Below are 56,976 nucleotides of genomic sequence, written 5' to 3'. Positions count from 1 at the left end.
GGCACTTGCCAGCGTCTGGTCGCGGAAGCGCACGTTGCCGGCGATGTCCGTGTCCGTTTTGGCCAAGTACATGGCGGCGATGCCGGCCATCGAGAGTGCCAGCAGCACAACGATGGCGACCAGCAGCGTGGCGCCGCCTTCCGGATGATGCACGGAGCCTTTTTGGAATGTGTTCACGTCGTCTGATTGCCGAGGATGGGGTTGCGGAGAGGCACTTCCGTCACGAACAGTTGATGGCGGAAGTTGCGATCGGTGTTGGGCACGTCGTAAACCACGGCCGCATTGCCGCCCATGGCTGGCAGCAGGGTGATGCTCGCCGGACTGTTGTAGTCCCGGTCCGGCAGGCTGGCCCGCGCCAGCAGGGCGATGCGCACCGTGCGTATCTGCCCGCCGCTGGCGGCAAACCAGCCGCCGCCGGTGGGGCGGGCATAGGCATCCACGGCGTTGTCGCCGTTGGTGTCCATGCCGTAGAGCACCTGCAGGGACACGATGCCGCGGGCCACCGGCGTGGTGGTGCCCGTGTTGACGTTGGTGACCATCAGTGTCGGAGTGGGGTCAGGCTGGCCAGCGACGGTGGAGTTGGGGGCGATGCTGTACCGGTTGTTGACCATGCTGCCCATGTTGTAGAGCGTGACGCCGTTGGCGGCCACGTAGCCGCTTGCCGGGAAGATGCTGAAGCCGCCCGCGGGATTGTAGGGGGCCGAGACCCCCGGGTTGTGCTGCAGCTTCAGCGCGGCCTGCTGCACCTGGGTGACCTGGACCAGCGTGCAGGTCTTGCCCGGCTCGTTGAGGATGACCAGGTCGCCTTCCTGGAAACCCGCCGTGGAGGCCACGATCAGCTCTGCGGAAGAATTCGGCATGTCGCCGTTCAACTGGGTGGCGGGCAGCCCGCCGTTGGCGGAGGTGCTGTACAGGATGGTGAGCTGATCGCTGCCGCCGGGCCCGCTGATGGGGGTGGCGGGCGCCGGATCGGCCGACACGATGGGCATCAGGGTATAGGCCGGAATGTTCGGTGGGGTGCGGTTGGCATTGTAGGACACCAGTTGGCAGCCCAGATTGCCGCCCAATCCGTAGCCGGCCATGCGCACGTCGCGCTCGAGCATGGCCATGGCGATGCGCGCCTGTTGCCACAGATCCGCCGTTTCATTGCTGCGCCGCTGCTGGCTTTCGGACTGAATGAAGATGCTGTAGATGGCTACGGACGCGAGCAGGGAGACCACCAAGGCGACCATGAGCTCGACCATGGTGAAGCCTTGGTCATGGCGCAGGCTGCCATGAGTGCGCGACGGACGACTGGACAGGGACATGACGTCAATTCCCGATTTGGGTGGTAAGGGCATGACTGCGCTGGCCGGTGCGGCTCTGCCAAGAAACCGTGACCGTGACCTGCGTGCCGTTGACCGCGATTTGCCCCTGCCCTTGGGGCAGTTGCCTTTGCACATCGTCCCGCCAAGTGCTGGCATTGGCGGCAACGATGGCGGGCGAGGACGGCAGGCTCGCCTGGGTGTCGAGGTTGTGGTAGGCGGACAGCGCCGTGGCGGTCGGGGTACCCCACATCATGCCGACCATTTCGTTGGCCAGCAGGTTGGCTTGGGTGATGTACTGGGAATCGGTCGTGGCGCGCACGGCGGCGACCTGCAAGGCCGCCAGTGCCAGCAGGCCGAAAGCGAAAATGGCCATGGCGATCATCACTTCGATGAGACTGAAGCCGGATTGTGGGGAAGGGGGGTTATGGCTCATGTCTGTGTCTACAGGCGGCAAGTCCAGGAACTGGGAGATTGGGCGATGCAGGTGACGATGCGGCCGCCCGTGCCAACCACGAGCAGCCATCGCTGGGTGGTCGGCGTCGTCGTAAAGCCGTAGGTGCCGTTGCCCACGTTGGCGAGATTGCCGAAAGGCGCGAAGACGGGCAGGTTGGGCGTGCCGTTCGCCGCCAAGGCCGTATTGCTGCCGAATCGTGCCCGGAACTCCGCGTTGCCGAACTGGCGCAGGGTCAGGTCACCTGCATCCAGAGTGCTGCTGTTGTTGCGGTCCACGAAGACCGTCCAACCGGACGCGTTGGCGGCAGTGGCGATTTCCACGCCCACCCGCTGGTTGCGCTTGATCGCTTCGGCCCGCGCCCATTGCAGGTCCTGCTGCAGCTGCGCGGCCGCCGCGCGGATCTGGCCGTTGGCACGCGATTCGGCGAACATGGGCAGGGCCAGCGCCAGAAGGATGCTGCCCACGGCCAAGGCGATAGCCAGTTCCACCAAAGTGAAACCGGCGTCGTAGCGGACGCATTTTTCAAAACGCGTGTGGATCATGGCCTGCGGTCTTGTCGTTATAGGTAATCGGCAGTCACCCTCGTTATGCAAAAAGCGCGCCTGACTTAGGGCGTTGGGTCGGCTATGCTCTGCAAGTTTTTGAGTTAGTATAAAAATCAGAAAGCGACAAGCTTGGTCCATCAAGAGGGTGTGTGTGACAAATTCCGTCAGCAGGGGAGGAGGCGGCGCTTGGCGGCGCTGGATGCGCGGCGTGGCGTATCTGGTCATGGTCCTGTGGTCCGGCGTGGCCGGCGCGGTGGAGGTGCGCTTTACCGTGGCGGGAGAGGGCCTGCCGGCGGAGGTGCGCGATGACCTGCAAAAAAACATGGCGCCGGTGCAGATCGGCGATGTGACCCAGGAGCTGGGCAGCGCCCGCCTGGCCGCGGACGAGCGGCTGCGCAATGCCCTGCAAGTGTATGGATACTACGGCTCGCAACTGGAGCTGCGCACCGAGGCCGTGAGCGAGAGCGAGTACGTCCTGCATTACACCGTCATTCCCGGCACGCGCATCCACGTGAGCGACGTGGCGCTGGCGGTTCGCGGGCCGGGGGCTGAGCTGCCCGTCTGGGACAGGCTGCGGCAGGAGTTTCCGCTGCGGCAGGGGGACGTGCTGCGCCAGGACACCTATGAGCGCGCCAAGGCCCAGTGGCTGTCCGCTGCCCAGGATGCCGGCTACATCGATACCGAGTTCAGCCGGCATGTGCTGGCCATCGACCGGGAGCAGGGCACCGCGCGCATCGAGCTCACGCTCGATACCGGCACCCGCTACGTATTCGGCGAGGCCACCTTCGACGGCGCGGCCGACTATCCGCGGCGCTTCCTGTACCGCTATCTCGCCTTCAAGCCCGGCCAGGTCTTCTCTTATCAGAAGTTGTCCGATACCCAGCTCAACCTGCTGAACGCCGACCGCTTCGCCAATGTTTCCGTGACGCCGGATCGCGAGGCCGCCCAAGGCGAGGTGATGCCGGTCCGCATCGCCCTGGAATCCCTGAAACCCAAGCGGTTTCGCAGCGGCGTGGGCTACGGCACCGACACCGGGGCGCGGCTGACGGCCCGTTATGATGATCTCAATTTCCGCCATTCGGCCAACGAGCTGCACCTGGCCAGCGATGTTTCCGAGCGCCGGCTCGGCCTGGCCGGGCGCTTCGTCTGGCCCAGCTATCGCGATTACCGCAGCTTCACCAGCCTGCAGAGCACCTTCCAGCGCGAGGAGTTGGACACGTACACGACCCGTCTGTTCGGGGTGACGCTTGAGCGGGCCCGGGGCTTCTCCAGCACGCTGATCGGATCGGCCTTCCTGACTTACCAGAACGAGATCTTCAGCTTGGGGCTGCAGCGGGGCCACTCCATCCTGATCATGCCCGGCGTACGCGTGCAGCAGACCCGCCTGGACCAATTGCTGCGGCCCCGCAAGGGCTATCGCTACGACGTGACCCTGCGCACCAGCTACACCGGCTGGGGCTCGAACACCGACTTCGTGCAGCTGGCCGGCCGCGGCGAGGCGCGCCTGCCCCTGGGCAGTCGCGACCGCATCGTGCTGCGCTCGGAGTTGGGTGCGACTTGGCAGCATCAGGGCACCATCCTCGATCTGCCGCCGTCGCTGCGCTTCTTCGCCGGCGGCGACCGCAGCGTGCGCGGCTACGACTACCGCTCCCAGGGGCCGCGCGATGCCGGCGGCTTCGTGGTGGGCGGCCGCCACCTGCTGACCGGCAGCGTGGAATTCCAGCACGACATCGGCGGCATGTTCGGCGCGGTGGTGTTCTACGACGCCGGCAATGCCTTTGATACCTTCGCCGACATGAACGTGCTGCAAAGCGCCGGGGTCGGCGCGCGGGCCTACACGCCCATCGGCCCCCTGCGTCTGGATCTGGCGCACCCTCTCGGGGATCCGTCGGCCCGCAACTTCCGCATCCATTTTTCCGCCGGGGTGAGCTTTTGAAGCGCCTGGTCATCTATTGGGTGATCTTCCTGGGCCTGCTGCTCGCGGCCATGGCGGGCTGGCATTGGCTGTGGCAGACCCCCGCGGGTGCGCGCTGGGCGGTGGCGCAGCTGAGCCGGGTGGCACCCTTGCAGGTCGATTCGGTGGAGGGGCGGCTGGCGGATCGGCTGCGGCTGCGCGGCGTGCGCCTGCAGGCCGGCCAGATGGAAGTGGCCGTGCATCAAGTGGACATGCTGTGGCGTCCCAACGCCCTGCTGCTCGGCAGCGTGCATGTCGCCTGGCTGGAGCTGCGCGGGCTGCGTATCGAGGACGATCGGCCGGAGGTCAAGGAGGCGCCCACCTTTCGGGTGCCGGCGCTGCCCGCTTGGCTGACCGGCCGGCGCATCGCCGTCCACCGTCTGCGCATCAGTGATCTGCACTACGCCAAGGGACGGCGGCCCGTCTACCGGCTGGATGAGCTGACGGCCTCGCTGCGGCTGCGGCGCAGCGTCCTGCAAGCCCGGGACGTCCGGCTGCGTGATCAGTTCGGACGCATCATCGGCAGGCTGCGGCTCGGCTTGGACGAACCGCTGCTGCAAAGCCAGGGGATGTGGCAGCCGCTGAAGCCGGGGCTGCTGGATGCGTTTTACTGGACGGTGGACTGGGAGAGCCGGGACCAGAACCTGGCCGGGCCGGCGCATCTGGTCATGCACGGTCCGGGCCGCACCCTGGGCGTCTGGAGCGGGCAGTGGGTCGTCGAGCCGCATGCCGTGCGCCTCGTGCAGACCCGCTTCCGCTGGGCCGGCATGCCGGGTCCCCTGTGGCTGCTGGGGCGCCTGGACTTTCCGCAGGGCGACCCGCAGATGGATGTCCGGGCCGTCGCCGACTGGCATCTGGGCGAAGTCGCGCCGCAGCTGCGGGATACCGGATTGGTCTGGCAGGCCCATCTGCGCGGCTGGCTGGACAATTATGCCGGTCGGGTGGCAATCAGCAGCAAGGGCGCCGACTGGCGCCAGGCCGTCCTGTATGGGTCGGTGGCCGGCAATTTGCAGGGCCTGCGCGCCAGCAAGCTCCAGGGGCGCGTACTGGGCGGCCAGGTGCGGGGTGAGGTGGCCGTGTCCTGGCAGGAGGCCATGCGCGCGGCGCTGAGCATGCGTTTTTCGGATCTCGACCCGGCCCTGGTGGCGCCGGCCTGGCCCGGCGATCTGAATGGTTCCCTCGTGCTCAGCGGCGGCGGCCGGGGCCTCTTTGATCGCGGCGACTTCGTGCTGGAGCTCGCGGAGAGCCGCTTGCACCAGCAAAACTTTCAGGGCCGCATCGCGGCGGACTGGGACGGGCGGGATCTGCGTATCGCCCAAGGGCATGTCTACGGCCCGGGCATGGATATCCGCGGCCAGGGCCGCCTCGCGGAACGCCTGAATGTGGCAGTGGCCCTGACCGAGCTGGGGCGCTTGTCGCCACAGGCCGCGGGCAACCTCCGGGCCGCGGGCTGGGTGCGCTATCGCGCGGGGGCTTTGGCGCTCGACTTCAGCGGGCGGGGCACGGATCTGGGCTACGGCGAGATTCGCGCCGCCAGCGCCCGCGTCGAGGGCAGCATGCAGAACGGGCTGGCCGGGCCCCTGCGGGCCGGCCTGGCGCTGCGGGGACTGCGCTACGGCGGTTATGCCCTGCAACAGGTCGAGGCAGCGATGGACGGGACTCTCGAGCAACAACGCTGGCGCGCGCGCGCCGCTTGGCCGGCGGGTGCGCTGAGCCTGGCCGCCGAGAGCGCCCGGCAGGGCAAGACCTGGATGGATGCCTGGCAGTTGCGCCTGGGGACGCTGACCCTGTCTGACCGCCAGACCGGCCGCTGGCAGCTGCCGGCGCCCGCGACGATTCTGTTCGACCCGGGCGACAGGCTTCGCATCCCAATGCTCCGGCTCAGCAATCAGGCGGCCGGGTGGCTGCGGCTCGATGCCGACCTGCGTCTGCAGCCCCTGATGGGGCAGTTCGATGCCGCCTGGCAGGGCGTGCCCATTCTGCCCGTCTGGTTCCCCGAGGACGCCGCCGCCACGGTGCAGGGTCGCCTCTCGGGCCGGCTGCAGGGCCGGATCCTGCCCGAGCAGCGCCTGGACCTGCGCGGCAATGCGGCCATCGAGGCCGGCACCCTGCGCCTGCAGGGGCCGGGCGGCGCGAGCGTCATGTCGATCCGCACGGCGCAAGCCCGATTTGCCTGGGCCGGCGAGCGCCTGCAGGGCGACGCGCTGCTGGACCTGGCCGATGCCGGACGGGCAGACGGCCGGCTCGATCTGGCCTTGCCGGCGCGCCTGCCGCTGACGAGTTCACTGGCAATGGTGACCGGGCGCTTCGGCCTGTCCGTGCAGGACATGCCCGTCCTGCCCGTCTGGTTTCCCAAGGGCGCCGCGGCCATGGTGCAGGGGCGTATGTCGGGGAACGTGCAGGGACAGGTGCTGGCCGGCCAGCGCCTGGACTTGCGCGGCGAGGCCGCGCTGCGCGGGGGAAGCTTGCAGGTCAGGCGGCCGCAGGGTGAATTGGTCGCCCAGGTCCGCACCGCCCAGGCCCAGTTCGCGTGGGCCGGCGAGCGCCTGCAGGGTGCGGCGCGCCTGGATCTGGCGGATTACGGGCAGGCCAGCACCCAATTCACCCTGCCGCTGCCGGCGCGGTGGCCGCTGGCCCCGGTCCCCGGCGGCCCGCTGCGCGTCACCGGCAACTTTCGGGTGAGCGAGCAGGGCCTGCTGTTGGTAGCCATGCCGGGCATCGTGCAGGAGGGGCGCGGCGACCTGCGCGGCACGCTGGACATCGGCGGCACCTGGGCTCAGCCCCGCCTGGGCGGAGACGTGCGTCTGAGCGGGGCCGCCGCCTTCGTGCCCAGCGCCGGCGTCTATGTCAGCGACATCGGCGCACGCCTGGTCCTGGCCGGCGACAGCCTGCGGCTGAGCGAGCTGCACGCCCGTTCCGGCGACGGCACCCTGGGCGGCGGCGGCACGATGAGGCTGCAGGGCTTCCGCCCGGCCGCCTACAGTTTCACCATCACCGGCGAAAATTTCCGTGCCATCGATCAGCCGGAGATCGAGGCCAGCGTGTCGCCGCGTCTGCAGGTGCAGGGTGCCGATGGGCGGATCCAGGTGCGCGGCGAGGTGCTGGTGCCCCATCTGCTGCTGACCGGCACCAGTCCGGGCGGGCTGCGGCCCAGCAATGACGTGGTCTTCGTCGACGAGCCGGTGCGCCAGGACGGCGCTTGGCTCCAGGGCGTCGATCTGCGCGTGAGCCTGGTGCTGGGGCGCGACGTCTGGGTGCGGGCGCAAGGCGCTTCGGCACGCCTGGACGGCAGCCTCCTGGTCAGCCTGCAGGGTGCCGCCGAACCGCAGGCCAGCGGGCAGATCCGGGTGGCGGAGGGTTCGTACGAGGGTTATGGGCAGAAGCTGAGCATCGAGCGCGGGCTGGTCACTTTCAGCGGCGCCCTGCAGCACCCCAGCCTGAACGTGCGGGCAATACGCAAGGTGGAGAACGTCACGGCGGGCATTTTGATCACCGGGGTGTGGCCCAAGCCCAACACGGTGCTGTTTTCCAACCCACCCATGCGCGATGCCGACATCCTGTCCTACATCGTGCTCGGCCGCCCCATGGCCGCCGGCGGCGGTGAAAGCAACCTGCTGGCCCAGGCCGCGGGCGGGCTGCTGAGCCTGGGCGAGGCGGCCCAGCTGCGCAAATCCCTGCAGAGCGGCCTCGGGCTCGATACTTTCGACATCAGCCCCGGTGCCGGCTTCGACCGGTTTATGGTAACTTTGGGCAAATACATCAATCCCCGCATCTATGTCAGCATCGGCCGTGCCATCTTCACCAACGACATGGTGGTACGCGGGCGCTACCGCATGACCCGCAACTGGGAGGTGCAGGCGGAAAGCGGCACCCAGCAGAGCGGGGTGGACCTCTTCTACACCGTGGAGATGCGTTGAACAAGGAAGTGCATGAAGCACGACACGGCAGTTTCGCCTGACGCAGTGATCGTCGGTGCGGGCGTCATCGGCATGTTGACCGCCCTGCATCTGCATGAAGCCGGCCTGCGCGTGACCCTGCTGGAGCAGGGGAGCGGTCCGGGGCGCGAAGCCTCGTGGGCCGGGGGAGGCATCGTCAGCCCGCTCTTCCCGTGGCGTTATCCCGATTCCGTCAATCAGTTGGCCGCCTACGGACAGCGCCATTATCCCGCCCTGGCGGCCGCTTTGGCGCAGGCGACGGGCATCGATCCCGAATACCAGCCTTGCGGCCTTTTGATGCTGGATACGCCGGAGCAGCCGCTGAACGAGGCGGCCGAGGCCTGGGCTCGACGCTGGCACGTCGTTTCGCAATCCATGGTTGACGCCGATCTGACGCGGATCCAGCCGGGCATCCAGCCCACCGGCCGGGCCCTGTGGTGGCCCGAGATCGGACAGATACGCAACCCGCGCCTGGTCAAATCCCTGGCTGCCCGCCTGCAGCAGCTGAAGATCCCGGTTCACAGCGACACCGCCGTGCGGGATATCCGCGTCCGCGCCGGCCGACTGCAGGCGCTGGCGACCAGCCGCGGCACCCTGTCGGCCGGACAGGTGCTCGTCACTGCCGGCGCCTGGAGCGGCCAGCTCCTCGCCGGGCTTGGGCGGCCGCTCCTGGTAGAGCCGGTGCGCGGGCAGATGATCCTGCTGCGCGGCCAGCCTGGCCGTGTGCGCACCATGGTGCTGGCCGGGGCCCACTACCTGGTGCCGCGCCGCGATGGCCGCATCCTGGTGGGCAGCACGCTGGAGCGGGTGGGCTTCGACAAGACCCCGACGGCGGAGGCCGCCGAACTGCTGCTGGGCAAGGCGGTCGCCCTCATGCCCGAACTCGGCGAACTCGCGATCGAGCATCACTGGGCCGGACTGCGCCCGGGATCGCCGGTGGGCGTGCCCTACATCGGTCCCGTGCCGGAAGTGGAAGGGCTCTTTGTTTGCGCGGGCCACTTCCGCAACGGCATCGTCATGGCGCCGGGCTCGGCGGCGCTGATCGCCGCCCTGCTGCTGCAGCGCACTCCGCCGCTGGATCCCGCGCCTTACGCGTTGAACCGGAGCGCGGTCGAGGAGTCTATAGTTTGATTTCGACAATTTTAAAGCAAGTATGATTTTCGCTGGCTGAAAGTTGTGAAATGAATTTATAATGCTCAACCTTGCTAAGGTGGAAGTGATGATGAATAGCGAGACCTTGACCAAGCAGGACGTCGTCGAATTTCTGCGCAGTGCCAACGTCAATCCCACCAGTCAGCGGGTGGAAGTGGCCTACGCCTTGTTCTCCGCGGCCGCCCACCTGTCCGCCGATGAAATCATGCAGCGGGTGAATGCCGAATACCCGGTGGTTTCCAAGGCCACGGTCTACAACACCCTCGGCCTGCTGGCGCAGCAGGGCCTCATCCGCGAAGTCATCGTCGAGCCCGGCAAAGTCTTCTACGATCCCAACACGTCGGCCCATCACCACTTCTACGATGTGGAAAGCGGCCGGCTCGAGGACATCCCCGCCCATTCCCTGGCTTTGCCCGATCTGCCGCCGCTGCCCGCGGGCGTGGTGGTGGAGCGGGTGGACGTGGTGATCCGCGTCCGCCGCGAATAGCGCTTGCCTGGGCGCCGGAATCACAATAAACTTGCTCCCGCGCCGTTGTAGCTCAGTTGGTAGAGCAACTGATTCGTAATCAGTAGGTCGGTGGTTCGAATCCACTCAACGGCACCACTTGAAAAATCCTCTGGCTGTTCTATTACTTCCCGAGCCGGGCTCTCTTTCTGGGTGCCATGCTGGCACCGTCCTCGGTCAATCATCCTGATTCCAGGCCTCCAGGGGCCGGACCAACCTGCATCGAGCGGGGTACAATTTGATGGAATTCAAGCCTCATGCTTTCCAGGCTTTGCTCTTCCTGCCGCTGCTTGCGCTTTTTCCGCTGTCCGCGCAGGCGCTCAACGCTCCCGATCCGATTCCCACCTCTGTCTACCAGGGCAAGCTGAAAGCCGTCTTCACTGGCGACACCTTTCGCCTGTCGGTGCAGGGCGGGCCGGTGGAACTGCCGCTGGCGGTGGTGGATGCGCCCGACTACGCCAGGGATGCCGGCGCGCCGACCAAGCGCGCATCCGCATTGGATTTTGGCAAGGGAGCTGATGTTGCCAGGCAGCAGTACGATCAGTTCGGCCGGCAGGCCAATGCCGAGCTGGAAGCGGGCACTGAAGCGCTGAAAAACGGCGTACTGAGCGCCGGCGCCTCGCTGGCGGCCTTTTCCGCGCCGCTGCTGGCCGGCTGGAACTCCCACGTCGGCGCTGCCAGCCTGTGGAATGACTGGTCCCCGGCCTCGGTGTGGGAGCGCTATCTGAAGCCGGCCAAGGTCTCGCTGGAACAGAAGGTGCGCGGCAACAGCAACCGGGGACACCTGTACCGGCATCCGTTGCCGGCCAAGCTGGGACTGGGCGGGGGCAGCTAGCGGACGGGCCCTAGCGGACGGACCTTAGAACTTCAGCACCAGCACGGCGCCGAGCAGCAGCGCGGCTCCCAGCCCGCGCCAGACGTTGAAAGGGTGGGCGGCAAAGCCGACCAGCCCGAAGTGATCCAGCAGCAGGGATGCGAGCAGCTGGCCCGCGACGACGAGGGCCACCAAGGTGGCCGCCCCCAGCCGGGGAGCCAGGATCACCGAGGCGGCCACATAGAGTGCTCCCAATACCCCGCCCATCCATGCCCATGCCGGGACGGCGAGCAGCGCGCCCAGCGTGGGCCATGGCAGCCGCAAAGTCGTTGCGTACAGCAGCAGAATGAGTGTGCCCACCCCGAAAGAAGCCAGCGCCGCGAGCACGGCGTGCCCGAGCCAGTCGCGCAGCTGCGTGTTGATCCCGATCTGGAAGGGCAAGGCTGAACCCACCAGCAGCGCAATGCCTGCGTAAAGATATTTCGTGGACATGGATTTTCCGGCTCGACCTGATCGACTCGCCTGGCTACAGCTTAAGGGTGGACGGCCTGGCGCAACAGGAACTTTCGCCGGGAGCGAAGCTTTGCAAGGGGGATATAGGATATCGACCGGGGCGCGCGCGGCTTGGACGGCCGCTGGGAAAAGTGGCGCTCCCAAGGGGGTTCGAACCCCTGTTACCGACGTGAGAGGCCGGTGTCCTGGACCACTAGACGATGGGAGCGGCGAGTCGTTCATTATATGAATATTCGCGCCTTTGGCAAGGGGCCCGGAGTCGCTCCGGCGCCTTCCGAGTGCGCCGATGGTCCGTTTCCGCAAAAAAGGTGGATTTGGTGTAAACTTTTAATCCTTGGAGCGCTCGCCAGCGTTCGCATCGGCACGGGTTTGCACAGACAGGATAAAAGTCTTGGTTTCTTTGAAAGAGTTCATAGGTGAGAGCGGGGAGCAGAAAGCGGCGTCGCCACAAGGCGCTCCGGCGCCCCGGGACGAAGCGGCTCCGCCGATCATCCCGCGGGCCGAGCACGGCATCTCCCGCAAGCAGATCAGCCAGGCGGCCCTGCGCGTGCTGTACGGGCTCAAGGACGCCGGTTATCAGGCTTATCTGGTGGGCGGCGGCATCCGCGATCTGCTCCTGGGCCGCGAGCCGAAGGACTTCGACGTCACCACCGACGCGCGACCGGAGGAGGTGCGGCGGATCTTTCGCAACTCTCGCCTGATCGGGCGCCGCTTCATCCTGGTGCACGTGCACTTCCAGGGCGAGATCATCGAGGTGGCCACTTTCCGGGGCAGTGGCGCTTCTCCGGCACTGGACGACGAAACGCCCGAGGAGGGCGAGGATCAGCGCGAGCTCATGGTCCAGGACGAGAGCGGGCGGTTGCTGGCGGACAACGTCTACGGCAACATGGAGGAAGACGCCTTTCGGCGGGACTTCTCGGTCAACGCCCTGTACTACAACATCGCCGACTTCTCGCTCGTGGACTACGTGGGCGGCCTGGAAGACCTGCGCGCCGGCCGCCTGCGCGTCATCGGCGATCCGGCCAGCCGCTACCGCGAGGACCCGGTGCGCATGCTGCGCGCGGTGCGCTTTGCCGCCAAGCTCGGTTTTCGCATGAGTCCGGAAACCGAGGCGCCGCTCAGAGAGCTTGGCCATCTGCTGCGCGACGTGCCGCCGGCCCGCCTCTTCGATGAAACCTTGAAGCTCTTCCTCAGCGGCCACGCGGTCGAGAGCTACGAACTCCTGCGCCACTACGACCTGTTCCAGCATCTCTTTCCCGCCACCGAGGCGGCCTTGGCGCAGGAGGTGCAGCACTTTCCGCTGGTGCTGCTGATGCAGGCCCTGGCCAACACGGACGAGCGGGTGCAGATGGGCAAGGCGGTCACCCCGGCCTTCCTCTTCGCCGCCCTGCTGTGGGAGCCCGTGCGCCTGCGTGCGGCCGAGCTGCAGGCAGCCGGCCTGCAGGACGGCTTGGCGTTGCAGCAGGCGGCCACCGAGGTGGTGCAGGAGCAGATCGGGCGCGTGGCGATCCCCAAGCGCTTTTCCGTGCCGATGCGCGAGATCTGGGAGCTGCAGCCGCGCTTCAGCCGCCGCGGCGGACGCCGCCCGTTTGCGCTGCTGGCTCATCCGCGCTTTCGCGCCGCGTATGATTTTCTGCTGCTGCGCGCGGCCAGCGGCGAGGCGGACGAGGCCCTGGCCCAGTGGTGGACCGCCTTCCAGGAGGCCGACGACGCCGGTCGCGGCGAACTGGTGCGCACTGCCAAGCACAGCGCGGGCGCCGAGGAGGGGCCGGCCGGTCCGCTCAAGCCCAAGCGCCGTCGCCGGCGGCGCCCGCGTCCGGCGCCGGAGTCGAGTGCTTCGTGACTGTCGAGGGCAGCATGCCGCCCGTGCCCGGCTGCGGCGAGGACGAGCCGCACGGCGGGCCGCGCTGCCTGATCGCCACCCACCAGCAGGCCGACCTGGATGGCTTTGCCTCTCTGCTGGCCGCCAGCCTGCTGCACCCCCACTGCCTGCCGGTACTGCCCGGCGGCGCCGGCGCAGAACTGCGCCGCCTGCTGGCCGAGCGTCCGCACTTGGCCGAGCGCATCCATGCCCTTGACGCCGTCGAGCTGGATCAGGTGACGTGCCTGGTGCTGGTGGACTGCCGCCAGGCCGAGCGCATCGGTCCCCTGCGCGGCCTGGCGGCGGATGAGCGGGTGCGGGTGCTGAGCTATGATCATCATCCCGCCCAGCCGGGCGACGTCGAGCGCGGCGAGCACGTGAGCGGCGCCACCGGCGCCAACTCGACCCTGCTGGTGGAGTGCCTGCGCGCGCAGGAGCTGGAGCCCAGTCCCGAGGAGGCCACCCTGCTGGCTCTGGGCATTTTCGAGGATACCGGCGGGTTGACCTATGCGGGCGTGAGCCCGCGTGATCTGCAAGCGTTGGCCTGGCTGCTGGAGCGGGGAGCGGATCTGGTGTACGTAGGCCGCTTCCTGCGCCAGGAGCTGAGCGCGGAGCAGGTGCAGCTGCTGGACCGGCTGCTGGCGAACCAGCAGGCGCTGGAGGTCGGCGGCAAGCGCATCCTGCTGACGGCCGCCGTGGTGGATCAGTACATCGACGAGGCGGCGGTGGTGGTCAGCCGCATGCTGGACATGGAGCGCCCCGAGGCCATCTTCGCGTTGCTGGCCCAAGGACCGCGCATCTCCGTGATCGCGCGCGCCGCCGGCGACGGCGCGGTACCGGTGCACGAAATCGCCCAGACGCTGGGCGGTGGCGGCCATCCGATGGCGGCGGCGGCGACGCTGCGCAACGTGACCCTGGCGGAGGCTGAGGAGCAGGTGCTGGCGGCCATCCACCAGCGCCTGTCCGCGCCGCCGCGGGCCGAGGACATCATGGCGCGCCCGGTGCACTCGGCGGCCGCCGGCTGCACGGTGGCGGCGGGACTGGCCCTGCTGGGCCGCTACCCCCACCGCGGCATGCCGGTGCTGGACGAGCAGGGTCGCCCCGCCGGCTACGTGCACCGGCGCCTGCTGGAAAACGCGCAGCGGCACGGGCTCGGCGACCGGCCCCTGGCGGACTATGCCGAACCGCTGCCGATCATCGCCCAGGACAGCCGCCTGGCCGCCGTGCGCGAGGTCCTGCGCCACTCCCCGACGCCCATGCTGGGCGTGGTCGACACGGCCGGCCGGCTGAGCGGCGTCATCACACCGGCGGACCTGCGCCATCTGGAGCTCACCCACGCCCTGCCGCCGTCCCACCCCTTAGGCCCGCGCAACCTGGCCCGGCGCCTGCGGGGCCAATGGGGCGAGCGCCGCACCCGGCGCCTGCGCGAGTTGGGGCAGGCGGCGGCGGAGATCGATCTGCGCGCTTATCTGGTGGGAGGCAGCGTGCGGGACCTCCTGCTCAACCAGAGCACCCAGGATCTCGACGTGGTGGTGGAGGGCGCGGCGCCGGCGCTGGCCCGCCGCCTGCAGGAGCGCACGCCCGGCGTGCGGGTGGTCACCCATGCCGCCTTCGGCACCGCGACCCTGATCTTTCCCGACGGCGAGCGCCTGGACCTGGCCAGCAGCCGCGTGGAGCACTATGCCGCCCCGGCGGCCCTGCCGATGATCGAGCTGGGCGGCATTCATGCGGATCTGTGGCGGCGGGATTTCACCATCAATGCCATGGCCATGGACATTCATCCGGCCCGCTTCGGCGATCTGCTGGATCCCTATCATGGTCTGACCGACCTGCGCGAGCGGCGCATCCGCATCCTGCACAGCCTGTCCTTCGTGGAGGATCCCACGCGCATCCTGCGGGCGGTGCGCTTCGAGGCGCGCTTGGGTTTTTGCATGGACGAGCAGAGCCAGCGCCTCGCCCTGAACGCCCTGCATCTGGGTGTCTTCGAGCAGTTGTCCGGCGCGCGCCTGTGGCGGGAGCTGCGTTATCTCTTCGATCTGCCCCAGGCCGCGGCCGCCTGGGAGCGGCTCGGGCGCCTGCACCTGTGGACGGTGCTGCGCGGGGAGCCGGCCAAGGATCCCACCCTGCTGCTGGCGCGCGGCAAACGCGCGCTGGAAATGCTGCAGTGGTACCATTTACTATTCCGACCCGAAGCGGTGCGGCCCTGGGCGGTGCTGCTGCGGGTGTTGCTGGGCGATCTGGCGGAGCCCGCCCTGCGCCGGCGCCTGCACGAGTTCCAGCTGGCGGCGCGCGATGCCTCTGTGCTGCTGGCGGACCTGCGGCAGCTGCGTCCGCTGGCGCAGCGCCTGCGGGAGCGCCTGGAGCCGTGGCCGCGCTACCAGGCGCTCGCTCCCGTGAGTCTGGAGGGACTGCTGGCTCTGATGGCCTGGAGCGACAATGAGCTGTTGCGCGAGCAGGTTTCGGACTACATCCAGCATCAGTATGATTTGGCCTTGCCCCTGGACGGCGCGGACCTCCTCGCCCTGGGCGTGCCGCAGGGACCGCGCATCGGCGAATGGCTGCAGTGGCTGCGCCGGGCCGTGGTGGAAGGGCGGGTGCAGGACAGGGAGACGGCGCAGCGGTGGATCAGACAGGGCTTGCAGCAGGAAACACAAAGTCCGTAGCGGGGCCGGTCACGGCGTGGATCGGCTTGGGCAGCAACCTGGCGGACCCGGTGCAGCAGGTCAGAAGGGCGCGAGAGGCCCTGGCGCGGCTGCCGGATACGCGCCTGCACAAGTGCTCGCACCTGTACCGCACCCGGCCGGTGGGCGGCGTGGCGCAGCCGGATTTCATCAACGCCGTGGCCGGCATCGTCACCGGGCTGTCGCCCGAGGCGCTCTTCGCCGCCTTGCTGGAGATCGAGGCGCGCGCCGGGCGCTGCCGCGCCCGGGAGACCCGCTGGGGGCCGCGCACGCTGGATCTGGATCTGTTGCTCTTCGGCGATCTGGCGCTGCGCTCGGGCGATCTGGAGATCCCGCATCCGCGCCTCGGCGAGCGAGCCTTCGTGCTGGCGCCGCTGGCGGAAGTGGCGGGTGATTGGCTGCTGCCCACCGGGCAGAGCGTGGCCGCGGCCTGGGCGCAGTGTCCGGACCGGGGCGCGGTGGAGCGGCTGGTGGACGCCTGAGGGGCGTCCGCCGGCAGTACGAGGAAGCAGTGTTATGGATTTGACAGACGCCCGTTACATCGTGGTGGAAGGGCCCATCGGCGCCGGCAAGAGCACGCTGGCGCGCCGTCTGGGAGAGGCGCTGGGCGCCTCCCTGTTGCTGGAACAGGCAGAAGAGAATCCCTTCCTGCCCGGCTTCTACGAGGATCCGGCTCGCCACGCCCTCTCGACCCAGCTCTTTTTTCTGCTGCAGCGCGCGCGGCAGCTGGAAGGCCTGCGCCAGGGCGATCTGTTTCAGCCGCGCACGGTGGCGGATTTCATGTGGGAGAAGGACCGCCTGTTCGCCGCCCAGACCCTGTCCGCCGACGAACTGGCGCTTTACGATCAAGTGCATCGCGCACTGAGCACCAGCGCACCGACTCCGGACCTGGTCATCTATCTGCAAGCGCCAGTGGAGTTGCTGCTCAACCGCATCCGCCGCCGCGGCATCGCCTACGAGCAGCATATCGGCAGCGACTATCTGCAGGAGCTGGTCGCCGCCTACAATCATTTTTTCCACCAGTACGACGCCTCGCCGCTGCTGATCGTCAACGCGGAACACATGGATTTTCTCAACAGCGCCGACGACTTGGCCTTGCTGCTCGCCCGCTTCCGGGACGTGCGCGGCCGGCTGTACCTGAATGCGAGGGCGGGAGGCTAGATGGAGGAGGGGGCCGTGGATGCAGCAGCCGCCGGCGCACGCAGGCGCCTGACCCTGCGCGACTGGGACCGTGCCAAGGGCAATCAGCCTTTGGCCGTGCTCACCGCTTACGACTACACCTTCGCGCGCTTGGCCGATGAGGCGGGCGTGGATGCCCTGCTCGTGGGTGATTCGCTGGGCATGGTCTTCGCCGGGCACGAAAATACCCTGTCCGTGACCCTGGAGCAGATGGTGTACCACACGGAAGCGGCGGCGCGCGGACGCCGCCGCGCTCTGCTGATCAGCGACTTGCCCTTCCTGAGCTACCAGGAAAGCCCGGCCCAGGCCTTGCGCAGCGCGGGCGCGCTGCTGCGGGCCGGGGCGGAGGTGGTGAAGCTGGAGGGCGGGGCGGCCATGGTCGAGACCGTTGCCTTCCTGAGTCAGCGGGGCATTCCCGTCTGCGGCCACATCGGCCTGACGCCGCAGGCGGTGCATCAGCTGGGCGGCTATCGCCGGCAGGGACGTGATGCGGTGGCCGCCGCCCGCCTGCGCGAGGAAGCGCGCCTGCTGGCCGATGCCGGCGCCCGGCTGCTGGTGCTGGAGGCCATCCCGGCGGAGCTGGCCGCGCAGATCACCGCTGCGCTCCCCATCCCCACCATCGGCATCGGCGCCGGGCCCCACTGCGATGCCCAGGTGCTGGTGCTGAATGACGCCCTCGGCCTCTTCCTGGGCCGGAGCCCGGCTTTCGCCAAGACTTATGTGGACGGCGCGGGTATAATGGCCGATGCCTTGGCCCGCTACGTGGCCGAGGTGCATGGCCGGCAGTTTCCCTCCCTCTGAAGCGGTAGAGCAATGGTTTTCCTGAAGGATACGAACGACGTCAAGGCGTGGCGTACGGTGGCGGGCAGCTCCGTTGCCCTGGTACCCACCATGGGCAACCTCCATGACGGGCATATGGCCCTGGTGCAGGTCGCCCAGCAGCGCGCGGACATGGTCATCGTCAGCATCTTCGTCAACCCCCTGCAATTCGGCCCGCGCGAGGACTTCGCCAGCTATCCGCGCACCCTGAACGAAGATTTGGCACGCCTGCAGGAAGCCGGCGTGAACGCCGTCTTCGCGCCGGCCGAGGAGGTGCTGTACCCGCATGGGCGCACCGGCCTGAGCCTGGTCATGCCCGCCGCTTCCCTGAGCAAGGATCTGTGCGGCGCCGCCCGGCCGGGGCATTTCGTCGGCGTCACCACGGTGGTGGCCAAGCTCTTCAACATCATCCAGCCGCAGCTCGCCGTGTTCGGGGAGAAGGACTTCCAGCAGCTGCAGGTGGTGCGGCAGATGGCGCGCGATCTCAACTTTCCGGTGCAGGTTGTCGCTGTGCCGACGGTGCGCGAAGCGGATGGACTGGCCATGAGTTCCCGCAACGCCTATCTCGCCCCCGAGGAGCGGCGGCGGGCGCCCCTGCTCTACACCACTCTGCAGGATCTGGCCCGGCGAGTGGCTGCGGGCGAGCGGGATGTGGCCGCGCTGCGCCGGGCCGCCTGGGAGACCCTGGAGCTGGAAGGCCTGGTGCCCGAGTATCTGGAGCTCTTGAATGCCGCGGATCTGCGGCCGGTGGAGCAGTTCGCCGGCGAGTTGCGCTGGTTCGCCGCCGTGCGCCTGGGAGGCACCCGGCTCATTGATAATGTGCCGGTAAATCTAGGATAATGAAAAATTTGCCGGGCAGCGCTGCGGCAAAGGGCGCCGCGCGGGAACGAGGGTCTCGCGGCCGCCACGCCGATTGATCGAGGAGGGAATGGATGTTCATTCAGATGCTGAAGGCCAAGTTGCATCGGGTCACGGTGACGCACGCCGAGCTGCATTACGAGGGTTCGTGCGCCATCGACGCGGATCTCCTGGCGGCGGCCGGCATCCGTGAATACGAGCAGATCCACATCTACAACGTGAACAACGGCGAGCGCTTCACCACCTATGCCATCCGCGCCGAGCCCGGCTCCGGCGTCATCTCCGTGAACGGCGCCGCCGCTCACAAGGCCAATCCGGGCGATCTCGTCATCATCGCCGCCTATTGCGGCCTCAGCAGTGCCGAGGCGGAGGTGTTCAAGCCGCGCCTGGTCTACGTGGACGCTCAGAACCGTGTCATTCGTATCGGGCACGACATTCCCATGCAGGCGGCCTCCTAAGGCCGCCTCCGCCGTCCTGCAGCGCCTCCTCCCTCCGTCGTTGAACCCGCCTCCGGCAAAGCGATCCAAGAAGAACCCGTTCCCGGCATCGACGCATCGCCGCAAGGAGGCTTCATGCAGCTTTGCAAGACCCAGGCGCAGTTCCTTCGTCAAGGCCAGCCGCTGGCGCCCGGCGTTCCCCTCTGGAAAGTCGTTCCCACCCGCGACGAGGAGGGGCGGCCCGTCAGCGATTTCATGATGATCATTCCCGGGCTGGCCAAGCGACCGCCCCTGATCATCGACGCCACCCTGCAACGGGTGCAGCGGGTGCTGGGCCGCTATCAGGAAGTGGTGTTCGCCAATTTCAACCTGCGCTTGAATCTCCTGTGGGTGTCCGTGCGCAACAAGCCCGGCATCACCCTGGAGGTGGCGGCGGCCATCAAGGTGCGGGTGCCGGAGGCGCTGCTGGTGGCGCCGAAGCTGGAAAGATGAAAGCACTGGCGCATCCTGCCGTTCTCCATTGAGAAATCGCGTCCCGGCGCATACACTGGCGCGGTCCCAGAATGACCGGAGTGCGCCTTGTCCCTGTCCGTCGCCCGCTACAAGCTGTTGTTCCAGGCCACGGTCACCGTGGCCCTGCTGGCGTGGCTGATCGGGCGGCTGGAATGGCGCGACCTGCTGCGTGCCATGCTGGCGGCCCAGCCCGGCTGGCTCGCCCTGGCCCTCGCCCTCTACGTTGCCAACCTGATGGTTTCCGCCGTGCGCGGCCGCGCCATCATGCGCAGCTTGGCGCGGCCCATGCCGCTGCCGCTGCTGCTGCGCCTGAACTGGGTGGGGGCCTTCTTCAATCAGGTCCTGCCGGGCGCGGTATCGGGCGATGCCGTGCGTGCCTACTACAGCCGTCCCTATGCCGGCACCCTTACCACGGCCCTGGCCGCGGTCTTCGGTGAGCGCTTGATCGGGCTCGGCGTGCTCGTTCTGCTGGCGCTCGGCGCCTGCCTGCTGAACGGCGCGGCCATGGCGGGCCTGCCGCATGTGCTCTGGGTGCTCGGCCTGGCCGCATCGGGCTATCTGCTCGGCCTCGGTCTGCTGCTGGCATCCGGCGGGGATGGGCTGCTCCGCCGCCTCGGCCGCGTCGGCGAGAAGCTGCGGGAGGCGCGGCTGGCGTTGCGCGCCTTGTTCCGCCATGGGCCGGACCTCTTCCAGGTGCTGTTGCTCTCGCTTGTCGTGCAGGTGCTGTCGCTCTTCATGTTCTGGGCGGTGGGCCGCGCCCTGGGCCTGCAGCTCGGCATGGCGGCGGTCTGGATCATCTGGCCGCTGGTGACGCTGCTGACCATCCTGCCCGTGTCGCTGGCCGGCTGGGGGGTGCGCGAGGGCCTGCTGGTCTTCTATCTCGCTTACGTGGGGGTGGCGGCGGACCAGGCCCTGGCTCTGTCCGTGCTCACTGGCGTGGTTGTCCTGCTGGCGAGCCTGCCGGGCGGGCTGCTGTGGCTTTCCTTGGGCGGCGGGTTGAAGGACGTGCTGGCCGACAAGGCGTGAGCAGGTCGCCGTCGGCCGGTAGCGGGCGGAGCGAACCAAACGGCGCCGGGACGGTCTATGTTTCGGAAGCCGGCGTGTAGCCTAAGGTCGCATTGACCCCGGACGGCAAATTTCTTAAAATCACGCCCGTGATCGGCAGTAAAAATCGCTTAAATTTCAGGATTCTCGGCGGGAGGGGCTACCCCTCCCGTTTTTGCATGTGCGGCTCAGGAGTGGACAAGGCGTGAAAGCATTGCTGGCATTGGAGGATGGCACGCTGTTTTGGGGCGAGGGCATCGGCAGTCAGGGGCAGGCCGTCGGCGAATTGTGCTTCAATACGGCCATGACCGGTTACCAGGAGATCCTGACGGATCCCTCCTACGCCCGGCAGATCGTCACCCTGACCTATCCCCACATTGGCAACGTGGGCACCAACCGGGCCGACGCCGAGAGCGGTGCGGTCTACGCCGCCGGCCTGGTGATTCGCGATCTGCCGCGCCGGGCGAGCAACTGGCGCAGCGAGCAGACGCTGGAGCGCTATCTCAAGGACAACCGCGTGGTCGCCATCGCCGGCATCGACACGCGCCAGCTGACCCGCCTGCTGCGCGAAAAGGGTGCGCAGAATGCCGCTCTCGTCTGCGGCGAGCACATCGATGCCGAGGCCGCCCTGGCCGCCGCCCGGAATTTCCCGGGCCTCGACGGCATGGACCTGGCCAAGGTGGTCAGCGAGCCGGCCCCCTACGAGTGGGCGCAGGGCAGCTGGACCCTGGCCGGCGGCCTGCCGCATGCGCCGCACCCGCTGGACGAGAAGCTGCCGCGCCACGTGGTGGCCTATGATTTCGGAATCAAGCGCAACATCCTGCGCATGCTGGTGGACCGCGGCTGCCGCGTGACCGTGGTGCCGGCCGAGACCCCGGCCCGCGAGGTGCTGGCCCTCGATCCGGACGGCGTCTTTCTCAGCAACGGTCCCGGCGACCCGGCACCCATGGACTATGCCCAGCAGGCCACCCGCGAGATCCTCGAGCAGGGAGTGCCGCTCTACGGCATCTGCCTCGGGCACCAGTTGCTGTGCCTGGCCCTAGGCGCCAAGTCCCTGAAGATGAAGTTCGGCCATCACGGCGCCAATCACCCGGTCAAGGATCTGGACTCCGGCCGCGTCTTCATCAGCAGCCAGAATCACGGCTTCGCCATCGACGCCGAGACGCTGCCGGCCACCCTGCGGGTCAGCCACGTCTCGCTCTTCGACGGCAGCCTGCAGGGCGTGGCGCACACGGAGCTGCCCGCCTTTTCCTTCCAGGGCCACCCCGAGGCCAGCCCCGGGCCCCACGAGATGGGCTATCTTTTCGACCGCTTCGTAGACCAGATCGACGCCTACCGGAAGAGCCGCAGACATCATGCCTAAACGTACCGACATCCGCAGCATCCTCATCATCGGCGCCGGGCCCATCATCATCGGCCAGGCCTGCGAGTTCGACTATTCCGGCGCCCAGGCCTGCAAGGCCCTGCGTCAGGAGGGCTATCGGGTCATCCTGGTCAACTCCAACCCGGCCACCATCATGACCGACCCGGAAATGGCCGACGCCACCTATATCGAGCCCATCGAATGGCGCACGGTGGCGCGCATCATCGAGGCCGAGCGGCCCGACGCCCTGCTGCCCACCATGGGCGGCCAGACCGCGCTCAATTGCGCTCTGGATCTGGCCCGCGAGGGCGTGCTGGAGCGCTACGGCGTGGAGCTCATCGGCGCCAGCGTGGAGGCCATCCGCAAGGCCGAGGACCGCGAGCTCTTCAAGGAAGCCATGCAGAAGATCGGTCTGGACATGCCGCGCTCGGCCTTCGCCCACAGCATGGACGAGGCGCGGGCCGTGATCGAGGAGATCGGTTTTCCGGCCATCATCCGCCCGTCCTTCACCCTGGGCGGCACCGGCGGCGGCATCGCCTACAACCGCGAGGAGTTCGAGGAGATCGCCGCGCGCGGCCTGGATGCCAGCCCCACCTCGGAGATCCTGGTCGAGGAATCGGTGATCGGCTGGAAGGAGTTCGAGATGGAGGTGGTGCGCGATCGCCAGGACAACTGCATCATCGTCTGCTCCATCGAGAACCTGGATCCCATGGGCATCCACACTGGCGACTCCATCACCGTGGCGCCGGCCCAGACCCTGACGGACAAGGAATACCAGATCATGCGCAACGCCTCCATCGCGGTGCTGCGCGAGATCGGCGTGGATACGGGCGGCTCCAACGTCCAGTTCGCCGTCAACCCGGACAACGGGCGCATGATCATCATCGAGATGAATCCGCGGGTGTCGCGCTCCTCGGCGCTGGCCTCCAAGGCCACCGGCTTTCCCATTGCCAAGGTGGCGGCCAAGCTCGCCGTGGGCTACACCCTGGACGAGCTGCAGAACGACATCACCCAGGTCACGCCGGCCAGCTTCGAGCCGACCATCGACTATGTGGTCACCAAGATCCCGCGCTTTACCTTCGAGAAGTTTCCCCAGGCGGACGCGCGCCTGACCACCCAGATGAAATCGGTGGGCGAAGTCATGGCCATGGGCCGGACTTTCCAGGAGTCCTTCCAGAAAGCGCTGCGCGGCCTGGAAGTGGGCGTGGACGGCCTGGACGAGAAGGTGCGCCGCGACGACCCCGAGGCCGCCGCCCGCGTGGATCACGAGCTGCGCGTGCCGGGCGCCGAGCGCATCTGGTACGTGGCCGATGCCTTCCGCCTGGGCTGGAGCCTGGCGCAGGTGCACGATGCCACCCGCATCGATCCCTGGTTCCTGGAGCAGATCGAGGAAATCGTGCACACCGAGGAGGCCCTGCGCGGCACGCCCCTGGCCGCCATCGACAAGGGGCGCATGCTGGCGCTCAAGCGCATGGGCTTCTCCGATCGCCGCCTGGCCAAGCTGCTGGGCACGCGCGAGGACATCGTGCGCGAGTCGCGCCACCGGCACGGCGTGCATCCCGTCTACAAGCGCGTCGACACCTGCGCCGCCGAGTTCGACTCGAAGACGCCCTACATGTACTCCACCTACGAGGACGAATGCGAGGCGCGGCCGAGCGCGCGCGACAAGATCGTCATCCTCGGCGGCGGTCCCAACCGCATCGGCCAGGGCATCGAGTTCGACTACTGCTGCGTGCATGCCGCCCTGGCCCTGCGCGAGGATGGTTATGAAACCATCATGGTCAACTGCAACCCGGAGACGGTGTCCACCGACTACGACACCTCCGACCGCCTCTACTTCGAGCCGGTGACGCTGGAGGACGTGCTGGAGATCGTCCGTCTGGAGCAGCCCAAGGGCGTCATCGTGCAGTTCGGCGGACAAACGCCCCTGAAGCTGGCCAACGACCTGGAGGCCGCAGGCGTGCCCATCATCGGCACCACCCCCGACTCCATCGACCTGGCCGAGGACCGCGAGCGCTTCCAGCAGCTGTTGAGCCGCCTCAACCTGCGCCAGCCGCCCAATCGCATCGCCCGCACCGCCGAGGAGGCGCGCGAGCGTGCCCGCGAGATCGGCTATCCGCTGGTGGTGCGCCCCTCCTACGTCCTCGGCGGCCGCGCCATGGAAATCGTCTACAGCGAGGAGGACCTGGAGCGCTACATGCGCGAGGCGGTGCGCGTGTCCCAGGACCAGCCCGTGCTGCTGGACCGCTTTCTCAACGATGCCACCGAAGTGGACATCGACGCCGTCAGCGACGGCCAGGCGGTGGTGATCGGCGGCATCATGGAGCACATCGAGCAGGCGGGCGTGCACAGCGGCGACTCGGCCACCTGCCTGCCGCCCTTCAGCCTGTCGCCGGCCGTCCAGGAGGAATTGCGCACGCAGACCAAGGCCATGGCCCAGGCGCTGCACGTGGTCGGCCTGATGAACGTCCAGTTCGCCGTGCAGGGCGACGACATCTATGTGCTGGAGGTCAACCCGCGCGCCTCGCGCACCGTGCCCTTCGTCTCCAAGGCCACCGGCCGGCCGCTGGCCAAGGTGGCGGCGCGCTGCATGGTGGGCCAGAGCCTGGCGTCCCAGGGCGTGGGGGCGGAGATCGTGCCGGCCCACTTCAGCGTCAAGGAAGCGGTCTTCCCCTTCATCAAATTCCCGGGCGTGGATGTCCTGCTCGGGCCCGAGATGAAGTCCACCGGCGAGGTGATGGGCGTCGGCGACAGTTTCGGCGCCGCCTTTCTCAAGGCCCAGCTCGGCGCCGGCGATCGCCTGCCCAGCCAGGGGCGCGTGTTCCTGAGCGTGCGCGACGCGGACAAGCCGGGCTTGGTGGAAGTGGCCCGCGATCTGGCGGATCTCGGCTTCGAGCTGCTCGCCACCCGGGGCACGGCCGAATTCCTGGCCCGGCACGGGGTGCCGGTGGAGCCGGTCAACAAGGTGACCGAGGGGCGTCCCCACATCGTGGACCACATCAAGAACGGCGAGGTCCAGCTCATCATCAACACGGTGGAGCGCAAGGAAGCCGTGCAGGCGTCCTACAGCATCCGTCGGGCGGCGCTGCAGCAGCGGATCACCTACTACACCACGCTGGCCGGCGCGGTCGCCGCCTGCGCCGCCCTGCGCGTGCAGGCGGGCGGCAGCTCGGGGGTCACGCAGCTGCAGCGGCTGCACGAGAGCTTGTTGTCGGATCGGAATTCATTGAAGGAGAAGAGTGCATGAGCAGCAAGGTGCCGATGACAGTCGTAGGGGCGCAGCGCCTCCGAGAGGAGTTGCAGCGCCTCAAGACCGTGGAGCGCCCCGCAGTGATCGAGGCGATTGCCGAGGCGCGCTCCAAGGGCGATCTGTCGGAAAACGCCGAGTACGATGCCGCCAAGGAGCGCCAGGGCTTCATCGAGGGGCGCATCATGGAGCTGGAGGACAAGCTGGCCCGTGCACAGATCATCGATCCCAAGGACCTCAGTGCCGAGGACAAGGTGGTGTTCGGTGCCACCGTGCGCCTGGAGGATGCCGACGGCAACGAGGTGACCTATCAGATCGTCGGCGACGACGAGGCGGACATCAAGGAAAACAAGGTGTCCATCAGTTCGCCCATCGCCCGTGCCCTGATCGGCCGGCGTGAGGGGGACGTGGTGGAAGTCAAGGCGCCCGGCGGTGTGCGGGAGTACGAAATCCTGCAAGTTGCCTACCTGTAGTCCACCCTTTTTTCCGCAAGCGTGAACAAGCTGTTGCCGCGCCTCGACCGCCTGCTGCTGTCCCTCTGGACGGGTGCCCTGCTGTTCATGGGCGCCGTCGTGGCGCCGCTGCTCTTCGCCCAGTTGCCCACCCGCCATCTCGCCGGCGAGATGGCGGGCGTGCTCTTTGCCTATCTGGATTGGATGGGCGTGGCCCTCGGCCTGTGGTTCTTCATGCGCGCGCGGTACTGCGGGCGGCGCGCCTGGCCGTGGCTGCTGGTGGCCGCCGGGCTGCTCGCCAACCGGCTCCTGATCACGCCCATGATGGAGCAGATCAAGGCGCTGGGGCCGGTCGATGCCCTGCCTGCCGGCAGCCCGCTCTTGCTGCGCTTCGGCATGCTGCACGGTGTGTCCAGTCTGATCTTCTGGCTGGTCGCCGGCTTCCTGCTGTGGCAGGTGTGGCGGAGCGGGAGCGTGGAGCGGTGAAAGATGAATCGTGGGAGCGGGCGCCCCGGCGGCCATTCACCACTCACCAAGCGCCGGTCACTTGGGCAGCACGATGCGCTGTTTTTCCCCGGGCCGGTAGAGCACCACGATGCGGCCGATGCGCTGTACCGTCTCCGCGGACACCCGCGCCGCCATCTCCTCCGCCATGTGTTCCCGCTCCTCGCGCTCCAATGCCGGCAGGCGCACCTTGAGCAGTTCGTGATGCGCCAGGGCCCGATCCAGTTCGGCGAGCACGGCGTCGGAGACGCCCGCCTCGCCCACCAGGACGGTCGGATTCAGGGAATGGGCCAGGCCCTTCAGGTACTGCCGTTGTTTGGGATTTAGCATGGTGGCTCTGCCGGTTGAGGTTTCGCGCAGTATAGCCTTTTGTCCGTTGGATTTGGAGAATCAATTGGAGCAGGATGTCTTTGCCCGACCCAAGTTGGCGCTGGCGCTGGTTCTCGTGCTGCTGGTGCCGGTGCTGCTGCTGAGCCTGCGCCTGTCCGCGCCCTGGGACATGCTGCTGGCCGGCGCTTATGGGCTGGGCAGTGCGTTGTACCTGCTGATCCGCACCCGGCGCACGCTGGCGGCGCATCGCGAGGACGGCCATGAGTAAGTCCAGTCACCGCTGGCTGAAGGAACACTTCAACGATCCTTTCGTCAAGCGTGCCGCCAAGGAGGGCTATCGTTCCCGCGCCGCCTACAAGCTGCTGGAGATCCAGGAGAAGGACCGCATCCTGCGCCCCGGCATGCGCGTGGTGGACCTGGGCGCCGCGCCGGGTGGCTGGAGCCAGGTGGCGGCCCGCATCCTGGGCGACCGGGGCCAGGTCATCGCCCTGGACCGCCTGCCCATGGATCCCATTCCCCATGTCACCTTCATCCAGGGTGACTTCAACGACGAAGCGGTCTACGAGGCGCTCATGGCGACCCTGGAAGGGCAGCCGGTGGACCTTGTAATTTGCGACATCGCCCCCAATATGAGTGGCATCAACGTGGTGGACCAGGCGCGCGCCATGCAGCTGGCCGAACTGGCTCTGGATTTCGCCGTGCAGGTGCTGAAGCCGGGCGGCGCCTTCCTGATCAAGGTCTTCATGGGGGCGGGCGCCGATGCGTTGCGCGCCCAGATCAAGAGCCGCTTCCAGCGCCTGGTAGTGCGCAAGCCCGAGGCCTCGCGGGCCCGCTCGGCGGAGCAGTACTGGCTGGCCACCGGGTTCAAGGGCGCCTGAGGCGAGCCGGCTGGCGGTCCGGCGGCGCACGCCTGCGGCCGCTTGCTGTCCGCTCCCCGGCGTGCTGCGCTGGCGACTCCGTCTTTAGAGTGGTATTTTAAACTTTGTCCAGAACCTACCATTAGGTCATGTTGTCTTAGCTTTACTGCCTGACAGCGCAAGGAGCCGTACTTGAACAACTTGGCTAAGAACATAGCTTTATGGGCCATCATCGGGTTGATCCTGATGATGGTCTTCCAGAATTTCAACCAGGGTACCAGCTCGACGCAGACCCTGGACTTCTCCGAGTTCATGAACAGCGTGAAGAACGGCAACGTGAACCAGGTGACCATCCAGGGCGACCGCATCGATGGTGTCCTGGCCAGTGGTGAGCGCTTCCGCGTGTTCACGCCCAATGACCCCGGCCTGGTGCGCGACCTGCTGAACTCGGGGGTCAACATCAAGGTGAAGCCGGAGGAGGGCCAGTCCCTGCTGGTCTCCATCCTGATCTCCTGGTTCCCCATGCTGCTTTTGATCGGCGTGTGGATATTCTTCATGCGGCAGATGCAAGGGGGCGGCGCCGGCGGCCGGGGAGCCATGTCCTTCGGCAAGAGCCGCGCGCGCATGCTCACCGAGGACAACAACAAGGTGACCTTCGCCGACGTGGCGGGCGTGGACGAGGCCAAGGAGGAGCTGGCCGAGATCGTCGAGTTCCTGCGCGATCCGCAGAAGTTCCAAAAGCTGGGCGGCCGCATTCCCAAGGGCGTGCTGCTGATGGGCTCGCCCGGTTCCGGCAAGACCCTGCTGGCCAAGGCCATCGCCGGCGAGGCCAAGGTGCCTTTCTTCTCCATTTCCGGCTCCGACTTCGTCGAGATGTTCGTCGGCGTGGGCGCCTCGCGCGTGCGTGACATGTTCGAGCAGGCCAAGAAGCACGCGCCCTGCATCATCTTCATCGACGAGATCGATGCGGTCGGCCGCCAGCGCGGCGCCGGCCTGGGCGGCGGCAACGATGAGCGCGAGCAGACCCTGAACCAGCTGCTGGTGGAGATGGACGGCTTCGAGGGCAGCGAGGGCATCATCGTCATCGCCGCCACCAACCGGCCCGACGTGCTGGATCCGGCCCTGCTGCGTCCCGGCCGCTTCGACCGCCAGGTGACCGTGCCGCTGCCCGATATTCGCGGCCGCGAGCAAATCCTGCAGGTGCACATGCGCAAGCTGCCCCTGGCCCCCGACGTGGACCCCAAGGTGATCGCCCGCGGCACGCCCGGCTTCTCCGGGGCGGATCTGGCCAATCTGACCAACGAGGCCTCCCTGATGGCGGCTCGCCGCAACAAGCGGCTGGTGGACATGCAGGACTTCGAGGACGCCAAGGACAAGGTGATGATGGGCGCCGAGCGCAAATCCATCGTCATGTCCGACAAGCAGAAGGAGACCACGGCCTATCACGAGTCGGGCCATGCGGTGGTGGCCAAGCTGCTGCCGGGCACCGATCCGGTGCACAAGGTGACCATCATTCCGCGCGGCCGGGCCCTGGGCCTGACCATGCAGCTGCCCACCGAGGATCGCTTCAACTACGAGCGCAACGAGATCCTCAACAACATTGCCATCCTGATGGGTGGCCGGGTGGCGGAGGAGGTCTTCCTCAATCAGATGACCACCGGTGCCGGCAACGACATCGAGCGGGCCACCGATCTGGCGCGCAGGATGGTGACCCAGTGGGGCATGAGCGACCTGGGGCCGCTGGTGATCGGCGAGAAGGAGGAGGAGCTGTTCCTTGGCCGCGAGATCACCAAGCACTCCAACATCTCCGAGGACACCGCCAAGGCCGTGGACGAGGAGGTGCACCGCATCGTCAAGGAGCAGTACCAGCGCGCCCGCCATCTGGTCGAGATGCACCGGGACAAGGTGGAGGCCATGACCCAGGCCCTGCTCAAGTACGAGACCCTGGACGCCGATCAGGTCAATGACATCATGGCGGGACGGGAAGTGCATCCCAAGGCCGAGGGCGGCTCCGGTCCGAGCGCCGGTACCCCCGCGCCGGCAGCTCCGGCGCCCGAGGGCCAGGAAACACCTTCCCTGAAGCCGGGCAGCCATCCGGTCTGAGACCGCCGGTGGTGCATCGCAAAAACCTGTGACCATCCTGGACTGCAATGGGCGCCGGCTGGATCTCGGCCGGCCCCGGATCATGGGCATCCTCAACATCACCCCCGATTCCTTTTCGGACGGGGGCTCTTTTTTTGCGCCTGCGGCTGCGGTGGAGCGGGCGCGTCGCATGGTGGAGGAGGGCGCCGATATCATCGACATCGGCGGCGAGTCCACCCGGCCCGGGGCGCAGCCCGTGGGCGTCGAGGAGGAGCTGCGGCGCGTGCTGCCGGTGGTGGAGGCGGTGGCGGCCAGCGTCTCCGTGCCCATTTCCATCGATACTTACAAGGCGGCGGTCATGCGCGAGGCCTGCGCCCGCGGCGCCGGCCTCATCAATGACGTGACCGCTCTGCGCGGCGACCCCGAAGCCCTGGCCACGGCGGTCGCCCTGGGGGTGCCGGTCTGCCTGATGCACATGCAGGGCACGCCCCGGGACATGCAAGGGCGGCCCCAGTACGCAGACGTGGTCCGCGAGGTGCGGGATTTCCTGCGGGAACGCGCCCTGGCCTGCCAAGCCGCGGGCATTGCGGCGGAGCGCATCGTGCTCGATCCGGGCTTCGGTTTTGGCAAGAATGACGCCCATAACCTCAGCCTGCTGAAGCATCTGGACCAGCTGGCGGCGCTCGGCTACCCCGTTCTGGCGGGCCTGTCCCGCAAATCCTTGATCGGACGGACCTTGGGCCTGCCCATGGAGGAGCGCCTGGAAGGCGGCTTGGCGCTGGCGGTGCTGGCCGTCTGGCAAGGGGCACGGATCATCAGGACGCACGACGTGCGCGCCACGGCGCGGGCAATGAACATGGCCGCAGCGGTGCTGCGCGCCGATTGAAGCAAAGGGGAAGACATGGCAAGAAAATGGTTTGGCACCGACGGCATCCGCGGGCGGGTGGGGGAGCTCCCCATCATGCCCGATCTCATTCTCAAGCTCGGCTGGGCGGCCGGCCACGTGCTGGCCGGGCACGTCAAGGGCCGGGGCCGGGTGCTGATCGGCAAGGACACGCGCCTGTCGGGCTATCTGCTTGAATCGGCCCTGGAGGCGGGCTTGGCCTCCGCGGGGCTCAACGTGCTCCTGGTCGGACCGCTGCCTACCCCGGCTATTGCCTATCTGACCCGTGCCCTGCGCGCCGATGCCGGCATCGTGATCAGCGCTTCCCACAATCCCTACGCCGACAACGGCATCAAGTTCTTTTCCGGTGACGGCTACAAGCTGCCCGACGCGGTCGAGGCGGAGATCGAGGAATGGCTAGAGCGACCCCTGACCCTGCCGGCCCCGGATCAGCTGGGCAAAGCCAAGCGGGTGGACGACGCGGCCGGCCGCTATGTGGAATTCTGCAAGCATACCTTCCCCGGCCACGAGGATCTCAACGGCTTGCGGATCGTGGTTGACTGCGCCCATGGCGCCACCTACAAGGTGGCGCCCATGGTCCTGCAGGAGCTCGGCGCCACGGTGATCGCCATGGGCAATCAGCCCGACGGACTGAACATCAATGACGGCGTCGGCTCCACCGATCCCGCCCTGCTGCAGCAGAAGGTGGTGGAGGAGGGTGCCCATCTGGGCATCGCCTTCGACGGCGACGGCGACCGCGTGGTGCTGGTGGACGAGCGTGGACAGCTGGTGGACGGCGACCAGATCCTCTACGTCATAGCCAGCGCCATGCAGGCCCAAGGCACGCTGCAGGGCGGCGTGGTGGGCACGGTGATGAGCAACCTCGGGCTGGAGCGGGCCCTGGCGGCACAGGGCATTCCGTTCCAGCGCGCCGCCGTCGGCGACCGCTACGTGCTGGAAAAGATGCGCGAGGCCCGCTGGAGCCTGGGCGGCGAGACCTCCGGCCACATCATCACCCCCAACAACACCACCGGCGACGGCATCGTGGCGGCGCTCAAGGTCCTGGCCGTCATGCGCGAGCGCGGCCAGCCGCTCTCCGCATTGGTCGCCGCCATGCCGCGGCTGCCGCAGATTCTCAAGAACGTGCGGCTGGGCCAGCGCTTGGACTACCGCGGCTTTCCCGAAGTGCTGGCCGCCATCCGCAGTGCCGAGGAACGGTTGGCCTCGCGGGGACGCTTGCTGGTGCGCCCCTCCGGCACGGAAGCGCTGCTGCGCATCATGGTGGAAGGCGAGGACGATGCCATGATCGATCAAGTGGCCGACGAGATCGCAACGGCGGTCGTGGCCGCCATGGGCAAGGCCGCGCAGGGGAATTGACCGGCCCTGATCCCGCCGTTACTATGCCGCTCTATCTCGAAATTTGCGGAGGATGAAATGCGGCAACCCTTGGTGGCGGGCAACTGGAAGATGAACGGCACGCGCTGGGAGGCGGAAAGTCTGGCCAAGGCCATCAAGGCCAGCGAGCCGGATCCCGCCCAGGTGGAAGTCCTGGTTTGTCCGCCCTTCACGGCCATCGATTGCGTCGGCGAGATTCTCAAGGGCAGCGCCATCCGCTACGGCGCCCAGAATCTGTTCTGGGAGAAGAGCGGCGCTTACACCGGCGAGGTCTCCGGCGAAATGCTGCGCGATCTGGGTTGCCGCTACGTCATCCTCGGCCATTCGGAGCGCCGCCAGTACTTCGGCGAGACTGACGAGGTGGTCGTGAAGAAGTACCAGGCCGCCAAGCGGGCGGGTCTGGTGCCCGTCGTCTGTGTCGGCGAGACCGAAAGCGAGCGCGCGGCCGGCCAGACGGAAGCGGTGGTGGGGCGGCAGATCCAGGCCCTGCTCCAGGCCGCCGACCCGCAGACCTGGCAGGGCACGGTGGTCGCCTACGAGCCCGTGTGGGCCATCGGCACCGGCCTGACGGCCACGCCCGCGCAGGCGCAGGAGGTGCATGCCTTCCTGCGCCGCCAGCTGGCGGCGTTCGACGAGGCGGCGGCGCAGTGCACCCGGATTCTCTACGGCGGCAGCGTCAAGGCCGACAATGCCGCGGAGCTCTTTGCCCAGGCCGACATCGATGGCGGCTTGGTGGGCGGCGCCTCGCTGAATGCCGAGGAATTTCTCAAAATTTGCGCGGCAGCCGCGGGGGCCTAGGCCGGCGGCCGCCGGATTTGCTTGGATACAGGATCTGACATGTACATTCTTTTGACAGTGCTGCACATTTTCATTGCCCTGGGGCTGGTGGCCCTGGTCCTGCTGCAGCGAGGGCAGGGCAGCGAAATCGGCTCGGCCTTCGGCAGCGGCGCGTCGCAGACCGTGTTTGGCAGCCAAGGGTCGGCCAATTTCCTGACCCGCACGACAGCGGTGCTGGCGGCGCTCTTTTTCCTGAACAGCCTGGCGCTGGCCTACCTGTCGACCCGCGGCAACGATGACAGCGTGATGAGCAGCGTGACCGCGCCGGCCCGTTCCGCGGCCCCGATCCAATCGCAACCGGCGGCCCCGGTGCAGCCGCTGCCGGCCCCGCTCTCCGGCCAGGGCGCTCCCAGTCAGCCGACTGGCGCTGTCCCGCCCGCCGGGCAGCCGTAGGGCGAAAACCGGCCTTTGGCATTGTCTACTGGCTTAGAATTTGGTTTAATTCTCATAACGCCGAAGTGGTGAAATTGGTAGACACACCGTCTTGAGGGGGCGGCGGCGCAAGCCATGCCGGTTCGAGTCCGGCCTTCGGCACCAATTTCCAAAGAACAGCCTGAACAAGGCTGTTTTTTTGCGCCCGCAACCAGCTAAGCTGTTGTTTGATATGGGTATATGTAAAACTTTGGCTTGACACGCCAAGTTGGGCCGGCCTAGACTGGATCGCTTGCGGCGCATGCCTGCAGCCGCGGCGAAAAGGGCGGTGATTGCGCCAATTGAGTGCTGTGACTCGCAAAAGTTCCCAGGAGAAGAGGGGATGCTGGAAAACTACTTACCGGTTTTGATCTTCATCGTGGTGGCGCTGCTGGTCGGCGTGGTGCCGCTGGCGATGGGCTTCCTGCTGGCGCCCAACAAGCCCGACAGCGAAAAGCTGTCCCCCTACGAATGCGGCTTCGAGGCTTTCGAGGACGCGCGCATGAAGTTCGACGTCCGTTATTATCTCGTCGCCATCCTGTTCATTCTGTTCGATCTGGAAATCGCGTTTCTCTTTCCGTGGGCCGTGGTGCTGGACGAAATCGGCATGCCGGGATTCCTGGCCATGGTGGTTTTCCTGGGCATCCTGGTGATCGGATTCATCTATGAGTGGATGAAAGGAGCACTGGAGTGGGAATAGAAGGTATTCTCGAGAAGGGGGTGGTGACCACCACCGTCGACAAGCTGATCAACTGGACCCGGACCGGCTCCCTCTGGCCCATGACCTTCGGCTTGGCCTGCTGCGCCGTGGAGATGATGCACGCCGGCGCCTCGCGTTATGATCTGGACCGCTTCGGCATCGTTTTTCGTCCAAGTCCACGACAATCGGATGTGATGATCGTGGCTGGCACGCTGGTGAACAAGATGGCGCCGGCGCTGCGCAAGGTCTACGACCAGATGGCCGAGCCGCGCTGGGTGGTGTCCATGGGCTCCTGCGCCAACGGCGGCGGCTACTATCACTACTCGTATGCGGTCGTGCGCGGCTGTGACCGCATCGTGCCCGTCGATATCTATGTGCCCGGCTGCCCGCCGACGGCCGAGGCGCTGCTCTACGGCTTGGTCCAGTTGCAGAACAAGATCAAGCGGACGAACACCATTGCCCGGTAGGTGCCCATGAGTCAGTATCTGGAAAATCTGTCTACGCGCATTCAGGAGTTGCTGGGGGACAAGGTGCGCAACGCGCGCCTGGCCCTGGGCGAGCTCACCGTCGAGCTGGCGCGCGAGGACCTGGCGCAGTCCTGCCTGGCACTGCGCGATGATGCCGCCTGCCGCTTCGAGCAGTTGATCGACCTGTGCGGCGTGGACTACCTGGAATACGGCGACGGCGCCTGGACCGGCCCGCGCTTCGCGGTGGTCTACCACCTGCTGTCCGTCAGCCTGAACCAGCGGGTTCGCCTGCGCGTGTTCCTGGATGACGATGCGCCGGTGCTGGCCTCCGTCAACGACGTCTGGAGCAGCGCCAACTGGTTCGAGCGCGAAGCCTTCGATCTCTACGGCATCATCTTCGAGGGCCATCCGGACCTGCGCCGCATCCTCACCGACTACGGCTTCGTGGGCCACCCCTTCCGCAAGGACTTCCCCCTGGTCGGCCTGGTGGAAATGCGCTACGACGCCGACCGCCAGCGAGTCGTCTACGAGCCCACCTCGACGGAGGAACGCAACAACGTTCCCCGCATCATTCGCGAGGAGCCGAATCTCCATGGCTGAAATCCGCAACTACACCCTGAACTTCGGCCCCCAGCATCCTTCCGCCCATGGCGTGCTGCGCCTGGTGCTGGAGCTGGACGGTGAAGTGATCGAGCGTGCCGATCCGCACATCGGCCTCTTGCATCGCGGCACGGAAAAGTTGGCCGAGCACAAGACCTTCCTCCAGAGCGTGCCCTACATGGACCGTCTGGATTACGTGTCCATGATGTGCAACGAGCACGCCTACGTCATGGCCATCGAGAAGCTGCTGGGCATCGAGGTGCCGGAGCGGGCCCAATACATCCGCGTCATGTTCGACGAGCTGACGCGCATCCTGAACCATCTGCTGTGGCTGGGGGCGCATGCCCTGGACATCGGCGCCATGACCGTATTCCTCTACGCTTTCCGCGAGCGCGAGGACCTCATGGACATGTACGAGGCGGTGAGCGGGGCGCGCATGCACGCAGCCTACTACCGTCCCGGCGGCGTGTTCCGCGACCTGCCGGACCGCATGCCTCAGTACGAGCCGTCTCCCTATCGCGATGCCGAGCGCCTCAAGGAGCTGAACCGCAATCGCCAGGGCAGCCTGCTGGACTTCATCGAGGATTTCACCGAGCGCTTCCCGGCTTACGTGGACGATTACGAAACGCTGCTCACCGACAACCGCATCTGGAAGCAACGTACCGTCGGCATCGGCGTGGTCTCGCCGGAGCGCGCCCTGAACCTTGGCTTCACCGGCCCCATGCTGCGCGGCTCCGGCATCGCCTGGGACCTGCGGCGCAAGCAGCCCTACGAGATCTATGACCGCCTGGATTTCGATATCCCCATCGGCAAGAACGGCGACTGCTATGACCGCTACCTGGTCCGCATCGAGGAGATGCGCCAGAGCAACCGCATCGTCAAGCAGTGCGTGGACTGGCTACGGCAGAACCCGGGGCCGGTGATCACCGAAGACTACAAGGTGGCGCCGCCGCCCCGCGAGACCATGAAGGGCAGCATGGAGGCGCTGATCCATCACTTCAAGCTCTTCACCGAGGGCTTCTCCGTCCCGCCGGGCGAAGCCTACGCGGCGGTGGAGCATCCCAAGGGCGAGTTCGGCATTTATCTGGTTTCCGACGGCGCCAACAAGCCCTACCGGATGAAGATCCGCGCGCCCGGCTTCCCGCACCTGGCCGCTCTGGACGAGATGGCGCGCGGTCACATGATCGCGGACGTGGTCGCCATCATCGGCACGCAGGACATTGTTTTCGGCGAAATTGATAGGTAGTCGCATGCTGTCATCAGAAGCTCTAGCGCAAATCGACCGGGAGCGGGCCAAGTACCCCCCGGAGCAGGCCCAGTCCGCCGTGATGGCCGCCCTCCGCATCGCCCAGGAGGAAAAGGGCTGGCTGTCCACCGAGACCATGGACTACGTGGCCGAACTGCTGGGCATGCAGCCCATCCAGGTCTACGAGGTGGCCACCTTCTACCATTACTACCAGCTCAAGCCGGTCGGCCGTCACCGCCTGGAGGTGTGCGGCAGCATTTCGTGCTGGCTGTGCGGGTCGGACAAGATCCTGGATTACCTGCGTCAGAAGCTGGGCGTCGAGGTGGGCGAGACCACGCCCGACGGGCGCTTCACCCTGCGCGAGGTGGAATGCCTGGGCGCCTGCGTGGGGGCGCCGATGATGCAGGTCGGCAACACATATTACGAGAATCTCACGCCCGAGCGGATCGACGAGATTCTCGATGCACTGAAATAGGATTGCCCCATGGCGAACGAAGTTTGCTTTCAAAACCTGCATCTGAAAGAACCGTGGACCCTGTCCACCTACGCCAGCACCGGCGGTTACGACATGCTGCGCAAGGTCTTGCAGACGCCGGTGTCGCCGGAAGACATCATCAACGAGGTCAAGAAGTCGGCGCTGCGGGGCCGCGGCGGCGCGGGCTTCCCGACCGGCCTGAAGTGGAGCTTCATGCCCAAGGGCGTGGGGCATCCCAAGTACCTCCTGTGCAATGCCGACGAGGGCGAGCCCGGCACCTGCAAGGACCGGGACATCATGCGCTATGATCCCCATCGCCTGATCGAAGGCATGGCGATCGCCGCCTATGCCATCGGCGCCAACGTGGGTTACATCTACATCCGCGGCGAGTTCTACGAACCCTGGGAGCGGGTGCAGAACGCAATCGACGAGGCCTATGCCGCCGGCTTCCTGGGCAAGAACATCCTGGGCAGCGACCTCAGCTTCGACCTCTACACCCACCGCGGTGCCGGCGCCTACATCTGCGGCGAGGAGACGGCGCTGATCGAGTCGCTGGAAGGCAAGAAGGGCCAGCCGCGCTTCAAGCCGCCCTTCCCGGCGAGCTACGGCCTCTACGGTCGGCCGACCACGGTCAACAACGTCGAGACGCTGGCGTCGGTGCCCGACATCATCCGTCATGGCGGCGAGTGGTTCCTGAATCTGGGCAAGCCCAACAACGGCGGCACCAAGCTCTTCTCGGTGACCGGTCACGTCAACAAGCCGGGCAACTTCGAGGTGCCCATGGGCACCCCGTTCCGCGAGCTGCTGGCCATGGCCGGCGGCGTGCGCGACGGCCGCAAGCTCAAGGCGGTGATTCCCGGCGGCTCCAGCACGCCCATGGTGCCCGGCGAGGTCATGATGGAGGTCAACATGGACTATGACTCCATCTCCAAGGCCGGCTCCATGCTCGGCGCGGGCTCGGTGATCGTCATGGACGAGACCACCTGCATCGTGCAGGCGGCCGAGCGCATGGCGCGCTTCTATTACGACGAGTCCTGCGGCCAGTGCACGCCCTGCCGCGAGGGCACCGGTTGGCTCTACCGCATCCTGCGCCGCATCGAGAGCGGGCAGGGCACCGAGGCGGACCTGGAGCTGCTGCTCAACCTGGGCAACAACATCGAAGGTCGCACCATTTGCGCCCTCGGGGACGCGGCAGTCGCCCCGGTGGCCAGTTCCATCAAGCATTTCCGCGCCGAATACGAGCATCACATCAAGCATGGTCGTTGTTTGGTGGCTTAAGCCGAGGAAACGAGATGCCACATATCGAAATTGACGGTCGCCATATCGAGGTCGAAGCGGGCACCATGATCATCGAGGCTGCCAAGCAGCTCGATATCTACATTCCGCACTTCTGCTACCACCCCAAGCTGTCCGTGGCGGCCAATTGCCGGATGTGCCTGGTCGAGGTGGAGAAGGTGGCCAAGCCGCTGCCCGCCTGCGCCACGCCCGTGGCCGACGGCATGCGCGTCTTCACCCGTTCGGCCAAGACCAAGCAGGCGCAGAAGGGCGTCATGGAGTTCCTGCTCATCAACCATCCGCTGGACTGCCCCATCTGCGACCAGGGCGGCGAATGCGACCTGCAGGATCTGGCGGTCGGCTTCGGCGGCAGTCATTCCCGCTACTACGAGCTCAAGCGCGTGGTCCGCGACAAGGACATCGGTCCGCTGATCGCCACCGAGATGACCCGCTGCATCCATTGCACCCGCTGTGTGCGCTTCGGCCAGGAGATCGCCGGCATCATGGAGCTGGGCGCCACCGGCCGCGGCGAGCACATGGAGATCGGCACCTACATCGAACGCAGCCTCACCTCCGAATTGGTCGGCAACGTCATCGACCTGTGCCCGGTCGGCGCGCTGACCAGCAAGCCGTTCCGCTACACTGCCCGGCCCTGGGAGCTGAAAGCCAGTCCCAGCGTCTGCCCCCATTGCTCCACCGGCTGCAATGTCGAGGCCGATACCCGCAACGGTCAGATCATGCGCGTCCTGCCGCGCGACAACGAGCCGGTGAACGAGAGCTGGATCTGCGACAAGGGCCGCTTCAGCTATGCCGGCCTGCAGGCCGACGACCGCCTGGCCCAGCCTATGGTCAAGCACCAGGGTGCCTGGCACGCGGTGACCTGGGAGGAGGCGCTGGCGGCCACGGTGGAAGGGCTGCGGCGGGTGCTGAATGCCCAGGGAGCCGACCAGATCGGTGCGCTGGCCTCGGCGCGCGCCACCACCGAAGAACTGTTCCTGTTCCAGAGCCTCATGCGGGCCCTTGGCGTCAGAAATATCGATCACCGCCTCAACCAGGCGGATACCCGCGCCGACGCCCAGGCGCCGCTCTTCCCGGCGCTGAACGTCACCCTGGAGGAGCTGCAGGCCCAGCCGCTGGTGCTGCTGGTGGGCGCCAATCCGCGCAAGCAGCAGCCCATGACCAACCACCGCCTGCGCAAAGCCGCGCTGGCGGGCAACCGGATCATGGCGCTCAACGGCCGGCGCTACGACTTCAACTATCCCGTCTACCAAGTGACGCCGGCCGGTGCCGGGCAGGAAGCGGCGCTGCTGGCGCAGTTGCTGGGCCTGCTCGATGGCCAGCGCCTGGCGCAGTTGCCCGGCCACGAGCTTTACGCCATGCCGGCCGGTGACGCGGAACGCCTGACGCAGATCGCCCAGGTGCTGCAGGCCACCGAGTCGCCGCTGATCCTGCTGGGCAGCGATGCGGCCGCCCACCCGCAGGCAGCCGAATTGGATTGGCTGGCGGCGCAGCTGGCCGCGGCCTGCGGCGGGCGGGTCGGCCGCCTGGCCGACTTCGGCAACAGTGCCGGGGCTTGGCTGAGCGGCTGCGTGCCGCACCGGCTGGCCGGCGGCCAGCCGGCAGCGGCGCCCGGCCTGTCGGCCCACGAGATGCTGCAAGCCGGCCTGAAGGCCTATGTGCTGCTGGACGTGGAGCCCGGCCTGGAGGCTTGGGACGGCGCCCAGGCGCGCAGGGCTTTGAAGCAGGCCGACTTTGTGGTATCCCTGTCCCCCTTCGCTGGCGAGGCGAGCGAGTACGCCCAGGTCATGCTGCCCATCGCCTCCTTCCTGGAGTCGGCCGGCACCCTGATCAACAACGAAGGACGGGTGCAGAGCATCCGGCCCACGGCGCGGCTTTACAAGGAGGCCCGCCCCAGTTGGAAGGTACTGCGCGTGCTGGGCAATCTGCTGCACCTGGATGGTTTCCAGCAGAACGACGTGGCCGAGGTTACCAAGGCCTGGGAGAGCGTGGTTGGCCTGGTACCGCTGTCCAGCCACGGCGAGCTGCCCCAGGTGCAGGTGGCGCCCCGCCAGGCAAGCGATGCCGCGCTGCGGCGCCTGGGCGGCTGGCCCATATACCGCACCGATGCGCTGGTGCGCCGTTCCGAGCCCCTGCGCCTTGCCCAGGGGCGGGCGCAGGCGGCCATGCATCCCGAGCAGGCGCGCCAGTTGGGCCTGGAGGGTGCCGAGGAAGTGGTGCTGTCCCACAACGGCCAGCCGGTGAGCTTGCCGCTCGTGCTCGATGCGGGCGTGCCGCCGGGCTGCGTCGCCGTGCCCGCCGGCTACGAGGAAACCGTGGCTCTGGGACCCTTGTACGGCGCGGTGCAGGTGCAGTTGAACCGGTGATAGAGGCGGCAAAGCAGTAATCCTGGCGGGATCTGCGGTCTTTCCCTCGAAAAACCGAAACGATGTGCAGAAGGCGCAGGGCATTGCGCGATAGTGATGGCCCGTGGCGGTGGCCGCTCTTCAAGCGGCCCGTCGCCGGGAGTTGACAAAAGGGGTTAGGAAGGCATGTTTGAAGCCGTTTGGATGACCGATTACGTCCAGCCCGTGGCGTGGATCATGGCCAAGATCGTGGCCATCGTGGGGCCCTTGATGCTGGCGGTGGCTTATCTGACCTATGCCGAGCGCAAGGTGATCGGCTATATCCAGGTGCGCCTGGGCCCCAACCGGGTCGGTCCCGGCGGCTGGCTGCAGCCCATCGCCGACGCCTTCAAGCTGCTGTTCAAGGAGGTGATCGTCCCGAGCGACGCCAATCGCTTCCTCTTCCTGCTGGCGCCCATCCTGGCCATCGCGCCGGCCCTGGCGGCCTGGGCCGTGGTGCCCTTCGGCGAGAATCTGGTGGTGGCGGACATCGATGCCAGCCTGCTCTACGTGCTGGCCATCACCAGCATGGGCGTGTACGGCATCATCATCGCCGGCTGGGCATCCAATTCCAAGTACGCCTTCCTCGGCGCCATGCGCTCGGCGGCGCAGATGGTGGCCTATGAGATCGCCATGGGCTTTGCGCTGGTGGGCGTGCTGATGGCGGCCCAGAGCCTGAATCTGGGCCAGATCGTGGCCGGCCAGCAGGGCGGCGGCTTCTGGAGCTGGTACTGGCTGCCGCTCTTCCCGTTCTTCCTGGTGTATTTCATCGCCGGCGTGGCGGAAACCAACCGCGCCCCCTTCGACGTGGCCGAGGGCGAATCGGAGATCGTGGCCGGCTTCCACGTGGAGTACTCGGGCATGGCCTTCGCCCTCTTTTTCCTGGCCGAGTACGCCAACATGATCCTGGTTTCCCTGCTGGCGGCCCTCATGTTCCTGGGCGGTTGGCTGCCGCCCCTCAACATTGTCCCCTTCACCTGGGTGCCGGGCATCGTGTGGCTGATGCTGAAGGTGGCTTTCCTGCTCTTTGTGTTCCTGTGGCTGCGCGCCACCTTCCCGCGCTACCGCTACGACCAGATCATGCGTCTGGGCTGGAAGGTCTTCATTCCCATCACCATCGTCTGGATCCTGGTGGTGGGCATCGCCCAGCAAACCCCGTTGAAGCCTTTCTTCCAGTAGGAAGAGCGGCGAAGGAGAGGTTCCCGTGAGACTCAGTCCGAAGCAGTTCATCGACACCTTTTTCCTCACCGAGCTGGTGCGCGGCATGATGCTGACCGGCAAGCACCTCTTTGCCCGCAAGATCACCGTCCAGTATCCCGAGGAGCGGACGCCGCAATCGCCGCGCTTCCGCGGACTGCATGCCCTGCGCCGCTACCCCAATGGCGAGGAGCGCTGCATCGCCTGCAAGCTGTGCGAAGCCGTGTGCCCGGCCCTGGCGATCACCATCGAGAGCGAGCAGCGCGAGGACGGCACCCGGCGCACCACGCGCTACGACATCGACCTGACCAAGTGCATCTTCTGCGGCTTCTGCGAGGAGTCCTGTCCGGTGGATTCCATCGTCGAGACGCGGATTCTGGACTACTGCGGCGAAAAGCGCGGCGATCTCCTGTACAGCAAGCCCAGGCTGCTGGAGATTGGCGATAAGTACGAGGCGCAGATTGCGGCGGATCGCGCACAGGACGCCCGCTACCGCTAAGAAGATTCCTGGACGAAGATACCCGCGGCCTGGCCGGTGGGAGAGCATAAGGGACATACATGGATTTGCAGCAGCTGATTTTTTACGTCTTTGCAGGGATTCTGGTATTCGCCGCCGGCATGGTGATCACCGTGCGCAACCCGGTGCACGCCGCTCTCTACCTGGTCCTGGCCTTCTTCACCGCCGCCGGGCTCTTCGTCCTGCTGGAAGCCGAGTTCCTGGCCATCACCCTGGTGCTCGTCTATGTCGGCGCCGTGATGGTGCTCTTCCTCTTCGTGGTGATGATGCTGGACATCAATCTGGCCCGTCTGCGTGAGGGCTTCCTGGACTACCTGCCCCTGGGCGCGGCCCTGGCCCTGGTGATGGTGGTGGAAATGTCCATGCTGCTCGGCGGTCCGGCCTTCGACAGCGCCAACCTGCCGCCCCCGCCCGCTGCGCCGGCGGATTACAGCAATACCAAGGCGCTGGGTCAGCTCCTCTATACCGATTACGTTTATCCCTTCGAAGTGGCGGCCCTGGTGCTGCTGGTGGCCATCGTGGCCGCCATCGCCCTGACCATGCGCCGCCGTCCCGAAACCAAATATCAAAAGCCGGAAGAGCAGTTGCGGGTGAAGCGCGCCGACCGCGTGGAACTGGTCAACGTCAAGTCGGAAAGCCGGCAGTAAGCCTTGTAGCGTCAGTACCGGAAAGGGGAGAGCTTGTGGTTCCGTTATCGCATTATCTAATCCTGGCAGCGATTCTGTTCGCCTTGAGTGTGGTGGGCATTTTCCTGAACCGAAAGAACGTCATCATCCTGCTGATGGCCATCGAATTGATGCTGCTGGCCGTCAACCTGAACCTGGTGGCCTTCTCCCATTTCCTGCAGGACCTGTCCGGCCAGATCTTCGTTTTCTTCATCCTGACCGTGGCCGCGGCCGAGGCGGCCATCGGCTTGGCCATCCTGGTGGTGTACTTCCGCAACCGCAACACCATCAACGTCGAAGACATCGACAGCTTGAGGGGCTAAGCCATGACCATGCCGGTGATCTTCGAGTGGCTGTACCAGTTCCCCATGCGCGCCATTTACCTGGCCATTCCGCTCGCCCCGTTGCTGGGCGCCCTGGTGGCGGGCCTCTTCGGCTGGAAGCTCAAGGAGAAGGCCCATTGGGCGGCCGTGCCGGGCGTGGCCGTGGCTTTCTTCCTGGCCGTGTTCGTCCTCTTCGACGTGCTGGCCGGCAACACCTTCTACGGCGACGTCTATACCTGGGGCATGGTGGGTGACGTCAGCGCCCACGTCGGCTTCCAGATCGACCGGCTGAGCGCCATGATGATGGTGGTGGTGACCTTCGTGTCCCTGTGCGTGCACATCTACACCATCGGCTACATGCATGGCGATCCGGGCTATGCCCGCTTCTTCAGTTACATCGCGCTCTTCACCTTCTCCATGCTGATGCTGGTGATGAGCAACAACTTCCTGCAGCTCTTCTTCGGCTGGGAAGCGGTGGGCCTCGTTTCCTATCTGCTGATCGGCTTCTGGTTCACCCGCGAAAGCGCCATCTACGCCAATCTGAAGGCTTTCCTGGTCAACCGCGTCGGCGACTTCGGCTTCCTGATCGGCATCGCGGCGATCTACAAGTACTTCGGCACCCTCGACTACGCCACCGTCTTCGCCCGCGTGGGCGAGCTGGCGCAGACCACGGTGCAGATCATCCCCGGCTACGAATGGAGCCTGATGACCTGGATCGCGTTGATGCTCTTCATCGGCGCCATGGGCAAGTCGGCCCAGGTGCCCCTGCACGTGTGGCTGCCCGACTCCATGGAGGGCCCGACGCCCATCTCCGCGCTGATCCACGCCGCCACCATGGTGACCGCCGGCATCTTCATGGTGGCGCGCATGTCGCCCATCTACGAACTGTCCACCACCGCCCTGTCGGTAGTCATGGTCATCGGCGCCATCACCGCACTCAGCATGGCGCTCGTCGGCCTGGTGCAGAACGACATCAAGCGGGTGGTGGCCTACTCGACCCTGTCGCAGCTCGGTTACATGACCACCGCCCTGGGTGCGTCCGCCTACGCCGCCGGTGTCTTCCACCTGATGACCCACGCCTTCTTCAAGGCGCTGCTCTTCCTGGCGGCCGGCTCGGTGATCCACGCCATGCACCATGAGCAGGACATCCGCAAGATGGGCGGCCTGCGCAAGTACATGCCGATCACCTACGTCACCTCCATCATCGGCTCGCTGGCGCTGGCCGGCATTCCGCCCTTTGCCGGCTTCTTCAGCAAGGATGCCATCATCGAGGCGGTGGAGCTGTCCCATACGCCGGGCGCCGCCTTCGCTTACTTTGCCCTGGTGGTCGGCGTGTTCCTGACCGCCTTCTACTCGTTCCGCATGTTCTTCCTGGTCTTCCACGGCCAGCCGCGCATGGACGAGCACACGCGCCATCACCTGCACGAGTCGCCCTGGGTCATCACCGTACCCCTGGTGATCCTGGCGGTGCCGTCGGCGCTGGCGGGCCTGCTCTACATCGAGCCGATGCTCTTCGGCCCGTACTTCGCCGACGCCATCCGCGTGTTGCCCGAGCACGACGTCCTGGGTCACCTGGCCGAGGAGTGGCACGGCGTGCTGCCCTTCATCCTGCACGGCCTGCAGACTCCGACCCTGTGGCTGGCCGTGGCGGGCATTGGTCTGTCCGCCTTCTTCTACCTGGTGCGCCCCGACTGGCCGGCGGCGATCGCCAGCGCCTTCCGCCCCGTGTACGTCATGCTGGACCGCAAGTACTGGGCGGATGAGTTCAACAACCTCGTTTTTGCCAAAGGAGCCTTGGGAATCGGTCGACTGTTCTGGAAGGTGGGCGACGTGAAGCTCATCGACGGCAGCCTGGTCAACGGCACGGCCAATCTGGTCGGCCGCATCGCACTCCTGCTGCGGCAGGTGCAGACCGGCTACATCTACCACTACGCCTTCGCCATGATCATCGGCCTCTTCGCATTAATGACCTACTTCCTGATTATCCAAGGCTAAGCTATGCAAGAACTCCCCATTCTCAGTCTGGCCATTTGGCTGCCGATCCTCACCGGTATCCTGACCCTGCTGGCGGGCGAGGGACGGCCGCAGCTGGTCCGCTGGATCGCGTTGCTGGGCACGGTGCTCACCTTTGTCATCACCTTGCCGCTCTACAGCCAGTTCGACGCGAGCACGGCGGCCATGCAGTTCGTGGAGAAGAAGCCGTGGATCGCGCTCTTCAACATCAACTACCACCTGGGAGTGGATGGCCTGTCCCTGTGGTTCGTGCTGCTGACCAGCTTCATCAGCGTGCTGGTGGTCGTCACTTCGTGGAGCAATGTCAGTCGCAAGCTCGCCCAGTACATGGCGGCCTTCCTGATCATGGAGGGCCTCATGATCGGCGTGTTCTCCGCGCTCGACGCCATCCTTTTCTACATCTTCTTCGAAGCCATGCTGATCCCGATGTTCCTCATCATCGGCGTTTGGGGTGGGCCGAACCGCGTCTATGCCACCATCAAGTTCTTCCTCTATACCTTCCTCGGCTCCGTGCCGATGCTGGTGGCGCTGCTGTATATGTACTTCCAGGCCGGCCAGAGCTTCGATATCCTGACCTTCCAGGACATGGCCATCGGCATGACGGCGCAGACGCTGATCTGGTTCGCCTTCCTGCTGGCCTTTTCCATCAAGATCCCCATGTGGCCGGTGCACACCTGGCTGCCCGACGCCCATGTGGAGGCGCCAACCGCCGGCTCGGTGGTGCTGGCGGCCATCATGCTGAAGATCGGCGCCTATGGTTTCCTGCGCTTCTCCATGCCCATGCTGCCGGACGCCACCCGTGAGCTGGCCTGGCTGATGATCGCCCTGTCGCTGATCGCGGTGGTCTACATCGGCCTCGTGGCCATCGTGCAGGAGGACATGAAAAAGCTCATCGCCTATTCCTCCATTTCGCACATGGGCTTCGTCACTCTGGGCCTGTATCTCTTCAACAAGGCCGGGATGGAAGGCGCCATCATCCAGATGATCTCCCACGGCTTCATCAGCGCGGCCATGTTCCTGTGCGTAGGCGTGCTGTACGACCGCATGCACACGCGCCTGATCAGCCGCTACGGCGGCGTGGCCAACAGCATGCCCGTTTTCGCCAGCCTGATGCTGCTGTTCAGCATGGCCAACGCCGGCCTGCCGGGCACCTCCGGCTTCGTGGGCGAGTTCATGGTGATTCTCGGCTCCTATCAGGTGAATCCCTGGTTCGCCATCGCGGCGGCCACCACCCTGATCTGGGGCGCCGGCTACACCCTGTGGATGTACAAGCGCGTGATCTTCGGGCCGGTGGCCAACGAGGAGGTGGCGCAGCTCAAGGAGGCCAATGGCCGCGAGATCTTCGCCCTGCTGACGCTGGCCGCCTTCACGCTGCTGATGGGCCTGTGGCCCGCCCCCTTCCAGGAGGTCATGCACGCCTCCGTGGATCACCTGCTGGGTCAGGTGGCCGTCAGCAAGGTTTTGCCATAAAGGGATAGAGACATGGGTTCTACGATGTCGAGTTGGATGTTGATCGCGCCGGAGCTCTTCGTGACGGCGATGGCTTGCGCTATTCTGATTTTCGATCTGTTCCTGAAGGACGATCAGCGCGACCTGACCTACCTGCTGTCCCAGGTCACCCTGCTGGGTGCCAGCCTCCTGACCGTGCGCTTGGCCGGGGAGAGCAACGTGGCCTTCGAGGGCATGTTCGTGCTGGACAACTTCGCCAAGGTCATGAAGCTGTTCATCTATCTCACCGTCTTCGCGGTGTTCGCCTATTCGCGGCGCTACTTGATGGAGCGCGGCCTGTACCGGGGTGAATACTTCGTGCTGGTGCTCTTCGCCGTGGTGGGCACCATGATCATGGTGTCCGCGGGCAACCTGCTGACCATCTACCTGGGGCTGGAGCTGCTGGCCCTGTGCCAGTACGCCCTGGTCGGCCTGCAACGCGACAACGGCACGGCGACCGAGGCCGCGCTGAAGTACTTCATTCTCGGCGCCTTGGCTTCCGGCATGCTGCTTTATGGCATGTCCCTGCTCTACGGCGTGGCCGGCACCCTGGACATCGCCGGCATCGGCAACGTGGTGACCAGCATCGGCGCCAACGACAAGGTGCTGATCTTCGCGCTGGTCTTCGTCATGGTGGGCATCGCCTTCAAGTTCGGCGCCGCGCCTTTCCACATGTGGGTGCCGGACGTCTATCAGGGGGCGCCGACGGCCATCACCCTGTTCCTGTCCACCGCACCCAAGCTGGCCGCCTTCGCCATGGCCATCCGTCTGCTGGTGGAGGGCTTGTCGGCGACCGCCGGGGCCTGGGAGGACATGTTCATCGTCATGGCCATGCTGTCCATCCTGGTGGGCAACGTGGTGGCCATCGCCCAGACCAACCTCAAGCGCATGCTTGCCTACTCGGCCATCAGCCACGTGGGCTTCCTCTTCCTGGGCTTGGTCGGCGGCAACCTCAACGGCCTGTCCAGCGCGCTCTTCTACACGGTGACCTACGTGCTGATGGGCATGGGTGGTTTCGCCATGATCATGCTGCTGTCGCGGGCCGGTTTCGAGGCCGAGGAGATCAGCGATTTCAAGGGGCTGAACCAGCGTCATCCCTGGTATGCGGGCATGATGATGATCCTCATGTTCTCCATGGCCGGCGTACCGCCGACCGTGGGCTTCTACGCCAAGCTGGCGGTGCTGCAGACCGTGGTGCAGGCCGGCCATGTCTGGCTCGCCATCTTCGCGGTCATCCTGTCGGTGGTGGGCGCCTTCTACTACCTGCGCGTGGTCAAGGTCATGTATTTCGATGCCCCGGAGACGGCGGAACCAGTGCCCAGTGACAGCCTCGTGGGCGGGGTGGTCACCCTCAACAGCCTGGCCGTCCTGGTGCTGGGCCTGTCGCCGGGCGCCCTGATGAGCATCTGCGTGTACGCCATGCAGGGATTGGTGTAAGTCATGGCCAAGACCGGCGTCTGGTTCTTCCTCTTCGTCGCGGTGGTGGCGGCCAATCTGCCGTGGCTGACGAGTCGGATCTTCTTCCTGTTTGCCCCGAAAGCCGGCGAGAAGAAGATTTTCTGGCGACTGCTGGAGTGGCTGGTGCTGTACTTCGTGACCCTGGCCATCGGCTTCGGCATCGAACGGGCGAGCATGGGCGACGTGCAGCGGCAGGGTTGGGAGTTCTATGCCGTCACCCTGTCGCTTTTCGCCGTGCTGGCCATCCCAAGCTTCATCTACCGCTACAACCTGCGGCGCATGCTGGCTCGGCCTTGATTTTTGCCGGGTGGGATGGTAAGTTTGGCGGTACTTTAGGCGCGTAGCTCAGGGGGAGAGCGCTACCTTGACACGGTAGAGGTCGGCGGTTCGAAACCGCCCGTGCCTACCAATTTTCCTATGAAGGCATCGCAATTTGTGATGCTTTTTTTGTTTATAGCGAGGCTTGCGGATGCCCGTTGTTTCTCTTCCCGATGGGAGCCGAAAGGAGTTCGACCGCCCCGTCACCGCCGCCGAGGTGGCGGCCAGCATCGGCAAGGGGCTGGCGAAGGCGGCGGTGGCCGTCCGTCTGGACGGCAAGCTGGTGGACCTGTCCACGCTGATTGACCACGACGTGGACTTTGCCGTGGTCACGGCCGACAGTCCCGAGGGCACCGAGGTCATCCGTCATTCCACCGCGCATCTGCTGGCCCAGGCGGTCAAGGCGCTCTATCCGCAGGCCCAGGTCACCATCGGTCCCACCGTGGAGAACGGCTTCTACTACGATTTCGCCATCGACAGGGCCTTTACGCCCGAAGACCTGGCGCGGATCGAGGCCAAGATGGCCGAGCTGGCCAAGGCCGACCTGAAGGTCGAGCGGGAGGTGATGCCCCGCGACGAGGCCATCCGCCTCTTCAGCGGCATGGGCGAAAAGTACAAGGCAGAGATCATCGGCGAGATCCCGGCGGGGGAGGACATCAGCCTCTATCGGCAGGGCGATTTCGTCGATCTGTGCCGCGGCCCGCACGTGCCCAGCACCGGTCGCCTGAAGGCCTTCAAGCTGACCAAGGTGGCCGGCGCCTATTGGCGCGGCGACGCCCGCAACCCCATGCTGCAGCGCATCTACGGCACCGCCTGGGCGGACAAGGCCGCGCTCGATGCCTATCTCAAGCAGCAGGAAGAGGCGGAGCGGCGCGATCACCGGCGCATCGGCACCGAGCTCGATCTCTTCTCCATTCAGGAGGATGCCGGCGGCGGCCTGGTGTTCTGGCATCCCATGGGCGCGCGCATCCGCCGCCTCATGGAGGATTTCTGGCGCGCGGCGCACGTGCAGGGGGGCTACGAGCTCCTCTACACCCCGCACATCGCGCACCAGGAGCTGTGGAAGACTTCCGGCCACGCCGACTTCTACAGCGAGTCCATGTTCCAGCCCATCGAGGACGACCATCAGCTCTATCAGCTGAAGCCGATGAACTGTCCCTTCCATGTGCTGATCTACAAGGACAAGCTGCGCTCCTATCGCGAGCTGCCCTTCCGCTGGGCGGAACTCGGCACGGTCTACCGGCACGAGCTGTCCGGCGCCCTGCATGGGCTCATGCGCGTGCGCGGCTTCACCCAGGACGATGCCCACATCTTCTGCCGCGAGGACCAGATCGAGGAGGAGATTCTCGGGGTGCTGGATCTGATCCAGAAGATCCTCACCGCCTTCGGCTTCGAGCGCTACGAGATCAATCTCTCCACCCGGCCGGCGGAGTCGGTGGGCAGCGACGCCATCTGGGAAAGCGCCACCGCGGCCCTGCGCACCGCCCTGGAGCGCAAGGGCTTGGCCTATCAGGTGGACGAGGGTGGCGGCGCCTTCTACGGGCCCAAGATCGACCTGAAGATCGAGGACGCCATCGGTCGCAAGTGGCAGTGCTCCACGGTGCAGCTGGATTTCAACCTGCCCGAGCGCTTCGACATGGAGTACGTGGCCGAGGACGGCTCGCGCCGGCGCCCCATCATGATCCATCGCGCCCTGCTGGGTTCCCTGGAGCGTTTCTTCGGCGTCCTCATCGAGCACTACGAAGGCAAGTTCCCGCCTTGGCTGGCGCCCGTGCAGGCGGTGGTGATGAATATCACCGACGCGCAGGCGGATTACGCGCAGGAAGCAACGGAAACTCTGAAAAAAATGGGTTTTCGTGTAGAATCCGACTTGAGAAACGAGAAGATCGGCTTTAAAATACGCGCCCACACTTTGCGAAGGGTTCCGTATCTGCTGGTCGTCGGCGACCGTGAGCAAGCGGCCGGCACCGTGGCGGTGCGCAGCCGCGACGGCCGCGACCTGGGCACCATGCCGATCCGGGATTTCGGTGCCCTGCTCGGGCGCATGGTGGAGAGCCGGGCGCAATTACAGGACAAAGCGGAGGGTTAGGCTATCGCCTCGACAAAGTCAGTTAGAGTTAACCGGGAGATCAACGCGCCCAAGGTGCGCCTGATTGACGAAAACGGCGAGCAGGCCGGCATCGTGCCGCTGTCGGCTGCCTTGGCTGCCGCCGAGACCGCCGGTCTGGACCTGGTGGAGATTGCCCCCAATGCGGATCCGCCCGTCTGCCGGATCATGGATTACGGCAAGTTCAAGTACCAGGAAAGCAAGCGGCTGCACGAGGCGCGCAAGAAGCAGAAGCAGGTGCAGATCAAGGAAATCAAGTTCCGCCCGGGCACCGACGAAGGCGACTACCAGGTGAAGTTGCGCAACCTGATCCGCTTCCTGGAGGAGGGGGACAAGGCCAAGATCACCCTGCGCTTCCGCGGTCGGGAAATGGCACACCAGGAACTGGGACTGCAGCTCCTGAACCGCGTCGAGGGCGACTTGAAGGACTATGGTGCGGTTGAACAGCGGCCCCGCTTGGAGGGCCGGCAAATGGTGATGGTCATCGCCCCGCGTAAACATTAATACTTGTTGGAGAGAGTTATGCCTAAGTTGAAGACCAATCGGGGTGCGGCCAAGCGCTTCACACGGACCGGCAAGGGCGGTTTCAAGCACCGTCCCGCCTTCAAGAACCACATCCTGACCAAGAAGTCCACCAAGCGCAAGCGCCACCTGCGCCATACGGTCGTCGCGTCCTCCAGTGACGTGGCCGCCTTGAAGCGCATGCTGCCTTTCGTTTAAGTATCGGGCCGGAAAGCTTTCCCGCCGTAAGGAGTTATCACAATGCCTCGCGTTAAACGTGGAGTTCAGGCGCGTCAGCGCCACAAGCGCATCCTGGAGCAGGCCAAGGGCTACCGGGGCCGCCGCAAGAGTACCTTCCGCGCCGCCAATCAGGCGGTGATGAAGGCCGGCCAGTATCAATACCGTGATCGCCGCGTCCGCAAGCGCGACTTCCGTCGCCTGTGGATCGTGCGCATCAACGCCGGCGCCCGCGAGTACGGCCTGAGCTACAGCCGCTTTATCAACGGCCTGCAGAGCGCGGGCGTCGAGGTGGACCGCAAGGTACTCGCCGATCTGGCGGTGGCCGACAAGGCGGCTTTCGCCTCGCTGGCGGAAATTGCCAAGCAGCAGCTGGCGAGCTGAAGCTTCGCATGCCTGGATGATCCGGCGCGTGGTGTTTCGTTGAAGCATTCCGGGGAGAAGGGATCACCTTTCTCCCCGGAACGTTTGTGGGGGCTTGAATGCAAGAGACATTGCGGCAGATGTGCGAAACCGCTCTGGCGGCGGTGGGGCAGGCGGATGACCTGGCCCGGCTGGACCAGGTCCGGGTACAGTACCTCGGCAAGAAAGGCGAGCTGACCCAGTTGCTGCAGCAGTTGGGCCGGGTCGCCCCGGAGGAGCGTCCGCGCCTGGGACAGCTGGTCAACGAGGCCAAGGAGAGCCTGGCTGCCGCCCTGCAGGCGCGCCGGGAGCAGTTGGAAGCCGAGGCCATCGCCGCCCGGCTGGCCGCCGACCGCCTCGATGTGACCTTGCCCGGGCGCGGCCTGGGTCGCGGCACCCTGCATCCCATCGGCCGTACCCTCGACCGCATTCAGGACATCTTCCGCCAGATGGGCTTCACCCTGGCCGATGGCCCGGAGATCGAAGACGACTTCCACAATTTCGAGGCCCTGAACATTCCGGCGGATCATCCGGCCCGGGCCATGCACGACACCTTCTACATCGACGACCGCCACGTCTTGCGCACGCACACCTCGCCGGTGCAGATCCGCGCCCTGGAGCAGAGTGAGCCGCCGTTGCGCGTCATCGCCGCCGGCCGGGTTTATCGCTGCGATTCGGACATCACCCACACGCCGATGTTCCACCAGGTGGAAGGCCTGTGGGTGGACCGCGAAGTCAGCTTCGCCGATCTCAAGGGCCTGCTGGCCGGTTTTCTGCAAAGCTTTTTTCAGCGGCCCGACCTGCCGGTGCGCTTTCGCCCCTCGTACTTTCCCTTCACCGAACCGTCCGCCGAGGTGGACATCGGCTGCGTCATCTGCCAAGGTGCCGGTTGCCGGGTGTGCAAGCACACCGGCTGGCTGGAGGTGCTGGGCTGCGGGATGGTGCATCCCAATGTGCTGCAGCAGGTGAACGTGGATCCCGAACAGTATCCGGGCTTTGCCTTCGGCATGGGAGTCGAGCGCCTGGCCATGCTCCGCTTCGGCGTGGACGACCTGCGGCTCTTCTTCGAAAACGATCTGCGCTTCCTGGGGCAGTTGGCATAGCGAGAGTGGGGTAGGGCATGCGTCTTAGCCAAGAATGGCTGCACAGTTGGATCAACCCGGGCTGGAGCGCGCGCGAGCTGGGCGAGCGCCTGACCATGGCCGGCCTGGAATTGGAAGCCCTGGAGGCGGCGGCACCCGCCTTCAGTGGGGTGGTCGTGGGAGCCGTGCTGCGCGTCGCGCCTCATCCGAATGCCGACAAGCTGCGGTTGACCTGGGTGGACGCGGGCCGTGGCGAGCCCCTGCAGATCGTGTGCGGCGCGGCCAACGTGGCCGAGGGGCTGCGGGTGCCCGTTGCCCTGCCGGGCGCGGTGCTGCCCGGCGGGCTCAGCATCCGCGCGGCGAGCGTGCGCGGCGAGTCTTCCGCCGGCATGCTCTGCTCCGCCCAGGAGCTGGGGCTGGAGGAAAAGTCCGAGGGGCTGCTCATCCTGGATCCGGATGCGCCGGTGGGGCAGGATCTGCGCACCTATCTGGCGTTGGATGACGAGATCCTGACCCTCGGCCTCACGCCGAACCGGGCGGATTGCCTGTCTCTGCGCGGCTTGGCCCGCGAGGTGGCGGCCCTGGCCGGCGGCACGCCGGTGGCGCCGGCCGCCGCACCCGTGGCGGCGGCGGATCTGCCGTCCTTGGCGCTGCGGGTGGAGGCACCCGCCGCCTGTCCCCGCTACTGCGGCCAGCGCATCGACGGCATCGATCCCCGCGCCCGCACGCCCGACTGGCTGCGCGAGCGCCTGCGCCGCGCCGGCCTGCGTGCCATCCACCCGGTGGTGGACGTCGCCAATTACGTCATGCTCGAGCTCGGGCAGCCGTTGCATGCCTTCGACGCCGGCAAGCTGCAGGGCGGCCTGCAGGTGCGCCTGGCGCGCGCCGGCGAGAAGCTGGTGCTGCTGGACGGCGCCACGGCGGCCCTGGCCCCGGACATGCTGGTGATCGCCGACGAGGCCGGCCCCCAGGCCGTGGCCGGCATCATGGGGGGGCTGGCCACGGCGGTGGACGGCAACACCCGCAGCCTCTTCCTGGAAAGCGCTTTTTTCGCGCCGGCGGCCCTGGCCGGGCGGGCTCGGCGCCTGGGCTTGCATACCGATGCCTCCCATCGCTTCGAGCGCGGCGTGGACCCGGAGCTGGCGCCGGCGGCCCTGGCCCGGGCCGCCGCCCTGATCGTCGAGATCTGCGGTGGCCGGGCGGGGCCGGTGCAGGTGCTGGAGCATCCAGAGCACCTGCCCGCGCGTCCGCAAATCCTGCTGCGCCGGCAACGCCTTGCTCGCATTCTGGGTGCGGCCATTCCCGATGCCGAGGTCGCCGGCATCCTGGGCGCCCTGGGCATGGCGGTGAGCGCCGTGGGCGAGGGCTGGCAGGTGTGCCCGCCCAGCAGCCGCTTTGATCTGCGCATCGAGGCCGATCTGATCGAGGAGGTGGCGCGCATCCACGGCTATGCCAACTTGCCGGTGACTTTGCCGCGGGCCGCCTTGCCGGTGCCGCCGGCCGTGGAGAGCGGCGAGCCGGCGGCGTTGCGGCACCTGCTGGCCGGGCGGGACTACCACGAGGTCATCACCTACAGCTTCGTTTCCGCCGAGTGGCAGGCGCGCATCGATCCCGAGTGCCCCGCCATCCCGGTGCGCAACCCGATTTCCCAAGAGCTGGGCGTGATGCGCACCAGCCTGTGGCCCGGCCTGTTGCAGACTTTGCACTATAATCTGAATCGACAGCAGCAGCGGGTGCGCATCTTCGAGCTGGGCCGGGTCTTCCGGGGCGAGGAGCAGCCGCTCATGCTGGGCGGTTTGGTCGCCGGCCCGCACTTTCCGCTGTCCTGGGCCAATGACCGCCAGCCGGCCGATTTCTTCGATGTGAAGGGCGACGTGGAGGCATTGCTCCTGGAGCTGCGGGCCGGCGAGCCCGTATTTCAGGCCGGCGCGCATCGCGCCCTGCACCCGGGGCAGACCGCCGACATCCGGGCTGGCGGCCGCTGGGTCGGACGCCTGGGCACACTGCATCCCCGCCTGCTGCAGGCGCTGGATCTGTCCCAGACGCCGGTGCTCTTCGAGCTGGATCTGCAGGCGTTGCGCGCGGCGCGCGCAGCTTCTCCTTGTTACACGGGGCTGTCGCGCTTTCCGGCGCTGCGGCGCGATTTGGCGCTGCTGGTGCCGCGCAGCGTGCCGGCGGCGGAAATCGCTGCGGCCATCGCGGCGGCGGCACCGTCCCTGATCCGGGAGGTACAGTTGTTCGACCGCTACCAGGGGGCGGGCATTCCCGAAGATCAGCAGAGCCTGGCCTTCAGCCTGCTGCTGCAAAGCGACGAAAAGACTCTGGATGACGAGGCCATCAGTCAGGCAATGGAAGCGGTGTTGATGCGGGTGCGCCAAGTGTGCCCGGTCACCCTGCGTCAGTGAGGAGAATCAGTCATATGGCGGTAACCAAGGCGGATCTGGCCGACATGCTGTTCGAGAAAGTGGGCTTCAACAAGCGCGAGGCCAAGGAAATCGTGGAAAGCTTCTTCAGCGAGATGCGCTCGGCCCTGGCGCAGGGGGAGGAGATCAAGCTGTCCGGCTTCGGCAACTTCACGCTGCGCCAGAAGAATCCGCGCCCGGGCCGCAACCCGAAGACCGGCGTGGAGATCACCATAACGGCCCGACGCGTGGTCAGCTTTCGGGCCAGCAACAAGTTGAAAGCCTGTGTCAACGGAGATACCGGAGAAGGATAGCCCGGCGTTGCCGCCCATTCCCGCCAAGCGTTATTTCAGCATTGGCGAGGCGGCGGCGCTGTGCGGCGTGAAAGCGCACGTCCTGCGCTACTGGGAGCAGGAATTTCCTTCCCTGTCGCCCATCAAGCGTCGCGGCAACCGCCGCTATTACCAGGAGGCGGACATTCTCCTGGCCCGCCAGATCCGGGACCTGCTCTATCGGCAGGGCTTCACCATCCAGGGCGCCCGCGAGCGCCTTTCGCAGCAGTCCGTCGCCCAGCCGCCCGCCGCTCCCCGGTCGGGCGTGGACTTGGCGGCCCTGCGCCGGGAGCTGCAGGCCATCCTGAAACTCTGCCGATCCTGAGCGGGTGTTCCGGCTTGACCTGGCATGGGGCTCCGGTTAAACTCTGCGCTCTTGCACGGGGCGTAGCGCAGCCTGGTAGCGCACCTGAATGGGGTTCAGGTGGTCGGAGGTTCAAATCCTCTCGCCCCGACCAGTTTCGATCAGCAACGGCAGGCGGTTAGTGTCTCGGCACTAACCGCCTTTTTCTTTGCAAACGCGCGTGCGGGACTCGTTGCCGCCCTCGATGACCGCATCGGTCAGCCTCACCCCGGAAACAGGCTCGGGAAATAGGCTCGTCTCCTCGCCGCCCGGCCCTCGCCGCCGTTGCGGATTTGCTGAGGTTCTGGCTTGTTCGCGAAAGGAGCAGGCAAAGCGTGGGCGCGCTCCTGATTGGAGCGTGTCCGCACGCTTCGACATTCCTCCGTTGGAGTTCGGATTCGCATGACGCTGCTTGACCAATCACCACCATTTCATGCGGCATGGGCAGACGCAATTCCGGCCGAGCCCGGGCTTGCCGGGCGTCCATCCTTCGTGCTGATCGTGGACGACCAAGCCGGTGGCCGGAAGATTCTGGAGGAGCTGGTGCGGGCGATGGATCCGGGCTTGGTGGTGGAGAGTTTTGCGGAGCCGGAGGCGGCGCTGGCGCGTGCCCAGCGGCAGCCGCCGGACCTGATCCTGACCGACTACAAGATGCCGAGCATGGACGGCGTGACCTTCATCCAGCGCATCCGCGCCCTGCCCGGCTGCGCCGACGTGCCGCTGGTGGTGATCACGGTGGTGGAGGACCCGCAGATCCGCTACCAGGCCCTGGATGCCGGCGCCAGCGACTTCCTCACCCGTCCCATCGACCAGTACGAATGCCGCGCCCGCTGCCGCAACCTGCTGACCCTGCGCCGCCAGCAGCAGCTCATCAAGCACCGCGCCCACTGGCTGGAAGACCAGGTGGCCCTGGCCACCCGCGAGATCCGCGCCCGCGAGCGCGAGACCCTGCTGCGCCTGGCCAAGGCCGGCGAGTACCGCGACGAGGAGACCGGCAATCACGTGCTGCGCATGGCCAAGTACTCGCGCCTGTTGGCCGAAGCCGTGGGCCTGAGCGAGGCCGAGTGCGACGAGATCGAGCTGGCCGCGCCCATGCACGACATCGGCAAGATCGGCGTGCCCGACAGCATCCTGCTCAAGGCCGGCCGGCTCACCGCCGAGGAGTTCCGCATCATGCAGGCGCACACCACGATCGGCCATGCCATCCTGAGCGGCAGTCCGTCGCGCTATCTGCAGCTCGGCGCGGTGATTGCCCTGGGCCATCACGAGCAGTACGACGGCAGCGGCTATCCGCAGGGCCTGCGCGGCCAGGCCATTCCGCTGGCCGCCCGCATCGTGGCGGTGGCCGACGTCTACGATGCCCTGACCTCCACCCGGCCCTACAAGCCGGCCTGGTCGGTCGCCGATGCCCGCCGCTACCTCCAGCAGCAGGCCGGCCGCCACTTCGACCCCGACTGCGTCCACGCCTTCCTCGCCCAAAGCGACAAGGTGCGC

At 66.5% G+C, this 56,976-nt stretch carries 55 protein-coding genes and 5 tRNA genes (1 of these 60 only partly in view); 53 read left to right on the top strand and 7 right to left on the bottom strand.

Translation table 11 applies throughout. The annotated features are described in order from the left end of the window. The 4 genes in view from G579_RS0107925 to G579_RS19170 are tightly spaced (at most 8 nt apart) and all read right to left on the bottom strand, a layout consistent with a single transcriptional unit that may run on beyond the window. Positions 1 to 177: the 5' end (the start) of a pilus assembly PilX family protein gene (locus tag G579_RS0107925; RefSeq protein ID WP_028989759.1), read on the bottom strand. It extends 363 nt beyond the left edge of the window; only the first 177 of its 540 coding nucleotides appear in the window; its start codon is at positions 175 to 177; its stop codon lies off the left edge, out of view. Beyond that, positions 174 to 1,307, bottom strand: a complete 1,134-nt coding sequence (locus G579_RS0107920) for a PilW family protein (protein WP_028989758.1) — start codon at positions 1,305 to 1,307, stop codon at positions 174 to 176. Before G579_RS0107920 ends, G579_RS0107925 begins: the two co-directional genes overlap by 4 nt. Before the next feature lie 4 nt (positions 1,308 to 1,311). Next, positions 1,312 to 1,740, bottom strand: a complete 429-nt coding sequence (gene pilV / locus G579_RS18245) for a type IV pilus modification protein PilV (protein WP_162142985.1) — start codon at positions 1,738 to 1,740, stop codon at positions 1,312 to 1,314. An 8-nt stretch (positions 1,741 to 1,748) separates the two neighbouring features. Continuing rightward, positions 1,749 to 2,303, bottom strand: coding sequence for a GspH/FimT family pseudopilin (locus G579_RS19170; protein ID WP_051181134.1), 555 nt, complete (start codon positions 2,301 to 2,303; stop codon positions 1,749 to 1,751). Between the two features lie 154 nt (positions 2,304 to 2,457). Here G579_RS19170 and G579_RS0107905 point away from each other — a divergent pair, with 154 nt between their 5' ends. From G579_RS0107905 to G579_RS0107880, 6 genes are all read left to right on the top strand, one after another. Then, complete coding sequence (locus tag G579_RS0107905; RefSeq protein WP_162142984.1) at positions 2,458 to 4,242, top strand: autotransporter assembly complex protein TamA; 1,785 nt, start codon at positions 2,458 to 2,460, stop codon at positions 4,240 to 4,242. Further along, complete coding sequence (locus G579_RS0107900; protein ID WP_028989756.1) at positions 4,239 to 8,177, top strand: translocation/assembly module TamB domain-containing protein; 3,939 nt, start codon at positions 4,239 to 4,241, stop codon at positions 8,175 to 8,177. Before G579_RS0107905 ends, G579_RS0107900 begins: the two co-directional genes overlap by 4 nt. 12 nt (positions 8,178 to 8,189) lie before the next feature. After that, entirely contained in the window at positions 8,190 to 9,326 is a 1,137-nt protein-coding gene (gene thiO / locus G579_RS0107895) for a glycine oxidase ThiO (protein WP_028989755.1), read from the top strand. 61 nt (positions 9,327 to 9,387) lie between these two features. After that, entirely contained in the window at positions 9,388 to 9,834 is a 447-nt protein-coding gene (locus tag G579_RS0107890) for a Fur family transcriptional regulator (protein WP_230973825.1), read from the top strand. A 41-nt stretch (positions 9,835 to 9,875) separates the two neighbouring features. Further along, positions 9,876 to 9,951: transfer RNA gene (locus G579_RS0107885), tRNA-Thr, on the top strand. A 142-nt stretch (positions 9,952 to 10,093) separates the two neighbouring features. Continuing rightward, on the top strand, positions 10,094 to 10,687 hold the full coding sequence (locus tag G579_RS0107880) for a hypothetical protein (RefSeq protein WP_028989753.1): 594 nt from the start codon (positions 10,094 to 10,096) through the stop codon (positions 10,685 to 10,687). A gap of 24 nt (positions 10,688 to 10,711) precedes the next feature. On the opposite strand, the gene G579_RS0107875 is transcribed toward G579_RS0107880, so the two are convergent. After that, on the bottom strand, positions 10,712 to 11,158 hold the full coding sequence (locus G579_RS0107875; RefSeq protein WP_028989752.1) for a DMT family transporter: 447 nt from the start codon (positions 11,156 to 11,158) through the stop codon (positions 10,712 to 10,714). Between the two features lie 153 nt (positions 11,159 to 11,311). Continuing rightward, positions 11,312 to 11,387, bottom strand: a tRNA-Glu gene (locus tag G579_RS0107870). A 183-nt stretch (positions 11,388 to 11,570) separates the two neighbouring features. On the opposite strand from G579_RS0107870, the gene pcnB reads away from it, so the two are divergent. The 13 genes from pcnB (at position 11,571) to G579_RS18235 (ending at position 26,119) form a co-directional block, all read left to right on the top strand. Next, complete coding sequence (pcnB, locus tag G579_RS16530) at positions 11,571 to 13,022, top strand: polynucleotide adenylyltransferase PcnB (protein WP_230973824.1); 1,452 nt, start codon at positions 11,571 to 11,573, stop codon at positions 13,020 to 13,022. Then, positions 13,019 to 15,703 carry a CBS domain-containing protein gene (locus G579_RS16525; RefSeq protein ID WP_155989772.1) on the top strand — a complete coding sequence of 895 codons (2,685 nt, stop codon included), beginning with the start codon at positions 13,019 to 13,021 and terminating at the stop codon, positions 15,701 to 15,703. Before pcnB ends, G579_RS16525 begins: the two co-directional genes overlap by 4 nt. A 26-nt stretch (positions 15,704 to 15,729) precedes the next feature. Further along, positions 15,730 to 16,203, top strand: a complete 474-nt coding sequence (gene folK, locus G579_RS0107855; protein WP_230973823.1) for a 2-amino-4-hydroxy-6-hydroxymethyldihydropteridine diphosphokinase — start codon at positions 15,730 to 15,732, stop codon at positions 16,201 to 16,203. Between the two features lie 34 nt (positions 16,204 to 16,237). Then, entirely contained in the window at positions 16,238 to 16,882 is a 645-nt protein-coding gene (locus G579_RS0107850; protein WP_028989750.1) for a deoxynucleoside kinase, read from the top strand. Positions 16,883 to 16,930: 48 nt separating this feature from the next. Further along, complete coding sequence (gene panB, locus G579_RS0107845; RefSeq protein ID WP_230973826.1) at positions 16,931 to 17,701, top strand: 3-methyl-2-oxobutanoate hydroxymethyltransferase; 771 nt, start codon at positions 16,931 to 16,933, stop codon at positions 17,699 to 17,701. A 12-nt stretch (positions 17,702 to 17,713) separates the two neighbouring features. Further along, entirely contained in the window at positions 17,714 to 18,559 is an 846-nt protein-coding gene (gene panC / locus G579_RS0107840) for a pantoate--beta-alanine ligase (protein ID WP_028989748.1), read from the top strand. 92 nt (positions 18,560 to 18,651) lie between these two features. After that, positions 18,652 to 19,035, top strand: coding sequence for an aspartate 1-decarboxylase (gene panD / locus G579_RS0107835; RefSeq protein ID WP_028989747.1), 384 nt, complete (start codon positions 18,652 to 18,654; stop codon positions 19,033 to 19,035). 114 nt (positions 19,036 to 19,149) lie between these two features. Further along, positions 19,150 to 19,506 carry a bromodomain-containing protein gene (locus G579_RS16520; protein WP_038018888.1) on the top strand — a complete coding sequence of 119 codons (357 nt, stop codon included), beginning with the start codon at positions 19,150 to 19,152 and terminating at the stop codon, positions 19,504 to 19,506. Positions 19,507 to 19,593: 87 nt separating this feature from the next. After that, positions 19,594 to 20,553 (top strand): lysylphosphatidylglycerol synthase transmembrane domain-containing protein, encoded by a 960-nt coding sequence (locus G579_RS16515; RefSeq protein ID WP_051181129.1) that lies wholly within the window; start codon positions 19,594 to 19,596, stop codon positions 20,551 to 20,553. A 223-nt stretch (positions 20,554 to 20,776) separates the two neighbouring features. After that, on the top strand, positions 20,777 to 21,934 hold the full coding sequence (gene carA, locus G579_RS0107820; RefSeq protein ID WP_038018886.1) for a glutamine-hydrolyzing carbamoyl-phosphate synthase small subunit: 1,158 nt from the start codon (positions 20,777 to 20,779) through the stop codon (positions 21,932 to 21,934). Beyond that, on the top strand, positions 21,927 to 25,181 hold the full coding sequence (carB, locus tag G579_RS0107815; protein ID WP_028989745.1) for a carbamoyl-phosphate synthase large subunit: 3,255 nt from the start codon (positions 21,927 to 21,929) through the stop codon (positions 25,179 to 25,181). The genes carA and carB overlap by 8 nt, the downstream gene beginning before the upstream one ends. Continuing rightward, positions 25,178 to 25,654 carry a transcription elongation factor GreA gene (gene greA / locus G579_RS0107810; RefSeq protein ID WP_028989744.1) on the top strand — a complete coding sequence of 159 codons (477 nt, stop codon included), beginning with the start codon at positions 25,178 to 25,180 and terminating at the stop codon, positions 25,652 to 25,654. The genes carB and greA overlap by 4 nt, the downstream gene beginning before the upstream one ends. A gap of 21 nt (positions 25,655 to 25,675) precedes the next feature. After that, positions 25,676 to 26,119, top strand: coding sequence for a DUF4149 domain-containing protein (locus G579_RS18235; protein ID WP_028989743.1), 444 nt, complete (start codon positions 25,676 to 25,678; stop codon positions 26,117 to 26,119). A 57-nt stretch (positions 26,120 to 26,176) separates the two neighbouring features. Here the strand turns inward: G579_RS18235 and yhbY are convergent, their stop codons facing one another. Beyond that, positions 26,177 to 26,467, bottom strand: a complete 291-nt coding sequence (gene yhbY, locus G579_RS0107800; protein ID WP_028989742.1) for a ribosome assembly RNA-binding protein YhbY — start codon at positions 26,465 to 26,467, stop codon at positions 26,177 to 26,179. Positions 26,468 to 26,531: 64 nt separating this feature from the next. Here yhbY and G579_RS0107795 point away from each other — a divergent pair, with 64 nt between their 5' ends. From G579_RS0107795 to G579_RS0107625, 34 genes are all read left to right on the top strand, one after another. Beyond that, positions 26,532 to 26,735 (top strand): hypothetical protein, encoded by a 204-nt coding sequence (locus G579_RS0107795; RefSeq protein WP_028989741.1) that lies wholly within the window; start codon positions 26,532 to 26,534, stop codon positions 26,733 to 26,735. Continuing rightward, complete coding sequence (rlmE, locus tag G579_RS0107790) at positions 26,728 to 27,345, top strand: 23S rRNA (uridine(2552)-2'-O)-methyltransferase RlmE (RefSeq protein WP_038018880.1); 618 nt, start codon at positions 26,728 to 26,730, stop codon at positions 27,343 to 27,345. The genes G579_RS0107795 and rlmE overlap by 8 nt, the downstream gene beginning before the upstream one ends. A gap of 171 nt (positions 27,346 to 27,516) precedes the next feature. Then, positions 27,517 to 29,427 carry an ATP-dependent zinc metalloprotease FtsH gene (gene ftsH, locus G579_RS0107785; protein WP_028989739.1) on the top strand — a complete coding sequence of 637 codons (1,911 nt, stop codon included), beginning with the start codon at positions 27,517 to 27,519 and terminating at the stop codon, positions 29,425 to 29,427. 28 nt (positions 29,428 to 29,455) lie between these two features. After that, entirely contained in the window at positions 29,456 to 30,292 is an 837-nt protein-coding gene (folP, locus tag G579_RS0107780) for a dihydropteroate synthase (RefSeq protein WP_028989738.1), read from the top strand. 15 nt (positions 30,293 to 30,307) lie between these two features. Beyond that, positions 30,308 to 31,666: a phosphoglucosamine mutase gene (gene glmM / locus G579_RS0107775; protein WP_028989737.1), complete on the top strand. Its 1,359-nt coding sequence runs from the start codon at positions 30,308 to 30,310 to the stop codon at positions 31,664 to 31,666. Between the two features lie 57 nt (positions 31,667 to 31,723). Beyond that, entirely contained in the window at positions 31,724 to 32,482 is a 759-nt protein-coding gene (gene tpiA / locus G579_RS0107770) for a triose-phosphate isomerase (protein WP_028989736.1), read from the top strand. 39 nt (positions 32,483 to 32,521) lie between these two features. Further along, entirely contained in the window at positions 32,522 to 32,914 is a 393-nt protein-coding gene (secG, locus tag G579_RS16510; RefSeq protein ID WP_038018873.1) for a preprotein translocase subunit SecG, read from the top strand. Between the two features lie 59 nt (positions 32,915 to 32,973). Next, positions 32,974 to 33,058 (top strand) — tRNA-Leu (locus tag G579_RS0107760). 217 nt (positions 33,059 to 33,275) lie between these two features. Continuing rightward, on the top strand, positions 33,276 to 33,632 hold the full coding sequence (locus tag G579_RS0107755; RefSeq protein WP_028989735.1) for an NADH-quinone oxidoreductase subunit A: 357 nt from the start codon (positions 33,276 to 33,278) through the stop codon (positions 33,630 to 33,632). Then, the gene (locus G579_RS0107750) at positions 33,623 to 34,099 is read left to right on the top strand and encodes a NuoB/complex I 20 kDa subunit family protein (RefSeq protein ID WP_028989734.1); all 477 of its coding nucleotides are present in this window, start codon (positions 33,623 to 33,625) and stop codon (positions 34,097 to 34,099) included. Before G579_RS0107755 ends, G579_RS0107750 begins: the two co-directional genes overlap by 10 nt. Before the next feature lie 6 nt (positions 34,100 to 34,105). Continuing rightward, a complete protein-coding gene (locus tag G579_RS0107745) occupies positions 34,106 to 34,699 on the top strand; it encodes an NADH-quinone oxidoreductase subunit C (RefSeq protein ID WP_028989733.1) in 594 nt (197 codons plus the stop codon). Continuing rightward, a complete protein-coding gene (locus G579_RS0107740) occupies positions 34,692 to 35,945 on the top strand; it encodes an NADH-quinone oxidoreductase subunit D (protein WP_028989732.1) in 1,254 nt (417 codons plus the stop codon). The genes G579_RS0107745 and G579_RS0107740 overlap by 8 nt, the downstream gene beginning before the upstream one ends. A 4-nt stretch (positions 35,946 to 35,949) precedes the next feature. Beyond that, positions 35,950 to 36,420, top strand: a complete 471-nt coding sequence (gene nuoE / locus G579_RS0107735; RefSeq protein WP_028989731.1) for an NADH-quinone oxidoreductase subunit NuoE — start codon at positions 35,950 to 35,952, stop codon at positions 36,418 to 36,420. A gap of 9 nt (positions 36,421 to 36,429) precedes the next feature. After that, positions 36,430 to 37,698 carry an NADH-quinone oxidoreductase subunit NuoF gene (nuoF, locus tag G579_RS0107730; RefSeq protein ID WP_028989730.1) on the top strand — a complete coding sequence of 423 codons (1,269 nt, stop codon included), beginning with the start codon at positions 36,430 to 36,432 and terminating at the stop codon, positions 37,696 to 37,698. A 14-nt stretch (positions 37,699 to 37,712) separates the two neighbouring features. Continuing rightward, positions 37,713 to 40,079: an NADH-quinone oxidoreductase subunit NuoG gene (gene nuoG, locus G579_RS0107725; RefSeq protein WP_028989729.1), complete on the top strand. Its 2,367-nt coding sequence runs from the start codon at positions 37,713 to 37,715 to the stop codon at positions 40,077 to 40,079. A gap of 165 nt (positions 40,080 to 40,244) precedes the next feature. Continuing rightward, positions 40,245 to 41,276 (top strand): NADH-quinone oxidoreductase subunit NuoH, encoded by a 1,032-nt coding sequence (nuoH, locus tag G579_RS0107720; protein ID WP_230973822.1) that lies wholly within the window; start codon positions 40,245 to 40,247, stop codon positions 41,274 to 41,276. A 25-nt stretch (positions 41,277 to 41,301) separates the two neighbouring features. Then, complete coding sequence (gene nuoI, locus G579_RS0107715) at positions 41,302 to 41,793, top strand: NADH-quinone oxidoreductase subunit NuoI (protein ID WP_038018869.1); 492 nt, start codon at positions 41,302 to 41,304, stop codon at positions 41,791 to 41,793. A 59-nt stretch (positions 41,794 to 41,852) separates the two neighbouring features. Next, on the top strand, positions 41,853 to 42,458 hold the full coding sequence (locus G579_RS0107710; protein WP_028989726.1) for an NADH-quinone oxidoreductase subunit J: 606 nt from the start codon (positions 41,853 to 41,855) through the stop codon (positions 42,456 to 42,458). 35 nt (positions 42,459 to 42,493) lie between these two features. Continuing rightward, positions 42,494 to 42,799 (top strand): NADH-quinone oxidoreductase subunit NuoK, encoded by a 306-nt coding sequence (gene nuoK, locus G579_RS0107700; protein WP_028989725.1) that lies wholly within the window; start codon positions 42,494 to 42,496, stop codon positions 42,797 to 42,799. A 3-nt stretch (positions 42,800 to 42,802) separates the two neighbouring features. Then, the gene (gene nuoL / locus G579_RS0107695) at positions 42,803 to 44,794 is read left to right on the top strand and encodes an NADH-quinone oxidoreductase subunit L (RefSeq protein ID WP_230973821.1); all 1,992 of its coding nucleotides are present in this window, start codon (positions 42,803 to 42,805) and stop codon (positions 44,792 to 44,794) included. 3 nt (positions 44,795 to 44,797) lie between these two features. Then, a complete protein-coding gene (locus G579_RS0107690) occupies positions 44,798 to 46,282 on the top strand; it encodes an NADH-quinone oxidoreductase subunit M (RefSeq protein WP_028989723.1) in 1,485 nt (494 codons plus the stop codon). A 12-nt stretch (positions 46,283 to 46,294) separates the two neighbouring features. Continuing rightward, positions 46,295 to 47,737 (top strand): NADH-quinone oxidoreductase subunit NuoN, encoded by a 1,443-nt coding sequence (gene nuoN / locus G579_RS0107685; protein ID WP_028989722.1) that lies wholly within the window; start codon positions 46,295 to 46,297, stop codon positions 47,735 to 47,737. Between the two features lie 3 nt (positions 47,738 to 47,740). Then, positions 47,741 to 48,055: a DUF2818 family protein gene (locus tag G579_RS0107680; RefSeq protein ID WP_028989721.1), complete on the top strand. Its 315-nt coding sequence runs from the start codon at positions 47,741 to 47,743 to the stop codon at positions 48,053 to 48,055. Positions 48,056 to 48,092: 37 nt separating this feature from the next. Further along, positions 48,093 to 48,167: transfer RNA gene (locus G579_RS0107675), tRNA-Val, on the top strand. Positions 48,168 to 48,227: 60 nt separating this feature from the next. After that, the gene (gene thrS / locus G579_RS0107670) at positions 48,228 to 50,165 is read left to right on the top strand and encodes a threonine--tRNA ligase (RefSeq protein ID WP_028989720.1); all 1,938 of its coding nucleotides are present in this window, start codon (positions 48,228 to 48,230) and stop codon (positions 50,163 to 50,165) included. Between the two features lie 3 nt (positions 50,166 to 50,168). Next, the gene (gene infC, locus G579_RS0107665) at positions 50,169 to 50,687 is read left to right on the top strand and encodes a translation initiation factor IF-3 (RefSeq protein WP_028989719.1); all 519 of its coding nucleotides are present in this window, start codon (positions 50,169 to 50,171) and stop codon (positions 50,685 to 50,687) included. Between the two features lie 18 nt (positions 50,688 to 50,705). Beyond that, complete coding sequence (gene rpmI, locus G579_RS0107660; RefSeq protein ID WP_028989718.1) at positions 50,706 to 50,903, top strand: 50S ribosomal protein L35; 198 nt, start codon at positions 50,706 to 50,708, stop codon at positions 50,901 to 50,903. Between the two features lie 42 nt (positions 50,904 to 50,945). Continuing rightward, positions 50,946 to 51,305 carry a 50S ribosomal protein L20 gene (gene rplT, locus G579_RS0107655; RefSeq protein WP_028989717.1) on the top strand — a complete coding sequence of 120 codons (360 nt, stop codon included), beginning with the start codon at positions 50,946 to 50,948 and terminating at the stop codon, positions 51,303 to 51,305. 98 nt (positions 51,306 to 51,403) lie between these two features. Then, positions 51,404 to 52,426 (top strand): phenylalanine--tRNA ligase subunit alpha, encoded by a 1,023-nt coding sequence (gene pheS / locus G579_RS0107650; protein ID WP_028989716.1) that lies wholly within the window; start codon positions 51,404 to 51,406, stop codon positions 52,424 to 52,426. A gap of 17 nt (positions 52,427 to 52,443) precedes the next feature. Further along, entirely contained in the window at positions 52,444 to 54,810 is a 2,367-nt protein-coding gene (pheT, locus tag G579_RS0107645; RefSeq protein WP_028989715.1) for a phenylalanine--tRNA ligase subunit beta, read from the top strand. Positions 54,811 to 54,824: 14 nt separating this feature from the next. Continuing rightward, complete coding sequence (locus G579_RS0107640) at positions 54,825 to 55,121, top strand: integration host factor subunit alpha (RefSeq protein ID WP_028989714.1); 297 nt, start codon at positions 54,825 to 54,827, stop codon at positions 55,119 to 55,121. Beyond that, on the top strand, positions 55,093 to 55,464 hold the full coding sequence (locus G579_RS0107635; RefSeq protein ID WP_230973819.1) for a MerR family transcriptional regulator: 372 nt from the start codon (positions 55,093 to 55,095) through the stop codon (positions 55,462 to 55,464). The genes G579_RS0107640 and G579_RS0107635 overlap by 29 nt, the downstream gene beginning before the upstream one ends. Before the next feature lie 56 nt (positions 55,465 to 55,520). Next, positions 55,521 to 55,597: transfer RNA gene (locus G579_RS0107630), tRNA-Pro, on the top strand. Between the two features lie 386 nt (positions 55,598 to 55,983). After that, a partial coding sequence (locus G579_RS0107625) for an HD-GYP domain-containing protein (RefSeq protein WP_230973818.1) occupies positions 55,984 to 56,976 on the top strand: 993 nt, incomplete at its 3' end.

Origin of the sequence: Thermithiobacillus tepidarius DSM 3134, assembly GCF_000423825.1 — a bacterium.
Classification (GTDB): domain Bacteria; phylum Pseudomonadota; class Gammaproteobacteria; order Acidithiobacillales; family Thermithiobacillaceae; genus Thermithiobacillus; species Thermithiobacillus tepidarius.
Note: the sequence above shows the minus strand (reverse complement) of the source record. Positions and strands in the feature narration are given on the sequence as shown.

Coding starts and splice junctions, on each gene's coding strand:
- greA (WP_028989744.1), top strand. CDS start 25,178: ATGAGCAGCAAGGTGCCGATGACAGTCGTAGGGGCGCAGCGCCTCCGA.
- G579_RS0107890 (WP_230973825.1), top strand. CDS start 9,388: ATGCTCAACCTTGCTAAGGTGGAAGTGATGATGAATAGCGAGACCTTG.
- G579_RS0107850 (WP_028989750.1), top strand. CDS start 16,238: ATGGATTTGACAGACGCCCGTTACATCGTGGTGGAAGGGCCCATCGGC.
- carB (WP_028989745.1), top strand. CDS start 21,927: ATGCCTAAACGTACCGACATCCGCAGCATCCTCATCATCGGCGCCGGG.
- pilV (WP_162142985.1), bottom strand. CDS start 1,740: ATGAGCCATAACCCCCCTTCCCCACAATCCGGCTTCAGTCTCATCGAA.
- G579_RS0107690 (WP_028989723.1), top strand. CDS start 44,798: ATGCAAGAACTCCCCATTCTCAGTCTGGCCATTTGGCTGCCGATCCTC.
- panD (WP_028989747.1), top strand. CDS start 18,652: ATGTTCATTCAGATGCTGAAGGCCAAGTTGCATCGGGTCACGGTGACG.
- nuoG (WP_028989729.1), top strand. CDS start 37,713: ATGCCACATATCGAAATTGACGGTCGCCATATCGAGGTCGAAGCGGGC.
- thiO (WP_028989755.1), top strand. CDS start 8,190: ATGAAGCACGACACGGCAGTTTCGCCTGACGCAGTGATCGTCGGTGCG.
- glmM (WP_028989737.1), top strand. CDS start 30,308: ATGGCAAGAAAATGGTTTGGCACCGACGGCATCCGCGGGCGGGTGGGG.
- nuoL (WP_230973821.1), top strand. CDS start 42,803: ATGACCATGCCGGTGATCTTCGAGTGGCTGTACCAGTTCCCCATGCGC.
- rlmE (WP_038018880.1), top strand. CDS start 26,728: ATGAGTAAGTCCAGTCACCGCTGGCTGAAGGAACACTTCAACGATCCT.
- G579_RS0107755 (WP_028989735.1), top strand. CDS start 33,276: ATGCTGGAAAACTACTTACCGGTTTTGATCTTCATCGTGGTGGCGCTG.
- G579_RS16520 (WP_038018888.1), top strand. CDS start 19,150: ATGCAGCTTTGCAAGACCCAGGCGCAGTTCCTTCGTCAAGGCCAGCCG.
- thrS (WP_028989720.1), top strand. CDS start 48,228: ATGCCCGTTGTTTCTCTTCCCGATGGGAGCCGAAAGGAGTTCGACCGC.
- G579_RS0107920 (WP_028989758.1), bottom strand. CDS start 1,307: ATGTCCCTGTCCAGTCGTCCGTCGCGCACTCATGGCAGCCTGCGCCAT.
- G579_RS0107640 (WP_028989714.1), top strand. CDS start 54,825: ATGGCGGTAACCAAGGCGGATCTGGCCGACATGCTGTTCGAGAAAGTG.
- rpmI (WP_028989718.1), top strand. CDS start 50,706: ATGCCTAAGTTGAAGACCAATCGGGGTGCGGCCAAGCGCTTCACACGG.
- pheT (WP_028989715.1), top strand. CDS start 52,444: ATGCGTCTTAGCCAAGAATGGCTGCACAGTTGGATCAACCCGGGCTGG.
- G579_RS0107680 (WP_028989721.1), top strand. CDS start 47,741: ATGGCCAAGACCGGCGTCTGGTTCTTCCTCTTCGTCGCGGTGGTGGCG.
- panC (WP_028989748.1), top strand. CDS start 17,714: ATGGTTTTCCTGAAGGATACGAACGACGTCAAGGCGTGGCGTACGGTG.
- tpiA (WP_028989736.1), top strand. CDS start 31,724: ATGCGGCAACCCTTGGTGGCGGGCAACTGGAAGATGAACGGCACGCGC.
- nuoN (WP_028989722.1), top strand. CDS start 46,295: ATGGGTTCTACGATGTCGAGTTGGATGTTGATCGCGCCGGAGCTCTTC.
- rplT (WP_028989717.1), top strand. CDS start 50,946: ATGCCTCGCGTTAAACGTGGAGTTCAGGCGCGTCAGCGCCACAAGCGC.
- yhbY (WP_028989742.1), bottom strand. CDS start 26,467: ATGCTAAATCCCAAACAACGGCAGTACCTGAAGGGCCTGGCCCATTCC.
- G579_RS0107740 (WP_028989732.1), top strand. CDS start 34,692: ATGGCTGAAATCCGCAACTACACCCTGAACTTCGGCCCCCAGCATCCT.
- G579_RS0107875 (WP_028989752.1), bottom strand. CDS start 11,158: ATGTCCACGAAATATCTTTACGCAGGCATTGCGCTGCTGGTGGGTTCA.
- pheS (WP_028989716.1), top strand. CDS start 51,404: ATGCAAGAGACATTGCGGCAGATGTGCGAAACCGCTCTGGCGGCGGTG.
- nuoF (WP_028989730.1), top strand. CDS start 36,430: ATGGCGAACGAAGTTTGCTTTCAAAACCTGCATCTGAAAGAACCGTGG.
- nuoH (WP_230973822.1), top strand. CDS start 40,245: ATGTTTGAAGCCGTTTGGATGACCGATTACGTCCAGCCCGTGGCGTGG.
- G579_RS0107880 (WP_028989753.1), top strand. CDS start 10,094: ATGGAATTCAAGCCTCATGCTTTCCAGGCTTTGCTCTTCCTGCCGCTG.
- G579_RS0107745 (WP_028989733.1), top strand. CDS start 34,106: ATGAGTCAGTATCTGGAAAATCTGTCTACGCGCATTCAGGAGTTGCTG.
- G579_RS19170 (WP_051181134.1), bottom strand. CDS start 2,303: ATGATCCACACGCGTTTTGAAAAATGCGTCCGCTACGACGCCGGTTTC.
- G579_RS0107710 (WP_028989726.1), top strand. CDS start 41,853: ATGGATTTGCAGCAGCTGATTTTTTACGTCTTTGCAGGGATTCTGGTA.
- secG (WP_038018873.1), top strand. CDS start 32,522: ATGTACATTCTTTTGACAGTGCTGCACATTTTCATTGCCCTGGGGCTG.
- nuoE (WP_028989731.1), top strand. CDS start 35,950: ATGCTGTCATCAGAAGCTCTAGCGCAAATCGACCGGGAGCGGGCCAAG.